At 69.5% G+C, this 57,671-nt stretch carries 48 protein-coding genes, 3 rRNA genes and 4 pseudogenes (2 of these 55 running past the window's edge); 14 read left to right on the top strand and 41 right to left on the bottom strand.

From position 1 onward, the window contains the following. The 3 genes and pseudogenes from ACNF49_RS22770 to ACNF49_RS22760 all read left to right on the top strand — a co-directional run. A protein-coding gene (locus ACNF49_RS22770; RefSeq protein WP_482944922.1) for an NAD(P)/FAD-dependent oxidoreductase crosses the window boundary here: on the top strand, positions 1–330 show its 3' end. 1,047 nt of this gene lie to the left of the window's left edge; 330 of the gene's 1,377 nt are visible here — the last part of the coding sequence; its start codon lies off the left edge, out of view; it ends in the stop codon at positions 328–330. A gap of 29 nt (positions 331–359) precedes the next feature. Next, positions 360–860: pseudogene (locus ACNF49_RS22765) on the top strand (amidohydrolase family protein); the annotation flags it as partial. Between the two features lie 95 nt (positions 861–955). Beyond that, the gene (locus ACNF49_RS22760; protein WP_482945569.1) at positions 956–1,963 is read left to right on the top strand and encodes an amidohydrolase; all 1,008 of its coding nucleotides are present in this window, start codon (positions 956–958) and stop codon (positions 1,961–1,963) included. Between the two features lie 49 nt (positions 1,964–2,012). Here the strand turns inward: ACNF49_RS22760 and ACNF49_RS22755 are convergent, their stop codons facing one another. The 5 genes from ACNF49_RS22755 to gap form a co-directional block, all read right to left on the bottom strand. Further along, positions 2,013–2,357 (bottom strand): RNA polymerase-binding protein RbpA, encoded by a 345-nt coding sequence (locus tag ACNF49_RS22755; protein WP_103961760.1) that lies wholly within the window; start codon positions 2,355–2,357, stop codon positions 2,013–2,015. A 74-nt stretch (positions 2,358–2,431) separates the two neighbouring features. Continuing rightward, the gene (secG, locus tag ACNF49_RS22750; RefSeq protein ID WP_090942947.1) at positions 2,432–2,662 is read right to left on the bottom strand and encodes a preprotein translocase subunit SecG; all 231 of its coding nucleotides are present in this window, start codon (positions 2,660–2,662) and stop codon (positions 2,432–2,434) included. Between the two features lie 99 nt (positions 2,663–2,761). After that, positions 2,762–3,547 (bottom strand): triose-phosphate isomerase, encoded by a 786-nt coding sequence (gene tpiA / locus ACNF49_RS22745; protein WP_357983407.1) that lies wholly within the window; start codon positions 3,545–3,547, stop codon positions 2,762–2,764. 1 nt (position 3,548) lies between these two features. Next, a complete protein-coding gene (locus tag ACNF49_RS22740) occupies positions 3,549–4,736 on the bottom strand; it encodes a phosphoglycerate kinase (protein WP_482944921.1) in 1,188 nt (395 codons plus the stop codon). Positions 4,737–4,773: 37 nt separating this feature from the next. Beyond that, positions 4,774–5,778, bottom strand: a complete 1,005-nt coding sequence (gene gap, locus ACNF49_RS22735; RefSeq protein ID WP_357983413.1) for a type I glyceraldehyde-3-phosphate dehydrogenase — start codon at positions 5,776–5,778, stop codon at positions 4,774–4,776. Between the two features lie 182 nt (positions 5,779–5,960). Here gap and ACNF49_RS22730 point away from each other — a divergent pair, with 182 nt between their 5' ends. Further along, positions 5,961–6,656, top strand: coding sequence for a hypothetical protein (locus ACNF49_RS22730; protein ID WP_482944920.1), 696 nt, complete (start codon positions 5,961–5,963; stop codon positions 6,654–6,656). Between the two features lie 187 nt (positions 6,657–6,843). On the opposite strand, the gene whiA is transcribed toward ACNF49_RS22730, so the two are convergent. The 7 genes from whiA to ACNF49_RS22695 form a co-directional block, all read right to left on the bottom strand. After that, positions 6,844–7,824, bottom strand: coding sequence for a DNA-binding protein WhiA (gene whiA / locus ACNF49_RS22725; RefSeq protein ID WP_138714326.1), 981 nt, complete (start codon positions 7,822–7,824; stop codon positions 6,844–6,846). A 72-nt stretch (positions 7,825–7,896) separates the two neighbouring features. Continuing rightward, positions 7,897–8,853: a gluconeogenesis factor YvcK family protein gene (locus ACNF49_RS22720; protein ID WP_357983494.1), complete on the bottom strand. Its 957-nt coding sequence runs from the start codon at positions 8,851–8,853 to the stop codon at positions 7,897–7,899. Between the two features lie 11 nt (positions 8,854–8,864). Further along, positions 8,865–9,731: an RNase adapter RapZ gene (gene rapZ, locus ACNF49_RS22715; protein ID WP_357705735.1), complete on the bottom strand. Its 867-nt coding sequence runs from the start codon at positions 9,729–9,731 to the stop codon at positions 8,865–8,867. A 44-nt stretch (positions 9,732–9,775) separates the two neighbouring features. Beyond that, positions 9,776–11,680 carry an excinuclease ABC subunit UvrC gene (gene uvrC, locus ACNF49_RS22710; RefSeq protein ID WP_357983497.1) on the bottom strand — a complete coding sequence of 635 codons (1,905 nt, stop codon included), beginning with the start codon at positions 11,678–11,680 and terminating at the stop codon, positions 9,776–9,778. A gap of 104 nt (positions 11,681–11,784) precedes the next feature. Continuing rightward, positions 11,785–12,237, bottom strand: a complete 453-nt coding sequence (locus ACNF49_RS22705; protein WP_357983419.1) for a Rieske (2Fe-2S) protein — start codon at positions 12,235–12,237, stop codon at positions 11,785–11,787. A gap of 76 nt (positions 12,238–12,313) precedes the next feature. Beyond that, positions 12,314–12,781: a Rieske (2Fe-2S) protein gene (locus ACNF49_RS22700; protein WP_482944919.1), complete on the bottom strand. Its 468-nt coding sequence runs from the start codon at positions 12,779–12,781 to the stop codon at positions 12,314–12,316. Positions 12,782–12,936: 155 nt separating this feature from the next. Continuing rightward, positions 12,937–13,350, bottom strand: a complete 414-nt coding sequence (locus ACNF49_RS22695; protein ID WP_358000316.1) for a Rieske (2Fe-2S) protein — start codon at positions 13,348–13,350, stop codon at positions 12,937–12,939. Positions 13,351–13,570: 220 nt separating this feature from the next. On the opposite strand from ACNF49_RS22695, the gene ACNF49_RS22690 reads away from it, so the two are divergent. Beyond that, positions 13,571–14,287 (top strand): DUF2306 domain-containing protein, encoded by a 717-nt coding sequence (locus tag ACNF49_RS22690; RefSeq protein WP_357983428.1) that lies wholly within the window; start codon positions 13,571–13,573, stop codon positions 14,285–14,287. A gap of 98 nt (positions 14,288–14,385) precedes the next feature. On the opposite strand, the gene uvrA is transcribed toward ACNF49_RS22690, so the two are convergent. Next, a complete protein-coding gene (gene uvrA / locus ACNF49_RS22685) occupies positions 14,386–17,226 on the bottom strand; it encodes an excinuclease ABC subunit UvrA (RefSeq protein ID WP_357983431.1) in 2,841 nt (946 codons plus the stop codon). 217 nt (positions 17,227–17,443) lie between these two features. Here uvrA and ACNF49_RS22680 point away from each other — a divergent pair, with 217 nt between their 5' ends. Next, positions 17,444–18,235: a maleylpyruvate isomerase family mycothiol-dependent enzyme gene (locus ACNF49_RS22680; RefSeq protein ID WP_482944918.1), complete on the top strand. Its 792-nt coding sequence runs from the start codon at positions 17,444–17,446 to the stop codon at positions 18,233–18,235. Continuing rightward, positions 18,232–18,888, top strand: a complete 657-nt coding sequence (locus ACNF49_RS22675) for an MBL fold metallo-hydrolase (RefSeq protein ID WP_482944917.1) — start codon at positions 18,232–18,234, stop codon at positions 18,886–18,888. Before ACNF49_RS22680 ends, ACNF49_RS22675 begins: the two co-directional genes overlap by 4 nt. Before the next feature lies 1 nt (position 18,889). Here the strand turns inward: ACNF49_RS22675 and ACNF49_RS22670 are convergent, their stop codons facing one another. The 14 genes and pseudogenes from ACNF49_RS22670 to ACNF49_RS22605 form a co-directional block, all read right to left on the bottom strand. Next, entirely contained in the window at positions 18,890–19,165 is a 276-nt protein-coding gene (locus ACNF49_RS22670) for a hypothetical protein (RefSeq protein ID WP_482944916.1), read from the bottom strand. Positions 19,166–19,200: 35 nt separating this feature from the next. After that, on the bottom strand, positions 19,201–20,028 hold the full coding sequence (gene pssA / locus ACNF49_RS22665; protein ID WP_357983442.1) for a CDP-diacylglycerol--serine O-phosphatidyltransferase: 828 nt from the start codon (positions 20,026–20,028) through the stop codon (positions 19,201–19,203). Continuing rightward, positions 20,015–20,656, bottom strand: a complete 642-nt coding sequence (locus ACNF49_RS22660) for a phosphatidylserine decarboxylase (protein ID WP_357983500.1) — start codon at positions 20,654–20,656, stop codon at positions 20,015–20,017. The genes pssA and ACNF49_RS22660 overlap by 14 nt, the downstream gene beginning before the upstream one ends. Positions 20,657–20,764: 108 nt before the next feature. After that, positions 20,765–21,748 (bottom strand): TerC family protein, encoded by a 984-nt coding sequence (locus ACNF49_RS22655; RefSeq protein ID WP_357983446.1) that lies wholly within the window; start codon positions 21,746–21,748, stop codon positions 20,765–20,767. A 176-nt stretch (positions 21,749–21,924) separates the two neighbouring features. Beyond that, positions 21,925–22,695 (bottom strand): annotated as a pseudogene (locus ACNF49_RS22650) (glycosyltransferase family 4 protein); the annotation flags it as partial. Then, a complete protein-coding gene (locus tag ACNF49_RS22645; protein ID WP_482944914.1) occupies positions 22,665–23,162 on the bottom strand; it encodes a glycosyltransferase in 498 nt (165 codons plus the stop codon). The gene ACNF49_RS22645 and the pseudogene ACNF49_RS22650, both read right to left, overlap by 31 nt. A 1,196-nt stretch (positions 23,163–24,358) precedes the next feature. Next, positions 24,359–25,951 (bottom strand): murein biosynthesis integral membrane protein MurJ, encoded by a 1,593-nt coding sequence (gene murJ / locus ACNF49_RS22640; protein WP_482944913.1) that lies wholly within the window; start codon positions 25,949–25,951, stop codon positions 24,359–24,361. Positions 25,952–26,023: 72 nt separating this feature from the next. After that, positions 26,024–26,874 (bottom strand): annotated as a pseudogene (locus ACNF49_RS22635) (hypothetical protein). A gap of 1 nt (position 26,875) precedes the next feature. Next, positions 26,876–27,850 (bottom strand): copper transporter, encoded by a 975-nt coding sequence (locus ACNF49_RS22630; protein WP_357983455.1) that lies wholly within the window; start codon positions 27,848–27,850, stop codon positions 26,876–26,878. Further along, a complete protein-coding gene (steA, locus tag ACNF49_RS22625; protein WP_357983505.1) occupies positions 27,847–29,043 on the bottom strand; it encodes a putative cytokinetic ring protein SteA in 1,197 nt (398 codons plus the stop codon). Before steA ends, ACNF49_RS22630 begins: the two co-directional genes overlap by 4 nt. A gap of 73 nt (positions 29,044–29,116) precedes the next feature. Then, a complete protein-coding gene (gene recN, locus ACNF49_RS22620; RefSeq protein WP_482944912.1) occupies positions 29,117–30,826 on the bottom strand; it encodes a DNA repair protein RecN in 1,710 nt (569 codons plus the stop codon). A 94-nt stretch (positions 30,827–30,920) separates the two neighbouring features. Then, positions 30,921–31,823, bottom strand: a complete 903-nt coding sequence (locus ACNF49_RS22615; protein ID WP_482944911.1) for an NAD kinase — start codon at positions 31,821–31,823, stop codon at positions 30,921–30,923. Beyond that, a complete protein-coding gene (locus ACNF49_RS22610; RefSeq protein ID WP_357983464.1) occupies positions 31,820–32,632 on the bottom strand; it encodes a TlyA family RNA methyltransferase in 813 nt (270 codons plus the stop codon). The genes ACNF49_RS22615 and ACNF49_RS22610 overlap by 4 nt, the downstream gene beginning before the upstream one ends. Then, complete coding sequence (locus tag ACNF49_RS22605; protein WP_352326208.1) at positions 32,629–32,802, bottom strand: hypothetical protein; 174 nt, start codon at positions 32,800–32,802, stop codon at positions 32,629–32,631. The genes ACNF49_RS22610 and ACNF49_RS22605 overlap by 4 nt, the downstream gene beginning before the upstream one ends. Positions 32,803–32,929: 127 nt before the next feature. On the opposite strand from ACNF49_RS22605, the gene ACNF49_RS22600 reads away from it, so the two are divergent. Further along, the gene (locus ACNF49_RS22600; protein ID WP_357983467.1) at positions 32,930–33,277 is read left to right on the top strand and encodes an SCP2 sterol-binding domain-containing protein; all 348 of its coding nucleotides are present in this window, start codon (positions 32,930–32,932) and stop codon (positions 33,275–33,277) included. Between the two features lie 363 nt (positions 33,278–33,640). Here ACNF49_RS22600 and ACNF49_RS22595 read toward each other — a convergent pair whose 3' ends face one another. After that, positions 33,641–34,612 carry an HAD-IIA family hydrolase gene (locus ACNF49_RS22595; RefSeq protein WP_482944910.1) on the bottom strand — a complete coding sequence of 324 codons (972 nt, stop codon included), beginning with the start codon at positions 34,610–34,612 and terminating at the stop codon, positions 33,641–33,643. A gap of 121 nt (positions 34,613–34,733) precedes the next feature. Between ACNF49_RS22595 and ACNF49_RS22590 the strand changes: the two genes are divergently transcribed. After that, positions 34,734–35,171, top strand: coding sequence for a TipAS antibiotic-recognition domain-containing protein (locus ACNF49_RS22590; protein WP_482944909.1), 438 nt, complete (start codon positions 34,734–34,736; stop codon positions 35,169–35,171). Positions 35,172–35,959: 788 nt separating this feature from the next. Here ACNF49_RS22590 and ACNF49_RS22585 read toward each other — a convergent pair. Then, on the bottom strand, positions 35,960–36,385 hold the full coding sequence (locus ACNF49_RS22585) for a tetratricopeptide repeat protein (protein WP_357705715.1): 426 nt from the start codon (positions 36,383–36,385) through the stop codon (positions 35,960–35,962). A 114-nt stretch (positions 36,386–36,499) separates the two neighbouring features. Between ACNF49_RS22585 and ACNF49_RS22580 the strand changes: the two genes are divergently transcribed. Continuing rightward, a complete protein-coding gene (locus ACNF49_RS22580) occupies positions 36,500–38,128 on the top strand; it encodes a DUF1015 family protein (protein WP_498702864.1) in 1,629 nt (542 codons plus the stop codon). A 168-nt stretch (positions 38,129–38,296) separates the two neighbouring features. Here ACNF49_RS22580 and ACNF49_RS22575 read toward each other — a convergent pair whose 3' ends face one another. Next, a complete protein-coding gene (locus tag ACNF49_RS22575; protein WP_357983479.1) occupies positions 38,297–38,689 on the bottom strand; it encodes a single-stranded DNA-binding protein in 393 nt (130 codons plus the stop codon). An 83-nt stretch (positions 38,690–38,772) separates the two neighbouring features. Between ACNF49_RS22575 and ACNF49_RS22570 the strand changes: the two genes are divergently transcribed. Beyond that, positions 38,773–39,726, top strand: coding sequence for an MBL fold metallo-hydrolase (locus tag ACNF49_RS22570; protein ID WP_482944907.1), 954 nt, complete (start codon positions 38,773–38,775; stop codon positions 39,724–39,726). An 80-nt stretch (positions 39,727–39,806) separates the two neighbouring features. On the opposite strand, the gene ACNF49_RS22565 is transcribed toward ACNF49_RS22570, so the two are convergent. Further along, complete coding sequence (locus ACNF49_RS22565; RefSeq protein ID WP_482944906.1) at positions 39,807–40,853, bottom strand: hypothetical protein; 1,047 nt, start codon at positions 40,851–40,853, stop codon at positions 39,807–39,809. Between ACNF49_RS22565 and ACNF49_RS22560 the strand changes: the two genes are divergently transcribed. After that, the gene (locus tag ACNF49_RS22560; RefSeq protein ID WP_482944905.1) at positions 40,797–42,170 is read left to right on the top strand and encodes a hypothetical protein; all 1,374 of its coding nucleotides are present in this window, start codon (positions 40,797–40,799) and stop codon (positions 42,168–42,170) included. The genes ACNF49_RS22565 and ACNF49_RS22560 overlap by 57 nt on opposite strands. 954 nt (positions 42,171–43,124) lie before the next feature. Here the strand turns inward: ACNF49_RS22560 and rrf are convergent. The 3 genes from rrf to ACNF49_RS22545 all read right to left on the bottom strand — a co-directional run bounded on the left by rrf (position 43,125) and on the right by ACNF49_RS22545 (position 48,349). Next, positions 43,125–43,241 (bottom strand): 5S ribosomal RNA (rrf, locus tag ACNF49_RS22555). Between the two features lie 142 nt (positions 43,242–43,383). Then, positions 43,384–46,493, bottom strand: a 23S ribosomal RNA gene (locus ACNF49_RS22550). Between the two features lie 335 nt (positions 46,494–46,828). Continuing rightward, positions 46,829–48,349 (bottom strand): 16S ribosomal RNA (locus ACNF49_RS22545). The 16S, 23S and 5S rRNA genes sit together here, the layout of an rRNA operon. Positions 48,350–49,356: 1,007 nt before the next feature. Here ACNF49_RS22545 and ACNF49_RS22540 point away from each other — a divergent pair. Continuing rightward, positions 49,357–50,916 (top strand): glycosyltransferase family 39 protein, encoded by a 1,560-nt coding sequence (locus ACNF49_RS22540; RefSeq protein WP_482944904.1) that lies wholly within the window; start codon positions 49,357–49,359, stop codon positions 50,914–50,916. A 121-nt stretch (positions 50,917–51,037) separates the two neighbouring features. Here ACNF49_RS22540 and tyrS read toward each other — a convergent pair whose 3' ends face one another. Beyond that, a complete protein-coding gene (gene tyrS / locus ACNF49_RS22535) occupies positions 51,038–52,303 on the bottom strand; it encodes a tyrosine--tRNA ligase (protein WP_357986017.1) in 1,266 nt (421 codons plus the stop codon). Positions 52,304–52,390: 87 nt separating this feature from the next. Here tyrS and ACNF49_RS22530 point away from each other — a divergent pair, with 87 nt between their 5' ends. Beyond that, on the top strand, positions 52,391–52,792 hold the full coding sequence (locus ACNF49_RS22530) for a PH domain-containing protein (protein ID WP_482944903.1): 402 nt from the start codon (positions 52,391–52,393) through the stop codon (positions 52,790–52,792). On the opposite strand, the gene ACNF49_RS22525 is transcribed toward ACNF49_RS22530, so the two are convergent. The 6 genes and pseudogenes from ACNF49_RS22525 to argB form a co-directional block, all read right to left on the bottom strand. Continuing rightward, positions 52,732–53,571 (bottom strand): DNA-3-methyladenine glycosylase, encoded by an 840-nt coding sequence (locus ACNF49_RS22525; RefSeq protein ID WP_482944902.1) that lies wholly within the window; start codon positions 53,569–53,571, stop codon positions 52,732–52,734. The genes ACNF49_RS22530 and ACNF49_RS22525 overlap by 61 nt on opposite strands. Then, entirely contained in the window at positions 53,553–54,974 is a 1,422-nt protein-coding gene (gene argH, locus ACNF49_RS22520; RefSeq protein WP_357986022.1) for an argininosuccinate lyase, read from the bottom strand. Before argH ends, ACNF49_RS22525 begins: the two co-directional genes overlap by 19 nt. A 78-nt stretch (positions 54,975–55,052) precedes the next feature. After that, entirely contained in the window at positions 55,053–55,559 is a 507-nt protein-coding gene (locus tag ACNF49_RS22515; protein WP_357986025.1) for an arginine repressor, read from the bottom strand. Then, on the bottom strand, positions 55,556–56,503 hold the full coding sequence (argF, locus tag ACNF49_RS22510) for an ornithine carbamoyltransferase (RefSeq protein WP_482944901.1): 948 nt from the start codon (positions 56,501–56,503) through the stop codon (positions 55,556–55,558). The genes ACNF49_RS22515 and argF overlap by 4 nt, the downstream gene beginning before the upstream one ends. Beyond that, positions 56,500–57,666 (bottom strand): acetylornithine transaminase, encoded by a 1,167-nt coding sequence (locus tag ACNF49_RS22505; protein WP_357986031.1) that lies wholly within the window; start codon positions 57,664–57,666, stop codon positions 56,500–56,502. Before ACNF49_RS22505 ends, argF begins: the two co-directional genes overlap by 4 nt. After that, positions 57,663–57,671, bottom strand: a pseudogene (gene argB, locus ACNF49_RS22500) (acetylglutamate kinase) (it continues 866 nt past the right edge of the window). The gene ACNF49_RS22505 and the pseudogene argB overlap by 4 nt, the downstream one beginning before the upstream one ends.

The following is a 57,671-nucleotide window of genomic DNA, read 5'->3' as shown; positions in this document are numbered from 1 at the left end:
GGCGTGCTGGGCGTGCCGCGTGACTGGTGCTCGACCGTGCACGTGGACCGCGCGACCGGCCTCGGCTGGGCCGGCGGGTACACCGGACACGGCGTGACCACGACGAACCTCGCCGGACGCACGCTCCGTGATCTCATTCTCGGTGAGGAGACGGAGCTGACGTCCCTGCCGTGGGTGGGGCGCAAGGTGCGCTCCTGGGAGCCCGAGCCGCTGCGCTGGATGGGGGTGCACGCGATGTACCGCCTGTACCGGGTGGCCGACCACCGGGAGCGTTCCATGCCCCGCACCTCGGCCCTGGCCCGCTTCGCCGACCTGATCACCGGCCACTGACCCCGCACTGAGAAAAAGGGAGAACCTCCATGAACATCCTCTTCCGCGGTGGCGGCGCCTTCATCGGCGGCGCCGTGCGGCGCGACGCCGTGCTGGTGCGGGACGGGGTGATCGCCGCCGTCGGCCCGGAGGGCGAGCTGTCCCGCCTCGCCCCCGGCCACGACACCGTCGACCTGGACGGCGGCCTGCTCACCCCGGGCTTCGTCGACGCGCACATGCACCCGGTACAAGCCGGACTCGAACGAGCAAAGTGCGACTTGTCAGAAATTTTCGGCCTGGACACCTACATAGCCAAGATCTCCGACTACGCCACGAAAAATCCAGAAAAAGAGTGGATCGACGGCGGAGGCTGGGACATGTCAGCCTTCCCCAACGGCCTGCCCCACCGCTCCCAGCTCGACTTCCTCGACCGGCCGGCCTACCTGATCCAGCGTGACCACCACGCCGCCTGGGTCAACTCCCGCGCCCTCGACCTGGCCGGCATCAGGCGGGACACCCCCGACCCCGCCGACGGCAGGATCGAGCGTGACGCCGACGGCACCCCGTCCGGCGTCCTGCACGAGGGCGCGATGGACCTCGTCGGCCTGCTGGCCCCCGGCCCACCGCCGAGGACCAGGCGCGGGCGCTGGCCGAGGCCGAGCGGCACCTGTTCTCGCTGGGCGTCACCGGCTGGCAGGACGCCATCGTGGGCTCGTACGCCGGCTCGGACGACCAGCTTCCCACCTACCTCGACGCCGCCCGCGCGGGCCGGCTGCGCGCCCGCGTGGTGGGCGCGCTGTGGTGGGACAGGACGCGCGGCGAGGACCAGATGGAGGACCTGGTCCGCAGGCGGGCGGCCGCCGAGGGGCTGGACCGGTTCGCCGCCACCTCGGTCAAGATCATGCAGGACGGCATCACGGAGAACTTCACCGCCGCGACGCTGGAGCCGTACTGCCGGTGCGGCGGCACGGGCCTGTCCTACGTCGACCCCGGCAAGCTCAAGCGGTACGTCGCCGAACTGGACCGGCTGGGCTTCCAGGTGCACTTCCACGCCATCGGCGAACGCGCCGTGCGCGAGGCCCTGGACAGCTTCGAGGGCACCGACCCGGCCAACCGCCACCACATCGCCCACCTGCAGATCATCGAGCCCTCCGACGTGCCGCGCTTCGCCGCGCTGGGCGTCACGGCCAACCTGCAGCCCCTGTGGGCCACCCACCACGCCCAGATGGACGAGCTGACGCTGCCGTTCCTGGGTGAGCCGCGCTCGTCGTGGCAGTACCCCTTCAAGGACCTCCAGGCGCACGGCACCCGGTTCTGCGCGGGCAGCGACTGGCCGGTCTCCGACGCCGACCCGATCCAGGGCATGCACGTGGCGGTGAACCGTACCGAACCGGGCGGATCGGTGCACGCGGGCTACCCGACGGCGCAGACGCCGTTCCTGCCCGGCCAGCGCCTCGACCTGGCCACGGCGTTGAGCGCGTACACCGAGGGGTCGGCCTGGATCAACCGCTCGCCGGCGGGCGTGATCGCGCCCGGCCGCCCGGCCGACCTGGTGGTGCTCGACCGCGACCCCTTCGAGCTGCCCCCGGCCGACATCTGGACGACGCGGGTGCGCATGACGTTCGTCGACGGCGTGGCGGTGCACGGCCGGTGACGCGCGAAGGGCCCCGGTGACCAGCACCAGGGCCCTTCCGCCGGCTCGCCTACCAGGGGGACTTGTTGTTGCGCAGGCGCTCCAGTGCCTCCTCGAGGATCGCCTTGCCGTCCTTGTCGCTCCGGCGCTCCTTCACGTAGGCCAGGTGCGTCTTGTACGGCTCGTTCTTGGGCGGGGCAGGCGGGGCCTCCTCGTCCTGTCCGGCGGGGAGGCCGCAACGTGGGCAATCCCACGTCTCGGGGACCGCCGCGTCGCTGGCGAAACTGGGGCGCGTCTCGTGCATGTTGGCGCACCAGAACGAGACCCGCACTCTCGGAGCTGCCTCGCCGCGCTCGGCCTCCCCCATAGGGCCGGCGCCGACTCGGCTGCCACGGATCGCGTTGCCACTACCCACGGATGAACTCCTCGCTCGATCGCCCCGCGTCGTGACACGGGGGGAGAATCACTGTCACGCGTTAATCAGTTGTCTCAGGGCCGCATGAGCAGGCCGAGAGCGATGATGCAGACGAACCAGACGGTGCCCGTGATGACGGTCAGCCGGTCGAGGTTGCGCTCCACCACCGAGGAACCACCGAAGTTCGACGAGAAACCGCCGCCGAACATGTCAGACAGGCCGCCACCCTTGCCCTTGTGGAGCAGGACGAGCAGGATCATGAGACCGCTCGCCAGGATGAGGGCGATGGAGATTCCGATTTCCACGGTATGCCTGTTCCTTCAGTGCTCTGTTACGCGTGACGATTCAAACTTGCCTCTTGAGGGTACGGCCTGGTGTCAAGTCGCACCCTCAGAACGACTCAGTTAGCCAGGCAATTCGGAGAATCGGCAGATCTTGGCGAACTCCCCGGCATCGATGCTGGCACCGCCCACGAGCGCGCCGTCGACATCGGGTTGAGCCATGATCCCCACGATATTGCCGGACTTGACCGAGCCACCGTAAAGGATACGGACCGCGGAGGCCACTTCGGGGTCGTAGAGCTCCGCGAGTCTCACCCGCAACGCTCCGCAGACCTCCTGGGCGTCCTCCGGGGTGGCCACCTCGCCCGTGCCGATCGCCCACACGGGCTCGTAGGCCACCACTATCGATTTTGCCTGCTCGGCGCTGATTTTGCGCAGGGCGCCGTCGAGTTGACCGAGACTGTGCGCGATGTGGCCGCCCTCTTGGCGCACGGCCAGCCCCTCGCCCACGCACAGGATGGGCGTGATCGAGTGCCGGTAGGCCGCCTGCACCTTGGCGTTGACGAGGTCGTCGTCCTCGGCGTGGTACTGGCGGCGCTCGGAGTGGCCGATGACCACGTACGTGCAGCCGAGCTTGGCCAGCATGACGCCCGACACCTCGCCGGTGTAGGCGCCGCTGTCGTGCTGGGACAGGTCCTGGGCCCCGTAGACGATGCGCAGCTTGTCGCCGTCGACCAGCGTCTGGACGCTGCGCAGGTCGGTGAAGGGCGGCAGGACGGCCACGTCGGCCTTGTCGAAGTCCTTGTCGCTGAGCGCGAACGCCAGCTTCTGGACCAGGGCGATGGCCTCAAGGTGATTGAGGTTCATCTTCCAGTTGCCGGCGATGAGCGGCTTGCGCTGCTGGGCCACCTCAGTCCTCCAGAGCCGCGAGTCCGGGAAGGGTCTTGCCCTCAAGGTATTCCAGGCTGGCCCCGCCGCCGGTGGAGATGTGCGAGAAACCGTCCTCGGGCAGGCCCAGCCTGCGCACGGCCGCCGCGGAGTCGCCGCCGCCGACCACCGTGAAGGCGTCGGAGCCGATGAGCGCCTCGGCCACCGCCCTGGTGCCGCCGGAGAACGCGTCGAACTCGAACACGCCCATCGGCCCGTTCCAGAAGACGGTCCTGGCGTCGGCCAGCTTGCTCGCGAACAGCTCGCGCGTCTTGGGCCCGATGTCGAGCCCCTCGCGGTCGGCCGGGATCGCGGTGGCCTCGACCACCTCGTGCTCGGCGTCGGCCGCGAAGCTGACGGCCGCCACCACGTCGACCGGCAGCACGAGGTCGACGCCCCGCTTGCCGGCCTCGGCGAGGAAGCCGCGCACCTGGTCGAGCTGGTCCTCCTGGAGCAGCGACCGGCCCACCTCGTGGCCCTGGGCCTTGAGGAAGGTGTAGGCCATGCCGCCGCCGATCAGCAGCCGGTCGACCTTGGTCAGCAGGTTGGCGATGACGCCCAGCTTGTCGGAGACCTTGGCCCCGCCCAGGACGACCACGTAGGGACGCTCGGTGTCCTCGGTCAGCCTGCGCAGCACCTCGACCTCGGCCACTACCAGCCCGCCGGCCGCGTGCGGCAGCAGCTTGGGCACGTCGTAGACGCTGGCGTGCTTGCGGTGCACCGCGCCGAACCCGTCGCCGACGTAGAGCTCGGCCAGGCCGGCCAGCTTCTCGGCGAACGCGCCGCGGGCGGCGTCGTCCTTGGACTCCTCGCCGGGCTCGTAGCGCAGGTTCTCCAGCAGGGCGACCTGGCCCTCCTGGAGGGCCTCGACCGTCTGCCGCGCGCTGTCGCCGACCACGTCGGTGGCGAAGGCGACGTCCTGGCCGAGCAGCTCACCCAGGCGGGCGGCCACCGGCCCGAGCGAGTACTCGGGGTTGACCTTGCCCTTGGGCCTGCCCAGATGGGCGCAGACGACGACCTTGGCGCCGCGCCCGGCCAGCGCCTGAATCGTAGGCACCGACGCGCGGATGCGGCCGTCGTCGGTGATCTTCTCTCCGTCGAGCGGGACGTTGAGGTCGGCGCGCACGAGCACGCGCCGCCCCTTGACGTCGAGATCGTCGAGCGTGCGCATGCTCATGCTCCTGTTCCCGCAGCGGCCTCGACCACGCTCACAGGCCGCGGCCGACCAGCTCGATCAGGTCGGCGAGGCGGTTGGAGTAGCCCCACTCGTTGTCGTACCAGCCGACGACCTTGACCTGGTTGCCGATGACCTTGGTGAGGCCGGCGTCGAAGATGCAGGAGTGGGGGTCGGTGACGATGTCGGAGGAGACGATCTCGTCCTCGGTGTAGCTGAGGATGCCCTTGAGCGGGCCCTCGGCGGCGGCCTTGATCGCGGCGTTGACCTCTTCGGCGGTGACCTCGCGGCTGACGTCGACGGTGAGGTCGGTGGCCGAGCCGGTGGGGATCGGCACGCGCATGGCGAAGCCGTCGAGCTTGCCCTTGAGGTCGGGCAGCACCAGGCCGATGGCCTTGGCGGCGCCGGTGGAGGTGGGCACCACGTTGAGGGCGGCGGCGCGGGCGCGGCGCAGGTCCTTGTGCGGGCCGTCCTGCAGGTTCTGGTCCTGCGTGTAGGCGTGGATGGTGGTCATCAGACCCTTCTCGATGGTGAAGGTGTCGTGGATGACCTTGGCCATCGGGGCCAGGCAGTTGGTGGTGCAGGACGCGTTGGAGATGATCGTGTGGCTGGCCGGGTCGTAGACGTCCTCGTTGACGCCCATCACGATGGTGACGTCCTCGTTCTTGGCCGGCGCGGAGATGATGACCTTCTTGGCGCCGTTGTCGGCGTGCACCTTGGCCTTGGAGGCGTCGGTGAACAGGCCGGTCGACTCCACCACGACGTCGACGCCGAGGTCGCCCCAGGGCAGCTTGGCCGGGTCGCGCTCCGCGAACGCCTTGATCGCCTTGCCGTCGACGGTGATCTCGTCGCTGGAGGCCTTCACCTCGTACGGCAGACGGCCCAGGATGCTGTCGTACTTCAGCAGGTGAGCGAGCGTCGCGTTGTCGGTCAGGTCGTTGACCGCGACGATCTCGATGTCCTTGCCGCTGGCGGCGACCGCGCGCCAGAAGTTGCGACCGATGCGGCCGAAGCCGTTGACGCCTACGCGGATGCTCACGGAAACCGATCTCCTCGAACAGATGGCGGTTGAATCTCAACCACGAACACTATCGGACCCAAATTGGTTTAGACCACTTCAGGTACCGCCCTGCGTATCCCCGTTCAGGGGGCACAATTTGCGAGCTTCGAGTAAAGTGCCCGACTCGTCGGAGTAAATTCGTGCATTCTCTGGGGGCTGAGATGTCACATAAGCGGTCCGGCCTGCTTCCTGGACTGATCGCGGGGCTGGTCGCCGCGCTGGTCTGTGCGGCGGCCCTGGGGTTCGCGGTGCTCTTCCAGGACCGGCTGCCGAAGGCCGTCGCCACGCTGGGCAACGGCCACGCCCTGTCGGTGACGCTGTCGCTCCTGATCGCGCTGCTGGTCGCCCTGGCCGTGGGCGCGGCCCGCCCGCGCAACCGGGCGCTGCCGGTGGTGGCCGCCCTGTACGCGGCGGCGGCCGTCGCCGGTGGCCAGATCTCGGGCGTGTCCATCATGATCGGCGCCGCGCGGCGCACGCCCGCGACCGGCGCGCCCTCCTCCCCGCGGCTCAGCGACATCACGGTGGCCAACGCCGGCGAGGGACTTCCCCGCGCCCTGGCGGTCTACCGCGAGCCGCTCGCACAGACGTGGCAGATGTGGCTGTACATCGCGGTCGCCGCCGTGGCCGCGCTCCTGCTGGTCACGCTGCGCGTCTTCCGCGTACGCCGCGCCGACCGGGCAGCCCTGGCCCAGGAGGCGACGGAGGAGGCGGGGCAGGAGTACCGGGCGCCCTTCGAGCCCGCACAACCGCCCGCACAGTCGTCCGCACAGTTGTCCACCCAGGCGCTCGCGCAGTCGCCGGTGCAGCAGGACGCGCCCGCGGACCTGTTCACGCCGCGCAAGCCCGCCAGGGACTGACGTACGCCCACCCGGTAGCGGTCGGGCGGCCCACAGCGCGCTTCGTCACGGCGAGCGGCCCGTGAGCCCTCACGACCGGCCATGACAGGCGTTCAGGGACGTCGGCGCGTGCGGGCCACCGCGCGGAGCCGTACGGGATGGGGGTCTCCCGGACGGCGCCGCGGGCGCCCGCACGGCGGCGAGCCCGCTACGGCGCCAGCATGTCGACGGTGAGGTTGGCCTCGGTGTTGGGGATGCCCAGGTCGGAGGCGCGCTTGTCGGCCATCGCCAGCAGCCGCCTGATGCGCCCGGCGATGGCGTCCTTGGTCAGCGGCGGGTCGGCGATCTGGCCCAGCTCCTCCAGCGACGCCTGCTTGTGCTCCACCCGCAGCCGCCCGGCCACCACCAGGTGGTCCGGCGCCTCCTCGCCAAGGATCTCCAGCGCGCGCTGCACCCGCGCGCCCGCCGCGACGGCCGCCCGCGCCGAACGCCGCAGGTTGGCGTCGTCGAAGTTGGCCAGCCGGTTGGCGGTGGCCCGCACCTCGCGGCGCATCCGGCGCTCCTCCCAGGCCAGCACGCTGTCGTGCGCGCCGAGGCGGGTGAGCAGCGCGCTGATCGCGTCGCCGTCGCGGACCACGACGCGGTCGACGCCGCGCACCTCCCGGGCCTTGGCGTGGATCTTCAGCCGCCGGGCCGAGCCGACCAGCGCGAGCGCGGCCTCCGGCCCCGGGCAGGTGACCTCCAGGGACATCGAACGCCCCGGCTCCGTCAGCGAGCCGTGCGCCAGGAAGGCGCCCCGCCAGGCCGCCTCGGCGTCGCAGGCCGCGCCCGCCACGACCTGCCGGGGCAGGCCGCGCACCGGGCGCCCGTGGTTGTCGATCAGGCCCGTCTGCCGGGCCAGCGCCTCACCGTCGCGGTAGACGCGCACCACGTAGCGCGAGCCCTTGCGCAGCCCGGCCGGCGCGAGCACGAGCACCTCGGCCTTGTGACCGAACACCTCGCCGATGTCCTTGATCAGCCGCCGCGCGGTGGCGTTGGTGTCGAGCTCGGCCTCGATCACGATGCGGCCGCCCACCAGGTGCAGGCCGCTGGCGAACCGCAGCAGCGTGGAAACCTCCGCCTTGCGGCAGCACGGTTTCAGCACCGGCAGGCGGCTCAGTTCGTCCTTCACCACACCTGTCATCGCCATAAGCGTTAGTCCTTCCCCCATTCAGACCGGCTCCCGCCAGTCTCTCGCACCTTCGCGCCACGCCGACCAGGATCAACGCTTCTGGAGGAAAATCTCGTCCAGGACGGAGGCAAGACGTCGTGGGTCATGCCGGGGCGAGCCGTCGGCCGCGGCCACGTCGGCCAGGACGAGCCGGGCGCCGAGCGCCGCCGCGGCCTTGTCCAGGGCGTCGAGGTCGTCGACCACGCCGGTGTCGGCCAGCACGACGTCGAAGGCCAGGTCGGGGGCGTGCTGGCGGAGCACCTCCAGGTGCTGCTGGGGGGAGAAGTCGTCGGTCTCGCCCGGCTGGGGGGCCAGGTTGAGGGTGACGAGCCGCTTGGCCTTGCTGTCGTGCAGCGCGCGGGCCAGCTCGGGGACCTTCAGGTGCGGCAGCACGCTGGTGAACCACGAGCCCGGCCCGAACACCAGCCAGTCGGCCTCGTGCACCGCGGCGACCGCCTCCGGGCGCGCGGGCGGGTCTTCGGGCACCAGGGAGATGGCCTGCACCCGGCCCGGCGTGAGCGCGCAGGCGACCTGGCCGCGCACGGTTGAGGTGACGCCGTCGAGCTCGACCTCGGCCACGATGTCGAGCGGCACCGAGGCCATCGGCAGCACCCTGCCGTGCGCGCCGAGCAGCCGGCCCACCCAGTCGAGGCCGGCCACCGAGTCGCCGAGCAGCTCCCACAGCGCCACGATCAGCAGGTTGCCGACCGCGTGCCCGTGGAGCTCGCCCTCACTGCGGAAGCGGTGCTGGACGACCTCGCTCCAGGTGATGCCCCACTCGTCGTCGCCGCACAGCGCGGCCAGCGCCATGCGCAGGTCGCCGGGCGGCAGCACGCCGAGCTCGCGGCGCAGCCGGCCGCTGGAGCCGCCGTCGTCGGCCACGGTCACCACCGCGGTCAGCCGGTCGGTGACGACCCGTAAGGCCGACAGCGAGGCGTAGAGCCCGTGGCCGCCGCCGAGGGCCACCACGTGGGGACCGTTCAGCGGATGCGGCAGCCCCAGCTCCATACGTTCATGGGTCACTCCCGCCCCACATCCCGGTGACTGACCTGGACCTCCATGCCGCGGTCACGCAGGCGGGCGGCGACCTGCTCGGCCATGGCCACGCTGCGGTGCTTGCCGCCCGTGCAGCCCACGGCCAGGGTCGCGTAGCTCTTGCCCTCGCGGGCGTAGCCGGTGGCGACGACCTGCAGGACCTCCTCGTAGGCGTCGAGGAACTCCTTGGCGCCCGGCTGGCCGAGCACGTAGTCGCTGACCGGCGCGTCGAGGCCGTTCATCGGCCGCAGCTCGGGCACCCAGTGGGGGTTGGGCAGGAATCGGCAGTCGACGACGAGGTCGGCGTCGACCGGCAGGCCGTACTTGAACCCGAACGAGACGACGTTGAGCCGCAGCCCCGGGCGGTCCTCGCCGCCGAAGTAAGCGACGATCTTGTTGCGCAGGTCGTGCACGTTGTGGGACGAGGTGTCGATCACCAGGTCGGCGTTGGCCCGCACCTCGCGCAGGATGCCGCGCTCGCGGGTGATGCCGTCGACCAGGCGGCCCTCGCCCTGCAGCGGGTGGGGCCGGCGGACGTTCTCGAACCTGCGCACCAGCTCCTCGTCGCTGGCCTCGAGGAAGACGACCCGTACGCGAACGCCGCGGCCCTCCAGCTCCTCGATGGCCGCGTTGAGGTCGGTGGTGAAGGCCAGGCTGCGCACGTCGACGACCGCGGCCACCTTGTCGGCGGCCAGCTTGACCTTGCCTGCCTCCTCCGCCATCGCGAACAGCAGCCCCGGCGGCAGGTTGTCGATGACGAACCAGCCCAGGTCTTCCAGCGCCTTGGCGGCCGTGCTGCGCCCCGCCCCGGACATGCCGGTGACGATGACGAACGCCGGCTCGGTGCTCATGGCCTCACTCCGTTCGCCGACACCCTGCGCTCCCTCGCGGGTGTTCACGATGTATCTCCCTTCAGCGTCGACACGATGACCTCGGCGAGGGCCGGCCCGATGCCGGGAACCTCGCAGATCTCGGTCGCGCTGGCCTCGCGTAGCTTCTTGACGGAGCCGAAGTGCTTGAGCAACGCCTGCCTGCGCGCCGGCCCGAGGCCGGGCACGCCGTCGAGCGCGCTCTCCTTCACTGACTTGGACCTCTTGGAACGATGGTAGGTGATGGCGAACCTGTGTGCTTCGTCGCGGACGCGTTGCAGCAGGTAGAGACCCTCACTTGAACGAGGCATGATCACTGGCTGGTCGTCGCCGGGCAACCACACCTCCTCCAGCCGCTTGGCCAGGCCGCACACCGCGACGTCGTCGATGCCGAGCTCGTCGAGCGCCCGCTGCGCGGCGGCCGCCTGGGGGCCCGCGCCGTCGACGACGACCAGGTTGGGCGGGTAAGCGAACTTGCGCGGCTTGCCGGTCTCGGGGTCGATGGGCCCGTGGCCGTCGTCGTCCTCGGCGGCCAGCTCGCCGGTGGCCGAACGTTCCTCCAGATAACGCCGGAACCGCCGCATGATCACCTCGTGGATCGAGGCGACGTCGCCCTCCTTGGTCTTGATCGCGAAGCGCCGGTACTCGCTCTTGCGCGCCAGACCGTCCTCGAAGACCACCATGGACGCCACGACGTTCTCGCCCTGCAGATGGGAGACGTCGTAGCACTCGACGCGCAGCGGCGCCTGGTCGAGATCGAGGGCGTCGGCGATCTCCTGCAGCGCCTTGCTGCGCGTGGTCAGGTCGCCGGCGCGGCGGATCTTGTGCTGGGCCAGGGACTCCTTGGCGTTGCGCTCGACGGTCTCCATCAGCGCCTTCTTGTCGCCGCGCTGCGGGACGCGCACCTCGACCCGGGCCCTGCGCTGCTCGGTCAGCAGCTCGGCGACCGCCTCGGCGTCGGGCGGCAGCGCGGGCACGAGCACCTCGCGCGGCATCGACTCGGGGCCGGCCTCGCCGTACATCTGCAGCAGGAACTGCTCGACCAGCTCGCCGGGCGAGGTCTCCTCGACCTTGTCGACCACCCAGCCCCGCTGACCGCGGATGCGGCCCCCGCGCACGTAGAATACCTGGACGGCGGCCTCCAGCGGATCCTCGGCCAGCGCGATCACGTCGGCGTCGGTGGCCTCGCCGAGCACCACGGCCTGCTTCTCCAGCGCGCGCTGCAGCGCCTGGATGTCGTCGCGCAGCCGGGCCGCCCGCTCGTACTCCTGCTCGCCGGCGGCCTCGCGCATGTCCTTCTCGAGGCGTTTGATGAAGCGGGTGGTGTTGCCCGCCATGAAGTCGCAGAAGTCTTCGGCCAGCTCGCGGTGCTCCTGCGGGGTCACCCGGCCCACGCACGGCGCCGAGCACTTGTCGATGTAGCCCAGCAGGCACGGACGGCCGATCTGCCCGGCCCGCTTGAACACCCCGGCGCTGCACGTGCGCACCGGGAAGACGCGCAGCAGCAGGTCGACGGTCTCGCGGATGGCCCAGGCGTGCGAGTAGGGGCCGAAGTAGCGGGTGCCCTTGCGCTTGGCGCCCCGCATGACCTGGACGCGCGGGAAATCCTCCCCCATCGTCACCGCGAGGTAGGGGTAGGACTTGTCGTCGCGGTACTTGACGTTGAAGCGCGGGTCGAACTCCTTGATCCAGGAGTATTCGAGCTGCAGCGCCTCGACCTCGGTGCCGACGACGGTCCAGTCGACGTCGGCGGCCGTGGTGAGCATCGACTGGGTGCGCGGATGCAGCGCGGAGAAGTCGGCGAAGTAGGAGTTGAGCCGCTGCCGCAGGCTCTTGGCCTTGCCGACGTAGATCACCCGGCCGTGCGCGTCCCTGAACCGGTAGACCCCCGGCGACTCGGGGATCGAACCTGGTCTGGGCCGGAAACTCAAGGGGCTGCCCGCTGCTCTCGCCACGGTCAAAGACTAGTAGGCGCCACCGACAAGGTGGCCCGCCGAGCCTTCGGACGGCACGACGGGGCTCACCATGGTCCGGGTCACGCCAGGGTGATCTGGTCGCCCTCCACCTTGATCTGCTGGGCGGCCAGCGGCTTGTCGGCCGGTCCGTCGGTGACCGAGCCGTCGGCGATGTTGAACTTGCTGCCATGGCACGGGCACACGATCGCGCCGTCCGCGACGCTGCCCACGGGGCAGCCCTTGTGCGTGCAGATCGCGCTGAAGGCCTTGAACTCGCCGGCCGTCGGCTGCGTCACCACGATCTTCTGGTCCTTGAAGATCGTGCCGCCGCCGACGGGGATGTCGGCGGTCTTGGCCAGCGCGCCACCCGCCTGCGGAGCGCTGGACTGCGGGGCGCTCGACTGCGACGCGCCCGGCTGTGCCGCGCTCGACTGGCCACCCGCGTCGGGGGCGGTGGCCGCCGTGGTCTCGGTGCTGCCGCCGCAGGCGCTGATCGCCAGCGCCAGCCCGCCCGCGCCCACACCCGCTATCACTGCCCGACGGCTTCGAAGGTCATCTCCCATGCGTCCCACCCAACCGGAGGCAGGTGAGAAATTCATGAGACGGGGATTAGGCGAGTCTGATCTTGTCACCGTCCACGGTGATCTTCTTCTCGGCGAGCGGCGCGCCGGCGGGGCCGTCGGCCACCGAACCGTCCTCGATCTTGAACTTGCTGCCGTGGCAGGGGCAGTTGATGGTGCCGTTCGAGACGCTGGCGACCGTGCAGCCCGCATGGGTGCAGATCGCCGTGAACGCCTTGAACTCCCCTTCGGTCGGCTGTGTCACCACGACCTTCTGGTCCTTGAAGACCGCGCCGCCGCCCACCTGGATGTCGCCGGTGTCGGCCAGGGCCTTAACCTTCTTCTTCGCCTTCTTCTTGGGCTCCGACGACGGCTCCTCGGTGCCCGGCCCCTCGGCGGCCGGCGCCTCGTTCGCCGCCGTCGTCGGCGAACCGTAGCTCGCGCACGCCGTCAGAACCGCCGCGAGCCCGGCGCCTCCGGCGCCGAGCATGACCGTCCGGCGCGTCGTTTCTGTCATGGTGCGTCCTCCCAGGTCTCGGTCTCACATGCAGGTACGGCCGGCGCCCCCGCGCCGGTTCAGCCTGCACGACCCCAATCCCGGAAACCACGCACAATTACCCAGAACAAGCCTTCCCCGGACCGCACCCGCGGACCGGCCCTCAGGGCGCGCCCTCAGACCACGACGATGCCGTCGCCCTCCACCTTGACCTGGTAGACGGTCAGCGGCGCGGTCGCGGGCCCCTTGGTGGCCTGGCCGCTGTCGGCGGCGAACTCGCTGCCGTGGCACGCGCACGTGATGACGTTGTCCTTCGGCGTGCCCACCGTGCATCCCTTGTGCGTGCAGACCGCGCTGAACGCCTTGTAGACGCCCTTCGTGGGCTGCGTGACCACGATCCGCCACTCCTGCACGATCGTGCCGCCGCCGACGGGCACGTCCGCCGTCTTGGCGAGCACCTTGCCCTTGATCCCCGACACCGGCTGCGCCTTGGCGTCCCCCGCCCCGCAACCGGCCAGCGCCAGCCCGCACGCGGCCACCCCCGCCACGCCGAGCATCTCGCGGCGCCCTATGCCGCCGTTTTCGGGCATGGCTTCGCCCTGATTCGTCACCGTCATGAATTAGCCGACCCTTCGCGTCTCCGCCGACCCCCAGCAGGTCAAGCCGTTACCCGTGCTTCAACTTTATTGGCCCCACCCCTCGGTCCGCCCATCGGGTGACCGATACGGCCACCGTCGAGGCAACGAGCGGCCCATGCACGGTCAGCGGACGGTAGGCCCACGGTCAGCGCCGGGCGTGAGCGTGTCGCTCATGACACTCACCGAAACTCCCATGCCCACGACGTCCGGGCCGCGCTGGTGGCGGCGTCCGTGGGTGGCTCCGCTCGCGGTGCTGGCGATCGCGTTCGTCGCCTTCTCGCTGCCGCCCTACCTGTCGCTGGACCCGAGCCGGTCGCGGGTGCCCGCGCCCGACTTCTTCCCACCGCACTTCGCGGTGCTCTCCCTGCACGTGATCTTCGGCTCGATCGCGATGATCTCGTGCTGCCTGCAGGTCTGGCCGTGGTTCCGCGCCCGCCACCCGCGGGCCCACCGCATGATCGGCCGGGTGTACGTCTTCGGCGGCTGCCTGCCCGGCGGCCTGCTGGGCCTGGTGGTCAGCCTGGCCACGCCCTTCGGCCCGGTGACCAGGGCCAGTGGGGTGGTGCTGGCGCTGCTGTGGCTGGGCTGCACCCTGGCCGGCTGGCGGATGGCCAGGCAGCGCAGGTTCGTCGATCACCGCAGGTGGATGATCCGCAGCTTCGCCCTGACGATGTCGATCATCACCAACCGCCTGTGGGGCGCGGTGTTCGTCATCACGCTGTCACCGCAGCTCGACACCACCTTCCACGGCGACCAGGCGCTGCTGGCCGCCACGGTCGGCGCACTGAGCGCCTGGCTGGGCTGGGTGCTGCCGCTGCTGTTCGCCGAGTGGTGGCTGGAGCGCGGCGACGCCGCCAAGCGCCGCCGCCGCACCAGAGCCACCGCCTGACTCCCGGCGAAACCGAGCCAGGTGAGACCCGGCCGCACCCGAGCCATCACCCGCCCGCCCCACAGTGAGACACAGCCGTACCCGAGCCGCCGCCTGGCTCAGAGCGACAGGATCTTCCGCAGGAAGCGGCCGGTGTGGCTCTCGTTGACCAGCGCCACCTCTTCGGGCGTGCCCGCGGCCACGAGCGTGCCGCCGCGGGACCCGCCTTCGGGGCCCATGTCGATGATCCAGTCGGCGGTCTTGATGACGTCGAGGTTGTGCTCGATGACGATCACCGTGTTCCCGCCGTCGACCAACCGCCCGAGCACGCCGAGCAACCTGCGGATGTCCTCGAAGTGCAGGCCGGTGGTGGGCTCGTCGAGAACGTAGATCGTCCGCCCGGTCTGGCGGCGCTGCAGCTCGGAGGCGAGCTTGACGCGCTGCGCCTCGCCGCCGGACAGCGTGGTCGCCGGCTGCCCGAGCCGCACGTAGCCCAGGCCGACGTCGTTGAGCGTCTGCAGGTGCCGCTTGATCGCCGGGATCGCGTCGAAGAAGGCCAGCGCCTCCTCGATCGGCATGTCGAGCACCTCGGCGATCGTCTTGCCCTTGTAGTGGACCTCCAGCGTCTCCCGGTTGTACCGGGCGCCGTGGCAGACCTCACAGGGGACGTAGACGTCCGGCAGGAAGTTCATCTCGATCTTGATCGTGCCGTCGCCCGCGCACGCCTCGCAGCGCCCGCCCTTGACGTTGAAGCTGAACCGCCCCGGCTGGTAGCCGCGCACCTTGGCCTCGGCCGTCTGGGCGAACAGCTTGCGCACGTGGTCGAAGACCCCGGTGTACGTGGCCGGGTTGGAGCGCGGCGTACGGCCGATCGGCGACTGGTCGACGTGCACGACCTTGTCCACCTGGTCCATGCCGTTGATGCGGGAGTGCCGCCCCGGCACCGTGCGGGCGCCGTTGAGCTCCTTGGCCAGCGCGTTGTAGAGGATGTCGTTGACCAGCGTCGACTTGCCCGACCCGGACACGCCGGTCACCGCCGTGAACACGCCCAGCGGGAACTCGATGTCGACGCCCTTGAGGTTGTGCTCGCGCGCGCCCTTGACCGTGATCTGCCGCTTCTTGTCGCGCTTGCGGCGCTTGGCCGGGATCGGGATGCTCCGGCGGCCCGACAGGTACTGGCCGGTCATGGACTCCTCGCTGGCGAGGAGCTCCTGGACGGTACCGGAGACCACGACCTGGCCGCCGTGCTCGCCGGCGCCGGGACCGATGTCGACCACCCAGTCGGCGGCGGCGATGGTGTCCTCGTCGTGCTCGACGACGATCAGCGTGTTGCCCATGTCGCGCAGCCTGATCAGCGTGTCGAGCAGGCGCATGTTGTCACGCTGGTGCAGGCCGATGGACGGCTCGTCCAGCACGTAGAGGACGCCGACCAGCCCGGAGCCGATCTGCGTGGCCAGCCGGATGCGCTGGGCCTCGCCACCGGCGAGGGTGGCGGCGGCGCGGTCCATGGTGAGGTAGTCGAGGCCGACGTCGAGCAGGAAGCCCATGCGGGCGTTGATCTCCTTGACCACCCGCTCGGCGATGTGCATGTCACGGTCGGACAGCTTCAGCTCGGCCAGGAACTTCGCGCACTCGCCGATCGACATGGCCGCGACCTCGGCGATCGACCGGTCGTCGACGGTGACGGCGAGGGTGACCGGCTTGAGCCTGGCGCCCTTGCAGGCCGGGCACGGGATCTCGCGCATGTAGCCCTCGAAGCGCTCGCGCGTGGCGTCGCTCTCGGCCTCGGCGTGCCGGCGCTGCACCCACGGGATGACGCCGTCGAAGGTGGTGTAGTAGGAGCGCTGGCGGCCGTAGCGGTTGCTGTAGCGGACGTGCACCTGCTCGTCGTGGCCGTACAGCAGCGACTTCTGGGCCTTCTTGGGCAGCCGTTCCCACGGCGTGTCGAGGGTGAACCCGACCGTGAGGCCGAGCGCCTCGATCAGCCTGACGAAGTATTCGCTGGTGTGGCCGCCCGACCACGGGTGCAGCGCGCCGTCGCCGAGCGTGCGCTCGGGGTCTGGCACCACCAGGTCGGGGTCGACCTCCATCTTGGTGCCGAGGCCGGTGCACTCGGGGCAGGCGCCGAAGGGCGAGTTGAAGGAGAACGAGCGCGGCTCCAGCTCCTCGAACGACAGGTCGTCGTAAGGGCAGTAGAGGTGCTCGGAGTAGAAGCGCTCACGGCCCGGGTCGTCTTCCGGCAGGTCGACGAACTCCAGCGTGATCGTGCCGCCGGACAGCTGCAGCGCGGTCTCGACGGAGTCGGTGAGCCGGCGGCGCGAGGACTCCTTGACCGACAGGCGGTCGACGATGACCTCGATGTCGTGCTTCTCGTACTTCTTCAGCGTCGGCGGCTCCTCCAGCCGCACGACCGTGCCGTCGACCCTGGCCCGCGCGAAGCCCTTGGTCTGCAGCTCGCGGAACAGCTCGGCGTATTCGCCCTTGCGGCCGCGGATGACGGGGGCGAGCACCTGGAAACGGGTGCCCTCCTCCAGGTCCATCACGCGGTCGACGATCTGCTGCGGCATCTGCCGGGCGATCGGACGGCCGCAGGCCGGGCAGTGGGGCTTGCCGATGCGCGCCCACAGCAGACGCAGATAGTCGTAGACCTCGGTGATGGTGCCGACGGTCGAGCGGGGGTTCTTGCTGGTGGCCTTCTGGTCGATGGACACCGCGGGCGACAGGCCCTCGATGAAGTCGACGTCGGGTTTGTCCATCTGGCCGAGGAACTGGCGGGCGTAGGCCGACAAGGACTCGACGTAGCGCCGCTGGCCCTCAGCAAAGATCGTGTCGAAGGCCAGGCTCGACTTGCCGGAGCCGGAGAGGCCGGTGAAGACGATCAGCGAGTCTCGCGGCAGGTCAAGCGAGACGTCCTTGAGGTTGTGTTCTCGTGCACCACGCACGATCAGGCGGTCTGCCACGGCGATCCCGGAGGTCGAAAGGCGGATAGGTCCACGGGGGATGGTAGACGGGGGCACCGACATTTTCGGCGAGCCGATCCCCGGCCCCCGAAAATCCGTCCTTCACAGGTTACGGCCATCTCCCGCGTCGGCAGGAGCCCTTTGAGGGTCAACCACTTGACCTGCCGCTTTATGCCCGCGCCCGACCTTGGACACCTAAGTGATGAAATATCTGGACATGACCGTTCTACCTGCGGTGCAGGCCGAACTCGCCGCCGCGACCGACCGGCTGCTGGCCACGGCCGCGTCCCTGTCCGATGCCGACATAGCGGCCCCGTCCCTGCTGCCCGGCTGGACCAGAGGGCACGTGCTCGCCCACCTGTCCGGCAACGCCCGCTCCCACCTCAACCTCCTCACCTGGGCGAGGACGGGCGTCGAGACCCCGCAGTACCGCTCCCTGGAGGCCAGGGCCGACGAGATCGAGGCCGCCGCCGGCCGTCCGGCCGCGCGCCACCTGGCCGACCTGACCGACAGTGCCGCCCGCCTGGCCGCCGCGATCCGCGAACTGCCCGCGCGGGCGTGGTCGGCGTCCGTCCGGGGCATGCGGCCGCCGCCGCATCCCGCCTGGTATGTCCTGGTACGCCGGCTGCGCGAGGTGGGCATGCACCACGTGGACCTCGGCGCCGGGTACGGCCCCCACGACTGGCCGGAGACGTTCGTCCGCCGCGAACTGCACGACCTCCGCCGATCCTGGCCGTACGGCCGCAGCACGGTGAGCGAGGTCGTCCTGACCGGCGAGCCGGGGCAAAAGTGGCAGAACCTCGGCCACGGCCCAGCCGTCCATGGCAGCCCGGCCGACATGCTGGCCTGGTTGACGGGAAGGTCGGACGGCGAGGGCGTTACCCTGGTGCCCGCGGGACAGCCGTCGCCGCCTGGTGACGGTGGCGCGCTCCTTCCCGAGCCGCCGCCGTGGCTGACGATGCCGGCCCCCGCTGATCTGCCCGCGACGCCCCCGAAGGACTACCCATGACCTACACCGGCGACGTCCGGGTCGGCGGCCCCGCCGACGTGCGCGAGCTGCCCGCCCTGACCATCTCCAAGCTGGCGGTCGGCCCCCACGACAACAACGCCTACCTGCTGCGTTCCACCGAGACCGGCGACGAGCTGCTGATCGACGCCGCGGCCGACGCCGACCGGCTGCTGGCGCTCGTCGGCGACCAGCCGCTCGGCGCGATCGTCACCACCCACCAGCACGGCGACCACTGGCAGGCCCTCGAACAGGTGGCCAGGGTCACCGGCGCCGAGGTGATCGCCCATCCGCTCGACGCGCCCGGCCTGCCCGTCCCGGCCGGCCGCACGGTCGACCACGGCGACACGATCTCCCTCGGCCCGGTCAGCCTGGAGGTCATCCACCTGCGCGGCCACACCCCGGGCTCGATCGCGCTGCTCTACGACGGCGGCCCCGACGGCCGTCACCTGTTCACCGGCGACTCCCTGTTCCCCGGCGGGGTGGGCAACACCGGCAGGGACCCGGAGCGTTTCGAGCGGCTCTACACCGACGTGACCGAGCGCATCTTCGGCCGCCTGCCCGACGACACCTGGGTCTACCCCGGCCACGGCAAGGACACGACGCTCGGCGCCGAACGTCCCGCGCTGCCCGAATGGAAGGCCAGAGGCTGGTAACTCAGCTGCCCGCCGCCAGCACGCGCACGATACGCGCGGCCGCCAGGGCGGGATCGTCGGCCAGGCCCACGAGCTCGCCCCACGACCAGCGGTAGAACCACCCCTCGGGCAGCGGCACGCAGTCGATCGTCTCGGCCAGCAGCGCGGTGTCGGGATCGCTGATCCTCAGCGCGGGCGGGTTGGCCCGCAGGGTGGCGGTCAGCCCGCGCTGCTCCAGCTCCGTGGCCAGCTTGCCGAGATAGTACGTACGCGTGTGCTCGCGCGGCATGGCCGACATGGATCCATCAAAGCCGAAGATGGATGAAAAATCCCCTAGTTGCCGATGCGCTCGGCTTCCTTGCGCAGCTCCCGCTTGTAGAACAACATGCGCAGCGGGATCGCCGCGACGAGCGCGATCTGCATGGTCGCGCCGATCTTGATCGGCAGGTCGCCGCCTTCCGGCCAGGCCACCCAGAACGTGAGGAAGGCCACGTTCACCATGATCCACCCGAGGACGACCGCCGCGAGCTGACCCTTCGGCTTGGGGTACTCGATCCGGCTGACCATCAGCCAGGCCACGCCGAGCACCGCGAACAGCGCCCAGATGCTGGGCTGGAACAGCAGCACGATCGAGATCACGGTCATGGCGCCCATGGGAATGGGCAGGCCCATGAAGTCGCCGCTCTTGGTCTTGACGCACGCGAAGCGCGCCAGGCGTACGACACCGGCGACCAGCACGGCCGCCGCGGCGGTGACCACCGCGATGAACGGCACCGAGGGCGGCGCGCCGACCCCCCAGATCACGACCATGAACGCGGGCGCGAACCCGAAGCTGATCACGTCGGCCAGGTTGTCCAGCTCGGCGCCCATCGCCGAGGCGCGGAAGCGCCGCGCGACGAGCCCGTCGAACAGGTCGCACGTCGCGCCGATGAGCAGCAGGACGATGGCCGTGGCGAAGTAGCTCGGCGTCGGCGTGAACTTGCCGTCGGCGACCGTGAGCTGCTGAATCGCCGAGTAGGCCAGGACGCAGACGGCGAGGAACCCGCAGACCGCGTTGCCCAGCGAGAGCGAGTCCGCGGCGGACAGGCGGAACGCCTTGCCCACGGGACCGCGGGGCTCTTCCTCGCCAGCCTGCCAGCTGCCGGCGTCAGCCGTGGTCAATTCTGGTCACCCCCGCAACCGTCTTCTCCCCCACGGTGACCGCGGGCGAGATGCCTTCGGGAAGGTAGATGTCGACCCGCGAGCCGAACCGGATGAGGCCGATGCGCTCGGTCTGCGCCACCTTGGCCCCGGCGCTCAGGTACGGCACGATCCGGCGCGCCACGGCGCCCGCGATCTGCACCATCTCGATGTCGCCCAGCGCGGTCTCGAAATGCCACACCACGCGTTCGTTCTGGTCGCTGTCCTTGTTGAACGCCGGCAGGAACCCACCTGCGACATGCTGCACGGACGTGACATTCCCCGCAAGAGGGGCACGGTTGACGTGCACGTTCAGGGGACTCATGAAGATCGCGACGCGGGTGCGGCCGTCCGGCCAGGGGTCGATGCTCTGCACCACGCCGTCGGCGGGCGACAGGATGCGCCCCTCGCCAGGAGCGCGCTCGGGGTCGCGGAAGAACCAGAGCATGCCGCCGGTGAGCGCACCCAGCGGGGCCGCAGCCAGGGCCCAGCGCCGGTCTCGGCGCGTCAGCAGCGCGGTGGCGGCCGCCGCGGCCGCCGTCGGGAGGAGCCACGGGGAGACCCCGCGCGCGAGCCGGACGCGGCTCGACTTAGCAGAATCGTCTGACACGTACAACCTTTGGTGGTGACTGGACTAGGCGCTTTGCCATGCTGTTACGGAACTCGCAACTATTACACGGCGCAACTACACAAGCAAAGCGCCTCGATAGCCGTTCCGCTAGACCTGCTCCGGGTGCGTGTGCTCGCCTTCGCCGCTCGTCATGCGGGCTTTGATCAGGCTCGCAACCGTGGTGATCGCCATGGTGGAGCCGATGACCGTGAGCGACACCCAGATGGGAATTTCGGGTGCCCAGGAGACGCCGCTGGCATGCAACGCCTCCATTATCAGCTTAACCCCGATGAACCCGAGGATGAACGCCAAACCATAGCTGATGTAGACGAGTCGCTGCAGCAACCCGCCCAGCAGGAAGTAAAGCTGACGCAGCCCCATCAGGGCAAACGCGTTGGCCGTGAAGACGACGAAGGGGTCCTTGGTGAGCCCGAAGATCGCCGGAATCGAGTCGAGGGCGAACAGCAGGTCGGTGGTGCCGATGGCGACCATCACGATGAGCATGGGGGTCACCATGCGGCGGCCGTCGATCTTGACGCTGACCTTCGAACCGACGTACCCCTCGGTGGTCGGGAACGCCCGGCGCACCCACCTGAGCAGGATGTTCTCGTTGAACTCGTCTTCCTCGCCCTTGAGGTGCTGCCGGATCAGGTTGACGGCGGTGTAGACGAGGAAGGCGCCGAAGACGTAGAAGAGCCAGCTGAACCGCTCCAGCGCGGCGGCGCCGAGTGCGATGAAGATGCCGCGCATGACCAGGGCGAGCACGATGCCGACGAGCAGCACCTTGTGCTGGTAGGGCCGCGGCACCGCGAACCTGCTCATGATGATGAAGAAGATGAACAGGTTGTCGACGCTCAAGCTGTATTCAGTGATGTAACCGGCGAAGAACTCCCCCGCCTTGGCGGCCCCGAAGGTGGCCCACAACCCCACACCGAACAACGCGGCCAGGGCGACATAGAAGGTGACCCAATATCCGGCCTGCCGCATGGAGAACTCGCGGGCCTCACCGCGGTCGACGATCCAAAGGTCAAAGGCGAGGACGACCAGCAGACCGCCGATGACGGCGATCCAGGCCCACACAGGTACGGTCACGGTTCAAACCCTCCGGCATGCATGACTCATTGCCGGAGGTCTCTCCCGCCCGCGAGGAACGCGGACCGGCAGCCCCGGGGGCCCCGTGGAGTGGGGCTGCACCGTGATGACGAGGCTGTCGCGAAGGGATACTCCCCTCCCTAACCCACGCAGTATACGCCGACACTCTGATCCCATCATCCATTCGATCTTGTCGCCTCGTACACCCCGAGGACGCTCTCCACGGCATCGTCACCGTCCGGCAACTCCCGTCCCCGCCGGGCCGCCGCCTCGGCCAGCGTCCGCGCGATCCCCGGCTCGCCCAGGACCTTGCGCAACGCGCTGCGCAGCCCTTCGGCGTCCCCGTACGGAACCAGCATCCCCGCGTCGCCGACCAGCCACGGGATCCCGCCCACGTCGGACGCCACCACCGGCTTGCCCGCCATCAGTGCCTCGCTGAGGCTGAGTGGCAGCCCTTCCCAGCGACTGCAGTTGACCACGACGGACGCGGCCGCCAGCAGGTCGGGGACGTCGTCCCGGTCCCCCAGGAGCAGGACGGGAAGGTTCCGCCCCCGGATCCGGTCCTCGAGCTCCGCCCGCAACGGCCCCTCTCCCGCGACGGCGAAGAGGGGCGCCGGCGACTCCCACGGCCCCGCCGCCACGTCCAGCAGGGTGTCGTGCCCCTTCTGCTGGGCCAGCCGGCCGATCGTCAGCACCAGAGGACGATCACCCGCTCCCAGTTCCTCCCGTACCTCCTCCGGCCTGCGCCGGGCGGGCCGGAGCGGCGGCGCGGGCACCACCGCCTCCGCCACCTCCCTGGCTCCCAGGACGGTCATCCGCTCCGCCAGGTCCGGCGAGACCACCAGCACCCGGTCGGCGCGCCGCGCCACGATCCGCTCCAGCACCCCGTAGACGAACCCCACGAAACCGCCGGCGGTCAGCGCGTTGTGCAAGGTGACCACCACTCCGGGCCCCTTCCCCTCCCGGCCGTCGCCCCTTCGCCCCCTGAGTCTTGAACCGGAGTCCCGTGGCCCGCCGCCTCCAGGTCCACCGCGTCATGAACCGGTGTCCCCTGGCCCGCCGCCTCCCGACGCCCGACGTCCTGAAGCAAGGCCCCTCGGTCTCTCGCCTCCCGGTGCCCAGCTTCTTCAATCGGGGCCACCCGGCCCCTTGTCCCTTGAGCCCTGAATGCCCTCAGCGCCAGGCTGGCCAACGCCCCTGCTCGCAGACCATGAGCGTGCACAACGTCGGCGTCGCGCGTCAGCCGCCGGATCGCGAGCACCGCGCGCAGGTCGTTCAGCGGATGCGGCCGGTCGGACACGGGCACCTCGGCGAACGCGGCTCCCGCCGCCCGGAAGGAGAACGCCTCCTCAACGCTCCCCGGCCCCACCACCGCCACCTGGTGCCCGCGCTGTACCAGCCCTTCGACGAGCATCCGTACATGCCGCCCGGTCCCACCCGACGTGGTCCCCATCACAAAAGCCACCCGCACGACCCCTCCTAAGCCTGCACCGAAAACCGCAGCCACACCTCAAAGCTGAAACCGTAACCCGTTTCACGCCGCAGCTTCCCGATCTCACCCGCACAACCCGCCGACGCCCAGCACCGGCCCTCCACAAGCACCTGAGGCTCGCGAACTGCCGACCCCGACCATCACGCCCTGGTCCGCACGCCATACCCGCCACCAAGCAACCGACCGCGCAGGCCCCAACGCCCGTGCGACTGACGTCGGGTCGCGCGCCGGACTACGCCTACCTCATCTACACCGTCGGCAGCACCGGCGCGGGCCCCTCGGTGCCGCCCGCAGCCCGAATAGGCCTGGCCCATCGCGGAACTGGAGCCCGCAGAGCGGCTGAGCGCCAGGCTGGCGGAACTGAAGCCAAGGGGCCAAGGATCCCCGGCCCCTGGCACCTCCCAGAGGCCGGACAACTCGACGGCCCCAAACCTCACGGCCAGCCCAACCCCCACGAGTGTGATCACCTTCACAGACCCGCCAGCCCCGTGGTGCCTGCCCACAAGAAGTCCAGCACCACTGGAACCATGCACCCGACGCCCTGCGCCCCCTCCAAGGCCAGACACCCTCCCCAGGCCAGGCCCCAGGCGGCTCCTGCCCCTGCATGGCCCGTCACCTACCGCATGCCAGCCTCACAAAGGCAAGCCTTGAGGAAGACATGCCTCACAGAGCCCCCGCCTCCGGAGCCGACCACCAACGGCAAGCCACGCACCGCGGAGGACCAGGAACTACGAAACACCAACGGCCGCGCCACCAAGAACCCCGCGCCACCAGGCGTGCCAGCCCCAAAAGCCTCGCGGGACCAGCCGTCCAAGCGTCAGAAGCCGTGCGGGACCAACCGTGCGCGACCAGCCGATCCAGCCGCAGAAGCCGTACGCGACCAGCCGTCCGAACGCCCGTAAGCCGCACGCGACCCCAGCCGTTCTAACTCCCGAAGCCGTACGCGACCAGCCGTCCGAACGCCCGTAAGCCGCACGCGACCCCAGCCGTTCTAACTCCCGAAGCCGTACGCGACCAGCCGTCCGAACGCCCGTAAGCCGTACGCGACCAGGAACCGTTGGAGCGCACCTTCCGCACTCTGGGCAGAGGGTCAGTGGCAGTGGATCAGTGGCTGTGGATCAGGCGCCCCGTCGGAGCAGCCCAGCCACCCCGCTGGCATCCGGCCGGTCCACCACCGCCACGACGACAGTCCCCACCACCACGGCCACCGCCGCCGCCAGTACCACCGCACCTACGTTCGGCCAGATGCCCGAGACGCCGAGCCACCTCACCACCCCAGCCCCCGCCAGATACCCCAACACACCACCGGCGACCGCCGCCCCCGCGGCCCTGGGCAGCCCCGCCGCGACACCGCTGCCGCGCGCCCGCACCACGGCCGCGAGCAGCAACACCCCACCGGCGGTCATGCCGACGCTCATCCCCAGCGCCATCCCGCCGATCTTCCACCCGGCGGGCAGCAGCAGCACCAGCGCCGTCTGCGCGACGATGACGACCAGCCACCCCGCCACCGTCCCGGTGGCGGCCGCCCGCCCGAGCCCGGCCGCGTAGAGCACCCGGCTCAAATGGGCGATGAGCCCGTAGCCGACGATGCCCGGCGCGAACAGCGCGATCGCCAGGGCGAGCTGAGGCGGCGGCACCTCGCTCCTGCCTCCCAGGAACACCACCGCCCCAGGCCCCGACGCGGCGGCCAGCACCCCGGCGGCCAGCCCCGTGACCAGTACCACGGCCCGCGTGGTCCGGGCCGCCAGCGCCGAGAAGGCGACCGCGTCGCCCGCCTGCGCCGACAGCCGGGGGAACGCGCTGGTAGCGATCGGCACGGCCAGCACCGCGTACGGCACCAGATAGATCGCCCACGCGTAGTTGTAGACGGTGAGCGCTCCGTTGCCGATCGCCTTGTTCGACAGCAGCACCACGACGATCATGGCGGCCTGCTGGGCGAGCAGCGCCGCGATCCCGGCCAGCGCGAGCCTGCGCACCTGCCCGGCCACGCCGTCGGGGAAACGTAAGGTGGGCCGCCACCGCAGCCCCAGCCGCGACACGGGCCCGACCACGGTCAGCACGAGCGAGAGCACGCCCAGGCTGGTGCCCACCGACAGGGCCAGCTCGGCGGGCCCGGGCAGGTGCGCCGGGTCGACCATCCCCGAGCTGAGCGGCACGAACAGCAGGTACGCCACGATGACCACGATGCTGGACACCAGCGGCGCGACCGCGGGCCCGGCGAAGCGGTTGTGCGACTGCAGCACGCCGTAGAGCACGACGGCCACGCCGTACAGAGGGATCTGGGGGGCGAAGACGACCAGCATCCGGGTGGCGAGGGCGACGAGCTGGGTCGTGTCGCACCCGTTGACGGCCTCGCCGAGGAACAGGGCGATGACCGGCCGGGCGAACAGCGCGGTGAGCGCCCCCAGCGGCACCAGGACCACGACGACCCACGTCAGCAGCGCCGAGCTGATGTGCCCGGTGCGCTCGCGCGAGGCGGCGGACCCGGCCAGCACCGGCACCACCATGCCCGCCAGCGCACCTCCGACGACGACCTCGAAGACGATGTTGGGGATCTGGTTGGCCGTCATGTAGGCGGTGGACAGGCAGTTGGTGCCGACGGTCTGGGCGAAGGCGTACTGCTTGGCGAAGCCGGCGATCCGCGCCAGCACGGTGATCGCCCCGATGAGCAGGGCGCCACCCGCCACGCCCCGCGCCGTCACGCTCCGCACCCGGCCTCCCCCGCCCAGTATCCGGTCACGCCGACATCCTGGCAGGTGCCACCGACAATCGCGCGCGGAGGGTCACACGTGGTCGACGGGACGCCGCCCGAGCATGTCGATCCGGTTGAGCACCGGGTTGGCGGCGATGACCTTGGTGAAGCTGACCTTCTCCGAAGCAGCGGTGAGCGCCGCGACCGTGCCCAGGAGGACGAGCCTGCCGGGCCTGCCGAGCTTGGTGACCGCGGCCAGCCCGAGCAGGGCGCCGAGCGAGTTGGCGCCCGCGTCGCCGAGCATGGCGCGCTCGCCGAGGTCGTCGGGCAGCAGCGCCGCGGCGGCGCCGAGCGGCACGGCGGCCAGGGCCGCGGCGGCGGGCGACGACCGCAGCAGAGAGACGGCCAGCAGCGGCCCCCGGCCAGCAGCCCGACCTTGATCGCCCGACCGGGACGCAGGTCGAACAGGTTGGCGAGGTTGGCGGCGCCCGCGATGGCCGCGCCGTTGACCAGGGTGTCGACGGGCCCGTCGGAGACGAGGGCGGCGGCGCCCAGCCCGGTCGCGCCGATCCCGAGGATCTTGACGGCGCCGCTGGTGACCTCGCCGCGGGCCAGAGCCGTCAGGTGGCCCTTGAAACCCTTGGAGGACGTGGTGCCGTAGAGGTCGTCGTAGGCCCCGAGGGCGCCGGTGCCGACGCCGGCCAGCACCGCGGCCAGCCGGGTGCGCGGCGCCAGACCGGGCGTGAGCGCAGCGGCGACGCCGGAGCCCGCCACGAACGCGGGCCCCTCCAGCAGGGTGATGGGCTCGCCGCGATGGTTCTTGCGCGTCCAGCGCCCGCCCAGGTCGGCCGGACGGTTCCGGGTGAAGGCGGAGTAGGCGGCACGGGCGGCGGCGGCACCGATCGCGGCGCCGGCCAGCGCGTAGAGCAGGCCACGGGCCATGTCAGCTCCCTGACTGGGTCGGTGAGGGTGTGGTGGACGGCAGCGCGGGCTGGGTGGCCGAGGCCCCCTTGCCGATGCCGTACTGGCCGGCCCGCCCGCTCAGTTGCTCCCGGAGAGCGTAGACGACCACGACCCGGCCCGTGGGCATATCGACGGTATCGACGGTGGACACACGCTTCGCGACGTCGCCATCGTCGCGCAGGGCACTGACGGCGCCCCCGGTGACGGCCGCGTTGGCGGCGCTGCCGACCAGCACCGCGCCCTTGCCCCCCGCGTCGAGCCGGTCGGCGACCGAGACGAGCGCGCCCAGCTGGGTCTCGGCCTGCTCCCCCTCGTACGTCTTCTCCGGCGCGAACATCACCGCCAGCATGGCCCGCTTGGCGGGGTCGCCGTCGGTGCTGACCAGCCCGCCCGCCTCGAACCCGCTGATGACGGCGGCGGTCGCGGCGTTGGGGGTGCCCGCCTGCGCCTGGTCGGTGGTGAGCAGCGTGGAGGCGAGAAGTGCGCCGGCCTTGTCCCAGACGGTCGCCGTGGACGGGAAGACCATGTCGACCGGTTTGAGCTGGTTGACCAGGCCGTCGAGCACGCCGCTGCGGTCGGGGTCGAAGAACTTCTCGGTCAGCATGACGCGCCCGCTCACCTCGGCGCCCGCCTCCTCCAGCACCTGCTGCTCGGCCTCGCGGAACGTGGTGGTCGAACCCGGCGCCTCGACCAGCAGCACGCGCTGGCCGGTCAGCTCGCCGGCCACCAGCTTCGGAGTGACGCTGGCGACGAAGGCGTCGTTGCCCGCCTCGCGGCCCTGCAGCTGGTCGATCTGCACGCGCAGCTCGTCCTTCGTCTTGGTGAGCTGTGCGGTGAGCTCCTGCGCGGACTTCAGCGCGGGGTCCTGCAGCAGCGTTGTGCCCAGCACGATCCCGACGGCGAGCGCCAGGAAGATCGCGACGATGGAGACGACGTGGTAGCGAAAATCGATCACGAGAAGAGTCCGACCAGCCAGAAGATGAATGCGTTCCAGACGTCTTGCAGGCCGTTCAGCCAGGTCTGGCCGAGCGGTGACAGGAAGAGCGCGACCCCCATGGTGATCAACGCGGTGATCACGAGCAGCAGAAGCTGGGAGGTGGTGATGCGGCTGCGGTAGAGCCTGCTCACGCCCTTGGCGTCGATGAGCTTGCTGCCGATGATCAGCCGGGTCAGGAAGGTGCTGGCCATGCCGGAGCGGCCCTTGTCGAGGAACTCCTCCAGGGTGCCGTGGGTGCCGACCGCGACGATCAGCTCGGCGCCCTTGTCGTCGGCCAGGAGCATCGCGATGTCCTCGCTGGTGCCGGTGGCCGGGAAGATGACCGCCTCGCGGCCGAGCTGGTGCACCCGCTCCAGGCCGGGGGCCCGGCCGTCGCGGTAGGCGTGCACGACGAGCTCGGCGCCGCAGGTCAGGGCCTTGGTCGAGACGGAGTCGAAGTCGCCCACGATCACGTCGGGGAGGTAGCCGGCCTCCAGCAGCGCGTCGGCGCCGCCGTCGACGCCGACGAGGACGGGCCGGTATTCCCTGATGTAGGGGCGGAGGGTGGCGATGTCTTCCTTGTAGTGATATCCGCGCACCACGATGAGGACATGTCTGCCCTCCATCGGGGTGCGGATCTCAGGCACGCCGACTCCGTCGATGAGAAGCTTGCCCTCACCACGAACGTACTCCATCGTGTTGACGGCGAAAGCCTCGATCTGCACGGCCAGCCCGGCGCGCGCCTCGGCCATGGCGGCCTCGACGGCCTCGGTCGTCTGCTCGTCGCCCTTGCCCACGACGTCGTCGTCGAGATAGATCACGCCCTCGTGGACGCGGACGACGTCGCCGTCCTTGACGCGTTCGAACAGCTCGGGGTTGGCGTTGTCGACGAACGGCACGCTCGCGTCGAGCAGAATCTGGGGCCCCAGGTTGGGATAGCGGCCGCTGATGCCCGCGGCGACGTTGACCACAGCCGCCGCGCCGCATGCGACGAGCGCCTCCGCGCTGACCCGGTCAACGTCGACATGGTCGATAATCGCTATTTCCCCGGGCTGGAGGCGCTTGGTCAGCCTCTTGGTTCGCCGGTCGATTCTCGCCACTGCCGTCACACCGGGAAGGTCACCGACCTTCCTGCCACGGAGGCCCGGCATCTTGCTCCCCGGAACCTTCATCATGACCATCCTGCCAGAGGGAAACAGCGCGGAGGCCAAGCACTACGCGGCGTGTCCACTATGTCACACAGAATCACCTGTCGGCCGCTGCGAGCCCCAGCAGCTCCTCCGCGTGTGCCCGGCCCAGTTCGGAGTCCTCCAGACCGGCCAGCATGCGCGACAGTTCGCGGACGCGCCCCTCGTGGTTGAGCGTGACGACACCGCTGCGCACGACGCTGCCGTCGCTGGCCTTCTCGACGACCAGATGCTGGTCGGCGAAGGCCGCCACCTGCGGGAGGTGGGTGACGACGATCACCTGCGCGGTGCGCGCGAGCCGGGCCAGCCGGCGCCCGATCTCGACCGCGGCCTTGCCGCCGACCCCCGCGTCGACCTCGTCGAACACGAACGTCGGCACCGGGTCGGCACCGGCGAACACGACCTCGATGGCGAGCATGACGCGGCTCAGCTCACCGCCGGAGGCGCCCTTGTTGAGCGGCAGCGGCGGCGCGGCCGGATGGGCGGCCATCCGCAGCTCCACCTCGTCGACGCCCTCCGGGCCGAACTCGGCGCTCTGGGTGAGCTGCACCACGACCCGGGCGTGGGGCATGGCCAGCGCGGTCAGCTCTTCGGTCACGGCCTGGCCGAACCGCTCGGCGGCGGCCTCGCGCACCTTGGTGAGCTCGGCGGCCAGGGTGGTGAGCCTGGTGGTGAGCTCCTCGTGCTCGCGGGTGAGCTCCTCGATGCGCTCGTCGTCGCCTTCGAGCTCGCCCAGGCGGGCGGCCGCCTGCTGGGCCCAGGCCAGCACCCCTGCGCTGTCCGCGGCGTACTTCCTGATCAGGCCGCCCAGCACGGACCTGCGCTCCTGCACGGCTCCCAGGCGGGCCGGATCGGCCTCGATGGACTCTGCGTAGGCGGCCAGGTCGGTGGCGACGTCGGAGATCAGGTATCCGGCCTCGGCGAGCCGGTCGGCCACGCCGGCGAGCTGGGGGTCGTAGTCGCGCACGGCCTCGACGGCCGCGCGGGCCTCGCCGAGTAGCGAGATCACGTCACGGGCGCCCCCGCCGGCCTCCATCGGGTCGCCGAGCAGTGCGGTGTGGGACGTGGTGGCGGCGCTGCGCAGCGCGTCGGCGTGCGAGAGGCGCTCCTCCTCCTCGCGCAGGTCGGCGTCCTCGCCCGGCTTGGGGTCGACCTTCTCGATCTCCTCCAGGCCGAACCGCAGCCGGTCGGCCTCCTGCGCACGCTCCCTGGCCTGGGTGGTCAGCTCGTCGAGCAGCGCCCCGACCTGCTTGTGCCGCTTGTACGCCTGCGAATACGCCCGCAACGGCTTGACCAGCTCGTTTCCCGCGTAACGGTCGAGCGCGGCGCGCTGCCTGGCGGCCTGCAGCAGCCGCTGCTGGTCCATCTGCCCGTGCACCGCCACCAGGTCGTCGGCCAGGTACGTCAGCGTGCCGACGGGCACCGTACGGCCCCCGAGCCAGGCCCTGGAGCGGCCCTCCGCCGAGACGGTGCGAGAGATGATCAACTCGCCGTCCTCGACCTCACCGCCGAGATCCTCGACCTGCTGGGCTACCCGGCCGCCGGGCTCGACGACGAGTGTGCCCTCCACGGTCGCCTTGTCGGCCCCCGGACGGATGCGCGAGGGATCGGCCCGGCCGCCGAACAGCAGCCCGAGCCCCGTGACGACCATCGTCTTGCCCGCGCCGGTCTCGCCGGTGACCACGTTGAAGCCCGGCGAAAGCTCGAGTACGGCCTCGTCGATGACGCCGAGCCCCTGGATGCGGACCTCCTCGACCCTTGGTCGCACTGCCCACTCCCGTCACTGCCGTGCCTGATGGCCGGTCGATTGTCTCCGGACACCTGTTGCCCATGGGATCCTACGCGTTCTGCCCTCCATTCATTCAGGGTCGCACTCTCCCGCGCCATCCCTGAACCGGTAGTTCGAACTTGGCGACCAGCCTGTCGGTGAAGGGCGCGCCGGTGTTCTCGACCCCGTGCAGACGGGCCAGGCGCACCGGCTCGGCGCCCCTGCGCACCTCCACGCGCGACCCGGAGGGCAGCTCGAAACGGCGGCGGCCGTCGCACCACAGAACCCCGCCCGGAGTGTCCGGCAGGATCTCCACGGCCATCGTGGACCGGGGCGAGACCACCAGCGGCCGGGCGAACAGCGCGTGGGCGCTGATCGGCACCAGCAGCAGCGCCTCCACCTCCGGCCAGACCACCGGCCCGCCGGCCGAGAACGCATACGCCGTCGAACCCGTAGGAGTGGCGCATATCACGCCGTCGCAGCCCCAGCGGGACAGCGGCCGCCCGTCGATCTCGGCGACCACCTCCAGCATGCGTTCCTGCTTCTCCACGGTGACCTCGTTGAGCGCCCACGTGTCGGCGATCACCCGGCCGTTCTGCCTGGCCAGGACGTCGATCGTCATGCGTTCCTCGACGTCGTAGCGCCCGGCGACCACGCTGTCGACCGCCGAGGCCAGGTCGGCCACCTCAGCCTCGGCCAGGAACCCGACGTGTCCGAGGTTGACCCCGAGCAGCGGCGTGCCGGCGGGCTTGGCCAGCTCGGCCGAGCGCAGCAGCGAGCCGTCGCCGCCGAGCACGATCATGACCTCGGCGTCCTTGGCCGAGCCGGGATCGTCGCAGGGGACGACCTCGACCCCGCCACAGCCGATGTCACGTGCCTCGGTGTCCAGGACGCGTACGTTGATGCCCGCCCCGACCAGCTGGTTGATGACCAGCCGGGCGCTCTCGACGGCGGCACCCCGCCCGGTGTGGACGGCGACCAGCACGGTCCGGTTCATTGCGGCCCTTCCGCGACGGCACGCTGGATCTCGGCATCGAGCTCGGCGACGGGCGGCTCACCCTCTCCTTTGCCCAGCCACAGCAGGTATTCGACATTTCCGGAGGGGCCGGGCAGCGGGCTCGCGGTCACGCCCCGCACGCTCAGCCCCAGCTCCTGCGCCTTGGCCGCGGCCTCGCGCACCGACCTGGCCCGCAGCTCGGGGTCGCGCACCACGCCGCCCGCGCCCACGAGCTCCTTGCCCACCTCGAACTGCGGCTTGACCAGCATGACGAAGTCGGCCCGCGGCGCGGCGACCTGCGCCAGCGCGGGCAGCACCAGCCGCAGCGAGATGAACGACAGGTCGCCCACGACCAGCGTGGGCGGCTCGCCCACCATCTCGGGGGTCAGATCGCGCACGTTCACGCGTTCCATCACGGTCACCCGCTCGTCGGTGCGCAGCGACCAGGCGAGCTGGCCGTAGCCGACATCGACGGCGAGCACGTGAGCCGCGCCATGGCGCAGCAGCACGTCGGTGAAGCCTCCCGTGGAGGCTCCCGCGTCGAGGCACCTGCGCCCCTCCACCGACAGGTTCTTGAACGCCTCCAGCGCCCCGAGCAGTTTGTGCGCTCCCCGCGAAACGTAGTCGGGCCCGTCGGCCGACTCGGCGACGACGATGGCCGAGGCGGTGTCGACCTGGGTCGCGGGCTTGCTCGCCTGCTGACCGCCCACGCTGACCCGCCCGGCCTCGATGAGCTGGGCGGCCTGCTCTCGCGACCTGGCCAGCCCGCGGCGCACCAGCTCGCTGTCGAGACGGATCCTCCGGCTCACCGCTCGCCCAGCGCTTCGTCGCCCGCACCCGCGAGAGTGGACTCCAGCCCGGCGAACGCCTCCTCGAACACGGCCACGTGCTCGTTCACCGGCAGCTCGCCCACACGACCGAGACCGGCCACGATGGCGTCGACCCGCTCGTCACCGGTCTCCTCCGGCAGCTCACTCATGACTCGACCGTAACGCCTCGGGCGAGCGCCCGGGACCTTGGCAGGCGTGTCACGCGTTGAAGCTCATACGGGGGTGCTAGTGATGTGGAACGCTACCGACCGCAAAGGGAAAGAAAGGATGCCCAACATGGCAAGCGTCGAGGAGTGCCGGGCGGCACTGGCCAGGCTCGTCGCCCAGTTCGACGAGATCGGCGCGGAGGATCGTGCCAAACACGTGGTCGAGCGCACGGTCAGCGCGCGGGTGTCCGACCTCGACGTGATCTTCTACGGGCGGCTGCACCACGGGGGGCTCGACCCGTTCACCGAGGATCCGCCGGCGGGCGGCAAACCGGCCGACGTGAAGATCACCATTGCGAGCGACGACCTGGTCGCGCTGGTCGACGGCGAACTGGACCTGGCCCGCGCCCTGCTCGGAGGGCGGGTGAAGATCGACGCGAGCTTCGGCGACCTGCTGCGCCTGCGCAAGCTGATCTGACCGGTTCCCCGGGCGGCTGTTCGATGCGAACGCTGAGTCTTACGCAGCTGCTCGGCGCGTGTGTTCACTGTCAGGCGACTACTCAGCGCGTGCGTTAACCGTTAGGCGACAAGCGAACAGCGAACCTGGCCCCTCGACCCCCGACCGACTGAGCCGCCCTCCGGCGGCCACGTCGCCCCCTCCGGTGCTATTCCCGACCAGCCCACACCTCCGCGATCACGGCGCTGCCCCTGCACCACGCGCGTGTACGAGTCCGGCGCGTTGCGGGCCGTGGAAGAAGGACGCCGCCACGACGGGGATCGTGGCCGCTGCTCGGCGGGGAAAAGCAAGGTCGAGGCGGCTCCTCCGCCCGTGCCACATGCTTCACCCCACGCGCTTCAGGACGTCCTTGACCGCGTCCTCCCCGATCTGCCCCTCGCCCGCGGCCGTCCAGGCGGCGTCGCAGGCCGCGCGCAGGCCGTCGATACGGCTGCCGTCGCCTTCGAGGTGCAGCGCCCCGTCGCGCCACTCGGCCCGCCATCCCCCGCAGGTGCCCTCCCGCACGTCGGGATAGGGCTGGACCAGCGCGCCGAGGTCCTCGGCCAGGTACGTGGGCCGGTGCCGCGGCGCAGCGGTCAGCACGTCGAGCGGGGTGGCCACCCCGGTGAACACCAGCAGGCTCTCCACCCCCGCGTTGGAGGCCCCTTCGATGTCGGTGTCCAGCCGATCCCCCACGACCAGCGGCCGCCGGGCGCCCGTACGGATCATCGACTCCCGGTGCAACGGCGGATCCGGCTTACCGGCGTACACCGGTTCGACCCCGGTGGCAGCGGCGATGACCCGGACCATTGCCCCGTTCCCCGGCAGTTCGCCCCGCCCGGTCGGCATGGTGCTGTCACCGTTGGAGGCCACGAACAGCGCGCCCTGCCGTACGGCCAGCGCCCCCTCCGACAGCAGGGCGTACGACAAACCAGGAGCGATCCCCTGAACCACTGCCGCGGGCGACTCGGCAGCGACGGACACCGGCCTGAGCCCATGAGCACGTACGGCCACCCGCAGCCCTGACCCGCCCACGACCAGCACCGCGGCGCCCGGAGCCACCTGCTCGGCGACCAGTCGCGCGGCCGCCTGCGCCGAGGTCACGACATCGGCCGCCGCGGCCGGGACGCCGAGTTCCCGCAGGTGGGCGGCGATGGCGGCGGGCGTCCGCGAGGCGTTGTTGGTCACGTAGGCGAGCCGGACCCCCTTGCCCTGCGCCTCCTCCAGCGCCTGCCTCGCGCCGGGTACCGCGTGCTGCCCGAGGTAGACCACACCGTCGAGGTCGAGCAGCAGGGTGTCATAGCCGTCAATCAGCACAGCGCCTCTTCCCGTTTGACTCTCACGCCGCGTGAGACTTTAGCGTCGCCTTCGTACCCCGCCACAGGAAGCCCTCTCCTCGTGGCTCGGGAAACCCGTACCCGACGCCGAAAGGACGACCATGTCCCGCGAACCCGCCCCCACGCCCCAGGAACGCGCAGAACTCCTCGACGCCCCCGCCCATGACGCGTACGCGGCGGAGGCCGAGGAGCGCTGGGGCGACACGCATGCCTGGGCCGAAAGCGCACGCCGCACCTCGTCGTACACGAAGGAGGACTGGCAGCGGCACGAAGCCGAGGCAGCCGCCCTCTCGACCCGCATCGCCGACGCGATGCACGCCGACGTTCCGGCCGACAGCGACCTCGCGATGGACCTGGCCGAAGAACACCGCGCCCACCTCTCCCGCTGGTTCTACGACTGCACGTACGACATCCACCGCGGCCTCGCCGATCTGTACGTCTCCGACCCCCGCTTCACCGCGACCTTCGACCGCACCTCCCCTGGCCTGGCCGCCTACCTCCGATCCGCCATCCTCGCCAACGCCACCCGCCACGGCTGACCCCCACCGCCTGACAGGCCGAATGGACGTAATGCCGCGTGTGCGGCGGCGGCCCGCAAGCTCGGAACTGGGGCACGGCCCTCAACGCGCCGTTCTCCCTCGCAGAACCGGACAACGACCCTCAAAGCAGCCTTCGCTCATGATGATGGGGGGCCAAATGCAGCCACGGCATGTCCTGTCCTTTATGCGACGGCAGCCAGAGGCATCCGCGGCATGCTTGCACGCTCACGCAGGGCGGCCTGAGCTGCTACGACAGCTGTATTCGCCGCACCCCCTGACCGCCCGCCCGGGAGTACCCCTATATCCCAGTGGTGAGATATCGCACGGCCAATCACCATGGTCTTCTCGCAACCCGAGTCGAGTCGCCAAGCGGCTGGGCAGTCACTTCTCCGGCATCGGGCAGAGTCGTCACGACAGGCGCCTGGGGGCAACCGCGGGTTGGTGCCGTGATGTACCCCAGCCGCCGTCAGCGTCTGGAGAACATGCGGCCGCCCATGCGTGACGGCATGAACGTCTCATCGAGCCTCTGGAAGGACCTCAGCAACAACGTCACCCTGATGGGCCGACCACGGCACGGCAAAGCCGCGTTGCCAGGCCACGGATACCCGGCCTCCAGCACAGGGCCTGGCCAAGGAAGCGATCTGCTGCGACGCCGCCCGATCAGCGCGACGGGCCGCAAGCCGACACCGTAGGGCACTTCCCAACCGAGCTGACGCCGCCCAGAGCGGATGGAAACGCCCGGCACAGCCACTTGGTCGCCATGGCCGGTCCTCGCGCCCGCCTGCCCCCTACATCTCTCGTCGAGCCCTCAACGTCGCCCGCACGCTCTTCAAGGCCGACACGTAATGCCGCTCGTCCGGGCGCATGGCCACCGCGATGGCCAGCGGCTCCTGAGCCCCTTCCAGATCCCCCGTACGCCACAACGACAAGCCCAGCCCGAAGTACGCATAATCCTCAGCCGGGTTCGCATCCACGATCTGCCGGAAACTGGCCGCGGCCTCCGCATACTGACGGGAGTTGAACTGCGCCCGAGCCAGCGCCTCAAGGATGCTCCGGGACTGCGGCTCGGCAGCGGCAGCCCGCTCCAGCAGCGCCGCGGCAGCCGCCGGGCTCCCCTCCTTCAGCAACTTCACACCACGCTGATACCAGTCGTAGACACCGCCCCCGGGAACGCCGCCCAAGGACTCATCGTGACCATTTCCGCCCTGAACCATGCGTGAGGACTCCTTCATCGCTGGACGACGAACCTCGCTCCCGCTCCGCCGCGTTAGGGGCGCGACAGCAAACGATTGGGGCAACTCCTGGTAGGCGCAAACATTTATGGGAGCATGCCCGGTATGGGGACTCCTGAACTGCCGGTGCCGGACGGACTGGTGCTACGGCCCTTCCGAGGCGTACGTTTCGATGTCGAAGATCCCGCGAAGGTGACCTCCCCACCGTACGACCTGATCAGCGATGCGGACGTCGAAGCCCTCCTTGCCTCCCACCCGAACAACGTCGTCCGCCTCATCCTTCCCTGCAACCCCGAAGCGACACCCGCCACCGAACAGCCGGCCGGAACCCCGTCCAGACTCCGCCACCGGACCGAGGTACCGCTGGAAGCCCGTTACTCCGAGGCCAGGGACACCCTGAGGGCCTGGCTGGACGCCGGCGTCCTCGTGGCCGACGACACCCCCGCTTTGTACGTGTACGAGCAGAGCGGCCCACACGTCCTCCAGCGTGGCCTGATAGGCGACGTCGGCCTGATCGACCCTGCCGAACGCGTCATCCTCCCCCACGAGGACGTCATGCCCGGCCCCATCGCCGACAGGCTGGCCCTCATGAGCATCACCGAGGCCAACCTCGAACCCATCTTCCTGCTCTACAACGGCGACCACGGCAGGGCCACCCGCCTGGTGGACGAGGTGGCCGCCAAACGGCCGCCCCTCGTCACGGCCGGAACCGAGGACGGCCTCACCCACCGGCTGTGGGCGATCACCGACCAGGACGAGATAGACGCCATCAACGCCGACCTGCGCAACCGTCAAGCCCTGATCGCCGACGGCCACCACCGGTACGCCACCTACCGCGTACTCCAGCGTCAGGAGCACGCCGCCCGCCAAGCCCTGCGGGACGGGACCCCCCAGGCCACGCCTCACGCCCCGTCACAAGAAGCCCTCCAGCCCACGGTTCCCCAAGCCTCTCAGCAGGTCTCCCTCAACGCGCCACTGAGCATGCCCACCCAGAACTCCCAGGGCACCCCACACCCGTCACCGGAACCCTCCACCACGCCGGACCACCCCGTAACCCCCTCGCCCAGCCCAGTCACCTCGTTCCGGCACGAGCTGACCGATCACCTGGCCCATCCGTCAGCGGAACCGACCTCCGCGCCGACACCCGGTCAGGCGCTGGGCCCCTGGGACTTCGGGCTGGCCCTGATCGTCGACTCCACCGCCTACCCGCCCGACCTCAAGGCCATCCACCGCGTCATCCCCGGTCTCCCCTTGACCGAGGCCGCCGCCAGGGCCAGGGGCGCCTGGCAGGTGCACGACTACGACGACCTGGCGCAGGGCCTGGAGGCGCTGCAGAACGCGGCCGAGCCCGCCTTCCTGCTCGCCGGGGAGAGCGGCACCCATCTGCTCACCGACCCCGACCCGGTGCAGCTCAACCTGGCGATGCCGGACCACCATTCGGACCGCTGGAACTCGTTGAACACCTCCATCCTCACCGAGTTCATCCTGCCCAAGGTGTGGGGCATGGAGGACGACGAGCGGGCCGTACGCATCGTCCACCACGACACCGAGGCGGCGTTGCGGCTCGCGATCCAGACGGGCGGCACAGCCGTCATCCTCAAGCCGCTCATGGTCCACGACGTGCTGGCGGTCGCCGCGGGCGGCGAACGGGTGCCCCGCAAGTCCACCTCCTTCGGCCCCAAACCGCGTACCGGCCTGGTCCTGCGCACGTTCGCCATCGACTGACGCCGCCCCTGCCGCGTAGCCGCGCCTCCCCTGCTCCCCCTCATCGCGATCCAGCAAAGCCCCGAACCCGGCATCAGGCGTGGCCACCGGCCAACGGGAGCGCAGACCCATGCCCCCTGCCCAGATCGAAGCGCTCTCCAGGGCGGCGCCTCGCCATCGCCGCCAAGGTCACCCCGCCCCGGCCAGCTGAGCCACCTGCCGCGGCCCCTGGCTCGGAACCACCTCCTCAGACGGCTCAGTAACCGTCCCCTCGACAGGTCTGACGGCGCTGACCTCCACCTCATACCGCCAGATCTTGGCGGCGGCCGGGCCGAAGACCCGGCAGCGGAACGCGCCCGTCACCTCGATGAAGTCCCGCGGTTTGAGACCCCGTACGATCTCCGCCACCCCGGGGTCGAACGTGACGCACGGGATGCTGTCGGTGAGAGCCGGGCCTCGCCGGTGCCTGCGCCGGCGGCGTACGATGACGCGCCACTTCGTGGCCATGTCGCCGCTCGGCATCGCGTATTCCTCGACCGCCGCCGACAGCCGCCCCACCAGCACGACCTCGTTCCGATCCATTGTCGTCCTCCCGTTTGTGTTCCGGAGGAGATCACTCTCTACGATGAAGGGAAGCCCGGATCGATACGAACGTCGTTCTGGGGATGACGGATGTACGCGCGGGAGTGCCTGTGGACAACATCACCGCACTAGGCGGCGACGTCTATGAGATCGACACCAAGATGGCCGGATACGCGGGCATCACCGCCGGCTACCTGATCCTGGGAGATCGGCCGTGCCTGGTGGAGACGGGCACCTCGACCTCGTCCCCCGTGGTGCGCGACGCGCTCGCCTCGCTCGGCGTCGGCCCGGACGACCTGGCCACGGTGGTGGTGACCCATATCCACCTGGACCATGCGGGCGGTGTGGGGGACATCGCGAGGTTCTTCCCGTCCGCGCAGGTGGTGGTCCACGAGAAGGGCGCGCGCCATCTGGCAGATCCGTCGCGTCTGATGGCCAGCGCCCGGATGGTCTGGGGTGACCAGCTCGACACCCTCTTCGGCGAACTGTCCCCCACCGAGGCCGAGCGCATCGTCGCCCTGGGCGACACCGGGGCCATCGACCTGGGCAACGGCCGCACACTGAGCAGCCACTACTCGCCCGGCCACGCCAAGCACCACGTCGGCCTGATCGACTCCGCCACCGGAGACCTCTACGTCGGGGACGCCGCGGGCGTGTACCTGCCCCAGACCGGCGACCTGCGCCCCGCCACGCCACCGCCGGACTTCGACCTTCAGACGGCCCTCGACTCGATCGCCCTGTTCCAGGCGCTTGGTCCGCAACGGTTGCTGTTCAGCCATTACGGACCGGTCGGCGCCGTCCAGGAGACTCTTGAGCGATCAGCCGAAGAGCTCCAGGTCTGGGTGGACCTCACCCGCCAGGCACACTCCGAGGGCCTCGACCTCGATCACGCGGTCGCCATGGTCCGCGACCGCACCAAGGAGCGCTACACCGCCCTGAAGTCGGACGACGCGACGGCCGAGCAGTTCGAACTGCTGAGCGGCGCCCCGTCGAACGTCGCGGGCATCCTCCACTGGCTCAACCGCGTCGAACGATGACGACCGGCTGACCACACCCCATGTGACACAAAAGCTCCGCCGTACCCCGAACCATCAGGGGTACGGCGGAGCAGCAACACCTACTCGTCGTTCTTCTTCGGCCGGTCCTGAGCGGATTCGTCCGTCTCGACCTCGAGCACGTCACCGAAGTTCGGCTCGATGAACGCAGGCGTGATCCCCGGCGTCCCGGCCTCCGCCGGCTTCTCTTCCTCGCCGCTGTCCGCTGGCTCGCCCGCCTCCGGCTCGGCGGCCTCGGCAGCGACGGCGGCCTCCGGCTCGACGGGTGCAGAAGCCTCGGCGGATTCGGAAGCCTCGGGGGATTCGGAAGGCTCGGCAGATTCGGAAGGCTCGGTCGCTTCCGGCTCCAGGAGGTCGTCCGCCTCGGCCAGGGCCTCGGCGTCCTCTTCCTCCTCCTCGGCCAGCTTGCCCTCGTCGGCGGCACCGGCGTCGTCGAAATCGTCCTCGGAGTCGAGGTCCTCCTCGAAGTCCTCCTCGACGTCCTCGATGACGGCTCCGGTGAGCTCGGCGTACCGCTCGGCCGCGTCCGTCTCGCCGTCCTCGTCGAAGGCCATCGCACGGGCGAACCAGTCAGTCGCCGCCTCCTGGTGACCGGCGTCGGCCAGGGCGTCTGCATAGGCGAACGCGAGGCGTGCCGACCACGGCTTGGGCTGCGGGTCGCGCAGCTCGGGCAGGCGCTGGAGGGTGATCACGGCCGCGTCCTGCTGGCCGAGGTCACGCCTGGCACCCGACTCGACGATGGTCAGCTCGATGCGTCCGGCCCGGTCGAGGCGCTCGGCCTCCGGCGAACGTACGAGATCGATGGCCCGCTCCGGACGGCCCAGACCGCGCTCGCAGTCGGCCATGACCGGCAGGTACGCGTCCGACCCCGTCATCCTCCTGGCCGCACGCAGGTCGCTGAGCGCCTCGGAGAAGTGCCCGGCCCGGTAGGCGACGATGCCCGCAGCCTCGCGTACGACACCGATGCGAGCGGCGAACCGGCGCGCCACCTTGGTGTGTTCGTGCGCCTTGTCGGGGTCGTCCTCCTCCAGGGCGCGCTCCGCGGCGACCAGGTGCCTGCCGACCAGGTCGGAGAGGTCACCGGGCAGCGAACGCAGCTCCTCGCGCACTTCCTTGTCGAGCTCTTCCGCGGTGATGTCGGGCGCCACCTCGGGCAGCCTCTCGCGCTGCGGGGCGTCCGAGTCGCGCTCCTCCCGGCCGTACCTGGCGCGGGTGCCGCCGCCCGGACGCTCTCCCCGGTCGTCACGCGAGAACGGACGCGACTCACGGTAGCCGCCGCCCTCGCGACGAGGCCCGTAGGAGTCGTCGCGGCGCGGGCCACGGTCGTAACCACCCTCGCGACGCGGACCCCGGTCGAAACCTTCACGACGCTGGCCGCCGCCGCGGTCGTCACGGAACCCGCCCTCACGACGCGGTCCCCCTTCGCGACGCGGACCCCGGTCGAAGCCTTCACGACGCGGACCCCGGTCGAAACCCTCACCACGAGGACCGCGGTCAGAGCCTTCCCGGCGCGGGCCCCGGTCGCCGAAGCGGTCGTCGCGGCGCTCGCCGTACCCGCCGCCCTCACGGCGCGGGCCCCGGTCGAAGCCTTCACGACGCGGCCCGCGGTCGAAGCCCTCCCTGCGCGGACCCCGGTCGAAACCCTCACGACGCGGGCCACGGTCAAAGCCCTCACGGCGCGGCCCACGGTCGCCGTAGCCGCCGCCCTCACGCCGAGGTCCACGGTCCTGGAAGGGACGACGCTCGTCACCCTCGCGGCGCGGCCCCCGGTCAAAGCCCTCCCTGCGGGGACCACGGTCAAAGCCCTCGCGACGCGGCCCACGGTCGCCGTAGCCGCCGCCCTCACGCCGAGGTCCACGGTCCTGGAAGGGACGACGCTCATCTCCCTCGCGACGCGGCCCCCGGTCCTGGTAGGGACGGCGGTCATCGCCCTCACGGCGCGGCCCGCGATCATCCCGGTCCCGGTAAGGACGACGCTCGTCGCCCTCACGGCGCGGCCCCCGGTCGAAGCCCTCCCTGCGGGGACCACGGTCAAAGCCCTCGCGACGCGGCCCACGGTCACCGTAACCGCCGCCCTCACGGCGCGGCCCACGGTCACCGTAACCGCCGCCCTCACGGCGCGGCCCACGGTCACCGTAACCGCCGCCCTCACGGCGCGGCCCACGGTCACCGTAACCGCCGCCCTCACGGCGCGGCCCACGGTCACCATAGCCGCCGCCCTCACGGCGCGGCCCACGATCGCCGTAGCCACCGCCGCCCTCGCGACGCTCGCCGGAGCCGCCGCCTTCACGGCGGTCACCGTAGCCGCCCTCGCGGCGGGGCCCGCGGTCGTCCCGGTCGCGGTAGGAGCGGCCCTCATCGCGGGAACCCTCCCCGCCTCGGGGCGCGCTGTCCTCGCGGTTGTACGGCCGCGGCCGGCCCTCTGAACGGAACGGACGATCGCCACCGGAATCACGCCCGCGAGAGCCGTATCCGCCAGTCCTGCCGCCGCCAGAGCGCCTGTCCCCGTAGTCGCCGCGCCCGCGCTGTCCGCCGTCCGATCCGTTATCTCTGTTCACTTCTGGTCCATTTCGTTGGCTCACTCAGCGGACTCACAACGGCGGTCCACCGTGGCTGGTCGCCGCCCGCCCTCGGGCCTTACGCGACGAAGGCCACCCGTGGGGGTGGCCCGCTTCCCCCAGCCTAGCAAGCCCCCGAACGTTCACGAGCCCTCCAGATACCCCACGACCATTCCACCAACGCGCCCGCCCACGACCATCCCACCTTTGTTCCACCCACCGAAGGACACTGCCTAGAAGGCTCGCCGCGGTGATTTCATGGTCGAAGCCAAGCAACAGAAGAACAGAGAGTCCCCCCAGCTGCATCTGGCCGACGTTCTCACGCACGTGTGCCCGGAGGCATCGAAGAAGCCTCCGAACGATGGGCTCTGCCGCGCTCGAGCCTGTGGCTTGAGAGTGGACCGTCACAACTGCTGTGCGCCGGGCGCCCCGAGAGCAGCCCTCCGCTCTGATGCGACCGATCCAGAAGGCGGCTCGACCGTTTGCGCGACAAAAAGCTCACCAGCCATCACCCAGGGCCGGCGCGCGAAGCTCCTGGAGCTGTCACGCCCGGCCTCAAGTCGTCGGAACGAGAAGCTTGTTGTGGTCGATGTGCTCATTACCAACAGGGGCCAGGTCGGGCACGGAGAGCACTTCAACTTAAGGACGCTTTGCAACGCACTGCTCGCGAACCGGTTGGCACGATCCGACTGGCAGTCGGCCTGTTACACCGAACCGAACTCCCAAGGCTTCGACGCCCTGTGCCCTTGAAGCTCTTCATCGGGAAGCGCGTACAACGCAAAGAAGCCCCACACGAATCGTGTGGGGCTTCTTTGAAAGATTGTCCGGCGGTGACCTACTCTCCCACACCCTCCCGAGTGCAGTACCATCGGCGCAGAGAAGCTTAACTTCCGGGTTCGGAATGTAACCGGGTGTTTCCTTCTCGCCATAACCGCCGTAACTCTATGAAACTGTCAAGCGGACTGCCGCTTGCTGTTTCAGAATTGCATAGTGGACGCGGGCAAGAATTTCCTTGGTGTGGCGCAGCTCCGGACCCGGCGAAGAGTAACAGAGCGCAGCACACACCAAAGCATTATGCTTTGTGGTCAAGTCCTCGGCCTATTAGTACCGGTCAGCTCCACACATTACTGTGCTTCCACCTCCGGCCTATCAACCCGGTCGTCTACCGGGAGCCTTACCCACAAACGTGGTGGGAGACCTCATCTCAAGGCGAGCTTCCCGCTTAGATGCTTTCAGCGGTTATCCCTTCCGAACGTAGCCAACCAGCCGTGCACCTGGCGGTACAACTGGCACACCAGAGGTTCGTCCGTCCCGGTCCTCTCGTACTAGGGACAGCTCCTTTCAAGTCTCCTGCGCGCGCAGCGGATAGGGACCGAACTGTCTCGCGACGTTCTAAACCCAGCTCGCGTACCGCTTTAATGGGCGAACAGCCCAACCCTTGGGACCTACTCCAGCCCCAGGATGCGACGAGCCGACATCGAGGTGCCAAACCATCCCGTCGATATGGACTCTTGGGGAAGATCAGCCTGTTATCCCCGGGGTACCTTTTAGCCGTTGAGCGACACCGCTTCCACACGCCGATGCCGGATCACTAGTCCCAGCTTTCGCTCCTGCTCGACCCGTCAGTCTCACAGTCAAGCTCCCTTGTGCACTTACACTCAACACCTGATTGCCAACCAGGCTGAGGGAACCTTTGGGCGCCTCCGTTACCTTTTAGGAGGCAACCGCCCCAGTTAAACTACCCACCAGACACTGTCCTCGATCCGGATCACGGACCAGAGTTAGACGTTCAAAACGACCAGAGTGGTATTTCACCAATGACTCCACCCGAACTAGCGTCCGAGCTTCCCAGTCTCCCACCTATCCTACACAAGACGCTCCAAACGCCAATGTCAAGCTGTAGTGAAGGTCCCGGGGTCTTTCCGTCCTGCTGCGCGTAACGAGCATCTTTACTCGTAGTGCAATTTCGCCGGGTCTGCGGTTGAGACAGCGGGGAAGTCGTTACGCCATTCGTGCAGGTCGGAACTTACCCGACAAGGAATTTCGCTACCTTAGGATGGTTATAGTTACCACCGCCGTTTACCGGCGCTTAAGTTCTCACCTTCGCTGTGTCACCACAACTAAGCGGTCCCCTTAACGTTCCGGCACCGGGCAGGCGTCAGTCCGTATACATCGTCTTACGACTTCGCACGGACCTGTGTTTTTAGTAAACAGTCGCTTCCCCCTGGCCACTGCGACCCCCACCAGCTCCGAGTGCAAGACTCATCACCAGCAGAGGTCCCCCTTCTCCCGAAGTTACGGGGGCAATTTGCCGAGTTCCTTAACCACAGTTCACCCGATCGCCTTAGTATTCTCTACCTGACCACCTGAGTCGGTTTAGGGTACGGGCCGCCACAACACTCGCTAGAGGCTTTTCTCGGCAGCATAGGATCATCCACTTCACCACAATCGGCTCGGCATCACATCTCAGGATACGTGTGAGGCGGATTTGCCTACCTCACTCCCTACATGCTTACCCCAGGACAACCATCGCCTGGGCTGGACTACCTTCCTGCGTCACCCCATCGCTTACCTACTACCCGATCGGATCGAGCGTTCACTCTGACCCCAAGCCCGAAGGCTTTAGGCGAGTTAAGGACTCTTAGCATCACGAGGTTCGATATGGGCGCGTTAAAGCGGGTACGGGAATATCAACCCGTTGTCCATCGACTACGCCTGTCGGCCTCGCCTTAGGTCCCGACTTACCCTGGGCGGATTAGCCTGCCCCAGGAACCCTTGGTCATCCGGCGCGAGGGTTTCTCACCCTCGATTCGCTACTCATGCCTGCATTCTCACTCGCACAGCCTCCACAACTAGATCACTCTGCTGCTTCGCCGGCTGCACGACGCTCCCCTACCCATCAACAGACACAATGTTCTGTCAATGCCACGACTTCGGCGGTGTGCTTGAGCCCCGCTACATTGTCGGCGCAGAATCACTTGACCAGTGAGCTATTACGCACTCTTTCAAGGGTGGCTGCTTCTAAGCCAACCTCCTGGTTGTCTCTGCGACTCCACATCCTTTCCCACTTAGCACACGCTTAGGGGCCTTAGTCGGTGATCTGGGCTGTTTCCCTCTCGACTACGAACCTTATCGCCCGCAGTCTCACTGCCACGCTCTCACTTACCGGCATTCGGAGTTTGGCTGACGTCAGTAACCTTGTCGGGCCCATCGGCCATCCAGTAGCTCTACCTCCGGCAAGAAACACGCGACGCTGCACCTAAATGCATTTCGGGGAGAACCAGCTATCACGGAGTTTGATTGGCCTTTCACCCCTACACACAGGTCATCCCCCAGGTTTTCAACCCTGGTGGGTTCGGTCCTCCACCCAGTCTTACCTGAGCTTCAACCTGCCCATGCGTAGATCACTCCGCTTCGGGTCTACAGCATGCGACTCAAACGCCCTATTCAGACTCGCTTTCGCTACGGCTCCCCCACACGGGTTAACCTCGCCACACACCATAACTCGCAGGCTCATTCTTCAAAAGGCACGCAGTCACATCACACAGAAGACAAGCTCCTGTAAGCTCCTACGGCTTGTAGGCACACGGTTTCAGGTACTATTTCACGACCCCTCACCGGGGCACTTTTCACCTTTCCCTCACGGTACTCGTGCACTATCGGTCATCAGGGAGTATTTAGGCTTACCAGGTGGTCCTGGCAGATTCACACAGGATTTCTCGGGCCCCGTGCTACTTGGGATCCCCTCAAGAAGCCTTCAAGATTTCGCCTACCCGGCTCTCACGGTCTACGGCAGCCCTTCCCAGAGCTTTCGACTACCTCAAAGGTTTATCACTTCTTGTGGCTTCGGCAGAAACCACCAGAGGGTCCCACGACCCCGGACATGCAACGCCTGCCGGCTATCACACACGCCCGGTTTAGCCTCATCCGCTTTCGCTCACCACTACTCACGGAATCACTGTTGTTTTCTCTTCCTACGGGTACTGAGATGTTTCACTTCCCCGCGTTACCACCAACCGCCCTATACATTCAGGCGGAGGCAACACCACATGACTGGTGCTGGGTTTCCCCATTCGGACATCCCCGGATCAACGTCTGGTTGGCGACTCCCCGAGGCTTAACGCAGCCTCCCACGTCCTTCATCGGCTCCTGATGCCAAGGCATCCACCGTGTGCCCTAAAAAACTTGGCCACAAAGATGCTCGCGTCCACTATGCAAATCTCAAACAACAAACAGCAACCACATCCACACCAGACAACCATCCGGCGCTTCAGTGGCCCTGTACTGAGGTCACAACGAACAAACAGTCCGTTTCCTCAGGACCCAACAGTGTGTTCAGACCCGGTCCAAGCCCCGCGAACCCCGTTCCCACTCCCCACCTCCGAAGAGGAAAGGCGGTACTTGCGGCCCGGCGACCCGGTCCAGCTGACTAGCCAGTGCTCCACTAATGAGCCGCCGAGCGTGAGACGTTCGCTCACGATCTCGACATGGACCCTTCTCTCACGAGAAGGACCGATGCTCCTTAGAAAGGAGGTGATCCAGCCGCACCTTCCGGTACGGCTACCTTGTTACGACTTCGTCCCAATCGCCAGCCCCACCTTCGACCGCTCCCCCCAGCAAGCTGGTTGGGCCACGGGCTTCGGGTGTTGCCGACTTTCGTGACGTGACGGGCGGTGTGTACAAGGCCCGGGAACGTATTCACCGCAGCGTTGCTGATCTGCGATTACTAGCGACTCCGACTTCATGGGGTCGAGTTGCAGACCCCAATCCGAACTGAGACCGGCTTTTAGGGATTCGCTCCACCTCACGGTTTCGCAGCCCTCTGTACCGGCCATTGTAGCATGTTTGCAGCCCAAGACATAAGGGGCATGATGACTTGACGTCATCCCCACCTTCCTCCGAGTTGACCCCGGCAGTCCCCCATGAGTCCCCACCACCCCGAAGGGCGTGCTGGCAACATGGAGCAAGGGTTGCGCTCGTTGCGGGACTTAACCCAACATCTCACGACACGAGCTGACGACAGCCATGCACCACCTGTCACCCAGTCCGAAGAGGCACCCATCTCTGGGTGTTTCCGGGTGATGTCAAACCTTGGTAAGGTTCTTCGCGTTGCGTCGAATTAAGCAACATGCTCCGCCGCTTGTGCGGGCCCCCGTCAATTCCTTTGAGTTTTAGCCTTGCGGCCGTACTCCCCAGGCGGGGCGCTTAATGCGTTAGCTCCGGCACGGAACCCGTGGAAGGGTCCCACACCTAGCGCCCAACGTTTACAGCGTGGACTACCAGGGTATCTAATCCTGTTCGCTCCCCACGCTTTCGCTCCTCAGCGTCAGGTAAGGCCCAGCAAGCCGCCTTCGCCACCGGTGTTCCTCCTGATATCTGCGCATTTCACCGCTACACCAGGAATTCCACTTGCCCCTACCTACCTCTAGCCGGCCCGTATCCACCGCAGACCCGCAGTTAAGCTGCGGGCTTTCACGGCAGACGTGACCAGCCACCTACGAGCTCTTTACGCCCAATAATTCCGGACAACGCTTGCGCCCTACGTATTACCGCGGCTGCTGGCACGTAGTTAGCCGGCGCTTCTTCTGCAGGTACACGTCAACTTCGTCCCTGCTGAAAGAGGTTTACAACCCGAAGGCCGTCATCCCCCACGCGGCGTCGCTGCGTCAGGCTTTCGCCCATTGCGCAATATTCCCCACTGCTGCCTCCCGTAGGAGTCTGGGCCGTGTCTCAGTCCCAGTGTGGCCGGTCGCCCTCTCAGGCCGGCTACCCGTCGTCGCCTTGGTAGGCCACTACCCCACCAACAAGCTGATAGGCCGCGAGCCCATCCCCAACCGAAAAACTTTCCACCACCACCCGATGCCGGAGGCGGTCGTATCCGGTATTAGACCCAGTTTCCCGGGCTTATCCCAGAGTCAGGGGCAGGTTGCTCACGTGTTACTCACCCGTTCGCCGCTCGAGTACCCCGAGGGGCCTTTCCGCTCGACTTGCATGTGTTAAGCACGCCGCCAGCGTTCGTCCTGAGCCAGGATCAAACTCTCCAAACAATGCTTGGAAAAGTGGTTGAACCCAACCAAAAAGGAATCCGTCCATCCGAAGATTTGGACGGGGTTATGCATGTGTTTCATGCACTGGCTTTTAACACACTGTTGAGTTCTCAAGAAACGCACGCGTACTTCCTCACCAGAACCCGTTCCCGGATCCTCGTTCAGAGGCGTTCATTTCGTCTTCTTAATCTTAGCAGGCCCGCCGATTTCGTGTCAAATCCGGAGACTTGAACAAACCGGACCAAACCTGTCTAGGATTGGATGCCCCGCTTCCGAGGCAACCCTCGTAACTTACCGTGTCATCCGGCACTTGTCGAATCAACCGATTATTCGGCGTGCTTCGGGCGCCAGAGGACAACCCATGCCAAAGCGCGTTGAAGCGCCTCGACCGAGGTGGCTTGTCATCTCAAGGGGCTTGTCCCGGGGCCCGTCCGCCTCATCGGCGTCCGGCTCGCTCCGGGGACGAAGTGAAAGATTAGGTCGCGATCCGCGACACGTCAAATCGCCGGACGGGGGCATGGCGGAACGCGGGGTGAAGGTGCTCGTCATGCGTGCCGCGCGAGGCATCGCCGACGAGGGCCGGCCTCAGCCGGGGTGGGCGGTCCTCAGCTGGATGGGCGGTGATGGCTGAGGGAGGGAGTGATCGGCGAGCTCGAAGAGAGGGGGTTGGTAGGAGAGGAGAGTGCAATTGGGTCGGATGTGGCGGGGGCAGCGGTGTGGGGTGGCTCGTTCGGGCTCTGCGGGCGGGGCGCGGTAGGGGTTGCCGGACTTGCTGCTCTGAGGTGCCGGCTTGTGATGGCTTCGGGGCATCGCGACGAAGGCAGTGACCGGTGCGTGGAGGCGGTGGTGAGGCAAGGGCGCTGACCAGCTCGATCGGACGGCTGCCGGGTTGAGAGTGCAGGGCGGGGGTGCGGAGGGGCGCGTATTCTGCCCCGGTGACCACTGCCGCCACAATTGCCCCTTCGGTCCAGCCTGCGACCCGTCTGCGTTCCTCCTCCCCTTGGTGGATGGCTCTGGTCGCGGGGGCGGTGGCGTTCTCGGGGACGGGGGCGGCCACCCTGAACGGTGACGAGCTGGCCACCATCAGCGCGGCTTCCCGGTCACTGGGGGGGTTGTGGGAGCTGGCCCGGCACATCGACGGGCACTTCCTGCCGTACTACCTGTTCATGCACTTCTGGGTGAAGGCCGGCACGGCCGAACTGTGGTTGCGACTGCCGTCGGCGGTGGCTATCGGGGTGGCGGCCTGGTTCCTCGCCGACCTCGGGAGGCGGCTGCACAGTGTGCGGGCGGGGGTGATCGGGGCGGCGCTGCTCGCGATCCTGCCCTCCGTTTCCTATTACGGGGCTTTCGCCAGGTCCTATGCGTTCGCGGCGGCTGCGGTGGTGTTCTCGTTCTGGGCGCTGCACCGGGCGGTGGAGCGCCCGAGCGCGCGACGATGGGTGGCGTACGGGGTGGCGGTGGCACTGGTGTGCTGCACGCATCTGTTCGCGGTGCTGGCGCTGCCCGCGCACCTTGCCCTGGCTCGGCGTGGGCTGCTGGTGCGGATGGCGGTGGCGCTGGGGATCGGAGGTCTGCCCGCGGTCGTGCTGGGGCTGATCGGGTTCGGGGAGCGGCACGCGATCAGCTGGATCCCGCAGCGTGGGCCGGAGGTGTGGCTCAAGTTCCCGAAGATGGCGGCGGGCTCGACCGGGGCCGGGGTGCTGCTGTTCGCGGTCGCGCTGGCCGGCGCGGTGGTGCTCTGGAGGTCGACGGCGCGCCGTGATCGGGTGCGAGAACGCGGGCACCGGTCGGCGGGTCCGGATCAGGTGCGGGGGGATGGTGACGGTTCCGCGGGGCCTGGTCAAGCTTGGGGGGATCGTGACGGGTCCGCGGGGCGGGAGCCGGTGGCCGGGGACGGGGCGCGGTGGGCTGTCGCGGGGGTGGGGTGGCTGGTGTTGCCGCCGCTGCTGCTGCTCGCGGTCTCGCAGCTGGTGACGCCGGCGTACGTGGACCGGTACCTGTTCGTGACGGCGCCCGCGCTGGCGTTGCTGGCGGGGGTGGCCGCGGCGGGGGTGCCGCGGTTCCCGGTGCCGGCGGGGATCGCACTCGTACTGGTGGGGGGTCTGCTCGCGGTTTCCGACCATGTGACGGTACGCGAGGAGAACGGACGGTTCGAGAACATCCCCTGGGCGTTGCGGGTGGTCAGGGCCGAGCCGGGGGACGCGATCGTGTACGGGCAGAGCCAGCTCCGGGCCGGGTTCGACTACTACGCGGACGCGGCGATGCCGGACGACGTGCTGAAGACGGGTGACGTGCCGGACGCCGACGGTTTCGGCTACCCCGAAAGGTCGGAGGTCGCGGCGGCGTTGAAGGGGCGCGAGCGGGTCTGGGTGGTGTGGCGGGGCACCAAGCAGGCGGGGTTGCAGGGCGACTCCGTGCCGCGGGTGGCGCAGGTGAGACAGGCGGGGTTCGAGCCGGTGTCGGTCAAGCACTCGGCGGATCTGCCGGGGCTGACAGTGGCCCTGTTCGAACGGAAACCAGACCGGAAACCGGGCCGGAAGCCGACGCGGACGTCAGTGCGGAAATGAGATGCGGAAGTGAGACAGGCGGGCCTCCCGGGGCCCGCCTGGTCATGCGGAAGTTGAGCCCGCAGGGCTCGCCTCGCCATACGGAAAGCGGGCCCCGCAGGGCCCGCCTTGCCGGTCGGGATCAGGCGACCTCGACGCCGCCGATCGACTTCTTGCCGCGGCGCAGAACCATGAACCGGCCCGCCAGCAGGTCGGACGCCTCGGGCACGTACGCCTCGTCAGTGATCTTGACGTTGTTCAGGTAGGCGCCGCCCTCCTTGACCGCGCGCCTGGCCGCCGACTTCGACTCGACCAGCCCGCTGTCGGCCAGCAGGTCGACGAAGGACGCGCCGAGCTCGGCGACGGTGGCCTTGGGAACCTCCGCCAGGGCGGCCCCCAGGGTGGCGGCGGGCAGGTCCTCCAGCGAGCCCTGTCCGAACAGCGCCTTCGACGCGGCCATGACCGCTTCCAGCTCGGCGCGGCCGTGGAGCAGCTCGGTGAGGTCTTCGGCCAGCGTGCGCTGGGCCTCGCGCGCGAAGGGACGCTCGGCGACCGCCTTCTCCAGCTCTTCGATCTCCTCGCGGCTGCGGAACGTGAACACCTTCAGGTAGTGGATCACGTCCCGGTCGTCGGAGTTGAGGAAGTACTGGTAGAAGGCGTACGGGGAGGTCATCTCGGGGTCGAGCCAGAGCGCGCCGCCCGCCGTCTTGCCGAACTTGGTGCCGTCGGCCTTGGTGATCAGCGGCTGGGTCAGGACGTGCACGTGCCCGCCCTCGATGCGGCGGATCAGGTCGGCGCCCGCCGTGATGTTGCCCCACTGGTCGCTGCCGCCGATCTGCAGGGTGCAGTTGTAGCGGCGGAACAGCTCCAGGTAGTCGTTGGACTGCAGGATCTGGTAGCTGAACTCGGTGTAGCTGAGCCCCTCCCCCGCGAGCCTGGCGGAGACCGACTCCCTGGCGAGCATGCGGTTGACCGGGAAGTGCTTGCCGATGTCGCGCAGGAAGTCGATGGCGCTCAGCTCACCGGTCCAGTCGAGGTTGCTGACCAGGCGGGCCGGGTTGGACTCCGCGTCGAAGTCGAGGAACTTGCCGACCTGGCCGCGCAGGCGCTCCACCCACTCGGCGACGATCTCGCTGGAGTTGAGCGAACGCTCGGTGTTGCGGCCGCTCGGGTCGCCGATCAGGCCCGTGGCGCCGCCGACCAGGCCGATCGGGTTGTGCCCGGCGAGCTGCAGGCGGCGCAGCGTGAGCAGCGGCACGAAGTGGCCGATGTGCAGGGACGGCGCTGTGGGGTCGAAACCGGAATAGACCGTGATCGGTGCCTTGGCCATGGACGCGCGCAGGGCGTCGAGGTCGGTGGACTGGGCGATCAATCCTCGCCACGCGAGGTCGTCGATGATGTCGGTCACGGTGATGTGGCTTCCCTGAGTCGGAGTCGGTGCCTTTAGCCTGCCCGATCGGTGTGCCGGCGCGCCACTTGGATACGCTCGGTGTCCATGTGGAGGGTCCGTCGCGAGCTGGCCGTTTTCAAGATCTTAGGGGCTCTGGCGTGCGCCGGGCTCGCCGTCTTCTGGTGGGTGGCCGGGGACGTGCGCGGGGTGATCCTCGCGGTGCCGGCGGCCGTGCTGGTGGGCGGGATGGGGCTGCGCGACGTGCTGGTGCCGGTACGGCTGTCGGCCGACGCGGACGGCATCACGGTGGTGCACGGGTTCGCCGGCCGGCGGCACGTGCCGTGGACGGCGATCGAGGACGTCACGGTGGACGTGCGCAGGCGGTTCGGGCTGCGCAGCGAGATGCTGGAGATCGACACCGGCGACCACCTGCACGTCTTCAGCGCTCACGAGCTGGGCGTCTCCCCCACGGAGGTGGCCGCGGAGCTGCGCCGGCGCGGCGCGTGAGCGCGGTACGGCGAGACGGTCGGGTCGCCGTCGATCCAGAACCGCCACGGGGTCTCCTTGGCGGTCGAGACGCCGGTGCGCGGGCCTGACCTGATCGTGCCGGGGTCGGCGGGCCGCCCTTCGAGCACGGCGGCCGACCCGTGGGGCAGGCCGGTGAGCCAGGTCGCGTGCTCCGGCCCCTGGCCGGGGAGCCAGGTGGCGGGCCGCGGTCCGTGACCGGGGTCACCGGGGTTCCCGGTCAGGGGACCCAGTGCGGCGGGTGAGCCTTCCCAGATCGCGTCGAGGCCGTTGTGCTCGCGCAGCAGACCCAGCGCGACGGCCAGCCTGGCGGGGCCGCGGGCGAGGTCACGGTCCGGCACCCGGCCGCCCTGACCGCCCCGGCTGCCCTGACCGCCCGCCGGGGCCCGGCCGGCGGTGGGGGTGCGGCGGGTGCGGGCCTCGTCCAGGCCGGCGACGATCTCGCCGGCGCGGACCAGCACGGCCGAGCCGTGGCCCTCGGGCAGGCAGACGAGGTTCGCGCAGAAGTGCATGCCGTAGGTGAAGTACACGTACAGGTGGCCGGGCGGGCCGAACATGACGGCGTTGCGGGGTGTCCTGCCGCGGTAGGTGTGGGCCGCCGGGTCCTCGCCGGGGCCGCCGTACGCCTCGACCTCGGTGAGGCGGACGGCGACCGGGCCGTGCACGAGGACGCGTCCGAGCAGGTCGGGCGCGACCTCGTGCGAGGGCCGGTCGAAGAAACTCCGCGGCAGCGGCGCGGCGCTCAGCTGCCCGAGGCCCATGCCGCCTGCGCGTCGACCGCCTCGCGCAGGGCGACGAGCTGGTCGCGTACGCGGTCGGGCGCGGTGCCGCCGTGGGCCTTGCGGGCCGCCAGCGCGCCGGGCACGTTGAGCACGTCGCGGACGTCGGGCGTCAGGTGCGGCGAGACCTTGGCCAGTTCGTCGTCGCTCAGGTCGCCGAGGTCCTTGTCGTTGACCTGGCACCAGACCACCAGGTGGCCGACGGCCTCGTGCGCGTCGCGGAACGGCACACCGCGCCGCACCAGCAGCTCGGCCAGGTCGGTGGCCAGGGCGAAACCGTCGGGGGCCGAGGCCTCCATGCGGGCGGTGTTGACGCGCATGGTCGCGACCAGGCCGGCCATCGCGGGCAGGACGAGCAGCAGCGTGTCGACCGAGTCGAACACCGGCTCCTTGTCCTCCTGAAGGTCGCGGTTGTAGGTCAGCGGCAGGCCCTTGAGCGTGGTGAGCATCGACATGAGGTTGCCGATCAGGCGGCCGGACTTGCCGCGGGCCAGCTCGGCGACGTCGGGGTTCTTCTTCTGGGGCATGATCGACGAGCCGGTGGAGTAGGCGTCGTCCATCTCGATCCAGCGGAACTCCTGCGAGGCCCACAGGACGATCTCCTCGCCCAGCCGCGACAGGTGCACGCCGATCATCGCCGCGTCGAACAGGAACTCGGCGGCGAAGTCGCGGTCGGCGACGGCGTCCATCGAGTTGGGCGCGGCGGCGGAGAAGCCGAGCTCCTCGGCCACGGCCTGCGGGTCGAGCGGCAGCGAGGAGCCCGCCAGGGCGCCGGAGCCGAGCGGGGAGACCGCGGCGCGCTTGTCCCAGTCGGTGAGGCGGTCGATGTCGCGGGTGAAGGCGTGCACGTGGGCCAGGAGCTGGTGGCCGAAGGAGACGGGCTGGGCGTGCTGCAGGTGCGTCATGCCCGGCGCGGCGGTCTCGGCGTGCTGCTCGGCCTGGGCCATCAGCGCGGTCTCCAGCTCGACCAGGCGGGAGACGATGCTGCGCACGTGGTCGCGGAGGTAGAGGCGCAGGTCGGTGGCGATCTGGTCGTTGCGGCTGCGGCCCGCGCGCAGCTTGCCGCCGAGCGAGCCGAGCCGCTCCAGCAGGCCGCGCTCCAGCGCGGTGTGCACGTCCTCGTCGGCCACGGTCGGGCGGAACTCGCCCGCCTTGCAGGCGGCCTCCAGGTCGTCGAGCGCGCCGATCATGCGCTCGAGCTCCTCGTCGCTCAGCAGCCCCGCCCTGTGCAGCACGCGGGCGTGCGCCCTGGACGCCGCCAGGTCGTACGGCACCAGCCGCCAGTCGAAGTGCACGCTCACCGACAGCCGGGCCAGCGCGTCGGACGGACCGCTCTCGAAGCGCCCGCCCCACAGCCGCATCGGCTTGCCATCACTCACCGTCATCTCCTCCATTTCCCACGCGACCATAGTGCAACTCAGCCCTTCTTTGCGTCAGGGGCGGCCGCGATCCCGGCGACCGGTTCAGCCACGCCGGTCCGCCACGCGCAGCAGCGCCTCCGCGACGGCCTGGCCGCCCATCGGATCGCGGCTGATGACCAGGATCGTGTCGTCGCCCGCGACCGTGCCGAGGATGGACTCCCAGTCGGCGTGGTCGATGGCGGAGGCGAGGAACTGGGCGGCGCCCGGCGGGGTGCGGACCATGACCAGGTTGGCCGAGGCCTCGGCGGCCACCAGCAGTTCCTCGGCGATGCGGTGCAGGCGCGCCGCGGGGCTCTCGCCGCCGCCGGTCCTGGTGAGCGGGATGCGGTCGCCGCCCTCGCCGGGCAGCGCGTACACCAGGGAGCCGTCGTCGGCGCGCAGCTTGAGCGCGCCGAGCTCGTCCAGGTCGCGGGAGAGGGTGGCCTGGGTGACCTCGACACCGCTCTCGGCCAGCAGCTTGGCCAGCTCGGGCTGGGAGCGCACGGCCTTGCGCTGCAGCAGGTCGGTGATCTTCGCCTGCCGCGCGGCCTTGGTCATCGGGATGGTCATCCGCGGGTCACCAGCCAGTGGAGCAGGGCCTTCTGGGCGTGCAGCCGGTTCTCGGCCTGGTCCCACACGACGCTGGCCGGCCCGTCGAGGACGTCGGCGGTGATCTCCTTGCCGCGGTAGGCGGGCAGGCAGTGCAGGACGATCGCCTCGGGCGCGGCGTGCGCCAGCAGCCCGGCGTTCACCTGGTACGGCGAGAACGCGGCCGCCCGCTCCTCCTCGCCGCTCTGCCCCATCGACACCCACGTGTCGGTGGCGATCACGTGCGCCCCCTGGACGGCGGCGGCCGGGTCGGTCATCGCGACCACCGAGCCACCGGTCCTGGCCGCGACGGCGGCGGCCTGGCCGAGGATCACGGCGTCGGGCTGGTAGCCGGCCGGGGCGGCGATCCGTACGTGCATGCCGGCAGTGGCGCCGCCGAGCAGGTAGGAGTGGGCCATGTTGTTGGCGCCGTCACCGACGTACGTCAGCGTCAGCCCGGCCGTGCCGCCCAGCCGCTCACGGACGGTCTGCAGGTCGGCGAGGATCTGGCAGGGGTGGAAGTCGTCGGTGAGCGCGTTGACGACGGGCACCGCGGAGGCGGCGGCCATCTCCTCGACCAGCCGCTGCCCGGTGGTGCGCCACACGATGGCGGCCACCTGGCGGTCGAGCACGCGGGCGATGTCGGCGGTCGGCTCGCCCCTGCCCATCAGCACGGCGACGTTGTCCACGACGAGCGGCAGGCCGCCGAGCTCGCCGATGCCGGTGTGGAAGGAGACGCGGGTGCGGGCCGAGGGTTTGTCGAACAGGACGGCGACGGTCTTCGGGCCCTCGAACGGCCGGTAGCCGAACCGGTCCTTCTTCATCGCGGCGGCCAGGTCGAGGACCTCCGCCTGCTCCTCGGGGCTCAGGTCGTCGTCCCGCAGGAAGTGTCTGACTTGCGCCGAGTCCGCGCGGTGCCTGGTCACGCCGACGCCTCCTCGAGGATCGCGGGGAACGCCTCGACGAAGGCGTTCACCTCCTCGTGGGTGACCACGAGCGGCGGCGCGAGGCGTACGGCGTCCGGCTGGAGGGCGTTGACCAGGAAGCCCGCCTCGGCGGCGGCCTGCTGCACCCGCACGGACCGCTCCTCCTTCAGGACGGCGGCCAGCCACAGGCCGCGCCCGCGCACGCCCTTCAGCAGCGGGTGGCGGACCGCCTCCAGGCCGCCGCGCAGCCCGGCGGCGACCGACTTGACGTGGTCGAGGTCGAGGTTGTCCAGCACGGCCAGCGCCGCCGCGCACGAGACCGGGTTGCCGCCGAACGTCGAGCCGTGGTCGCCCTTGTCGAACAGCCGGCCGGCCTCGCCGAACCCGACGCACGCGCCGATCGGCAGGCCGCCGCCGAGGCCCTTGGCCAGGGTCAGGATGTCGGGGGTGACGCCGTCGGCCTGGTGGGCGAACCAGTGGCCGGTACGGCCGATCGCCGACTGGATCTCGTCGGCGACCAGCAGCGCGCCGGTCGAGTCGCAGATCTCGCGGGCGGCCTCGAAGTAGCCCTCGGGCGGCGGGACGACGCCGGCCTCGCCCTGCGTCGGCTCCAGGAACACCGCGATGCAGTCGCCGGTCACCGCCTCCTTGAGCGCGTCGGCGTCGCCGTACGGGACGAAGCGCACGTCGACGGGGAACGGGCCGAACTGGTCGCGGATGGCCTTCTTGCCGGTCAGCGACAGGGCGCCGATCGTCCGGCCGTGGAAGCCGTTCTCGGCGGCGACGAAGTAGGAGCGGCCCTCACGCTTGCCGTACTTGACGGCGAGCTTGTAGGCGGCCTCGTTGGCCTCGGTGCCGGAGTTGGCGAAGAAGATCCGGGCGGGGGCGTTGAGCAGGCCGAGCAGCCGCTCGGCGAGCAGCACCTCGGGCTCGTGCAGGAACAGGTTGCTGGTGTGGGCGAGCGTGGCGACCTGCTTGGAGACCGCCTCGACCAGGGCGGGGTGGGCGTGGCCGAGCGAGCTGACCGCGATGCCGCCGATGAAGTCGAGGTACTCCTTGCCGTCGACGTCCCAGACGCGGGTGCCCTCGCCGCGGGCCAGGGCGATCGGGGGGACGCCGTAGTTGGGCATGAACGCCTGCTCGAACCGCTCGTGGAGGTTCATGAGGG

The organism is Actinomadura sp. ATCC 39365, from assembly GCF_054392275.1.
This window is presented reverse-complemented; position numbering and strand designations above follow the sequence as displayed.

Excerpts from the sequence above, each read along its gene's own strand:
- ACNF49_RS22740 (WP_482944921.1), bottom strand. The coding sequence starts at position 4,736 with ATGCGCACGCTCGACGATCTCGACGTCAAGGGGCGGCGCGTGCTCGTG.
- ACNF49_RS22730 (WP_482944920.1), top strand. The coding sequence starts at position 5,961 with ATGTCACATAAGCGGTCCGGCCTGCTTCCTGGACTGATCGCGGGGCTG.
- whiA (WP_138714326.1), bottom strand. The coding sequence starts at position 7,824 with ATGGCGATGACAGGTGTGGTGAAGGACGAACTGAGCCGCCTGCCGGTG.
- ACNF49_RS22720 (WP_357983494.1), bottom strand. The coding sequence starts at position 8,853 with ATGGAGCTGGGGCTGCCGCATCCGCTGAACGGTCCCCACGTGGTGGCC.
- rapZ (WP_357705735.1), bottom strand. The coding sequence starts at position 9,731 with ATGAGCACCGAGCCGGCGTTCGTCATCGTCACCGGCATGTCCGGGGCG.
- ACNF49_RS22700 (WP_482944919.1), bottom strand. The coding sequence starts at position 12,781 with ATGACAGAAACGACGCGCCGGACGGTCATGCTCGGCGCCGGAGGCGCC.
- ACNF49_RS22695 (WP_358000316.1), bottom strand. The coding sequence starts at position 13,350 with ATGCCCGAAAACGGCGGCATAGGGCGCCGCGAGATGCTCGGCGTGGCG.
- ACNF49_RS22690 (WP_357983428.1), top strand. The coding sequence starts at position 13,571 with ATGACACTCACCGAAACTCCCATGCCCACGACGTCCGGGCCGCGCTGG.
- ACNF49_RS22680 (WP_482944918.1), top strand. The coding sequence starts at position 17,444 with ATGACCGTTCTACCTGCGGTGCAGGCCGAACTCGCCGCCGCGACCGAC.
- ACNF49_RS22675 (WP_482944917.1), top strand. The coding sequence starts at position 18,232 with ATGACCTACACCGGCGACGTCCGGGTCGGCGGCCCCGCCGACGTGCGC.
- ACNF49_RS22670 (WP_482944916.1), bottom strand. The coding sequence starts at position 19,165 with ATGTCGGCCATGCCGCGCGAGCACACGCGTACGTACTATCTCGGCAAG.
- ACNF49_RS22645 (WP_482944914.1), bottom strand. The coding sequence starts at position 23,162 with ATGCTCGTCGAAGGGCTGGTACAGCGCGGGCACCAGGTGGCGGTGGTG.
- steA (WP_357983505.1), bottom strand. The coding sequence starts at position 29,043 with ATGAAGGTTCCGGGGAGCAAGATGCCGGGCCTCCGTGGCAGGAAGGTC.
- ACNF49_RS22615 (WP_482944911.1), bottom strand. The coding sequence starts at position 31,823 with ATGAACCGGACCGTGCTGGTCGCCGTCCACACCGGGCGGGGTGCCGCC.
- ACNF49_RS22605 (WP_352326208.1), bottom strand. The coding sequence starts at position 32,802 with ATGAGTGAGCTGCCGGAGGAGACCGGTGACGAGCGGGTCGACGCCATC.
- ACNF49_RS22600 (WP_357983467.1), top strand. The coding sequence starts at position 32,930 with ATGGCAAGCGTCGAGGAGTGCCGGGCGGCACTGGCCAGGCTCGTCGCC.
- ACNF49_RS22590 (WP_482944909.1), top strand. The coding sequence starts at position 34,734 with ATGTCCCGCGAACCCGCCCCCACGCCCCAGGAACGCGCAGAACTCCTC.
- ACNF49_RS22585 (WP_357705715.1), bottom strand. The coding sequence starts at position 36,385 with ATGGTTCAGGGCGGAAATGGTCACGATGAGTCCTTGGGCGGCGTTCCC.
- ACNF49_RS22580 (WP_498702864.1), top strand. The coding sequence starts at position 36,500 with ATGCCCGGTATGGGGACTCCTGAACTGCCGGTGCCGGACGGACTGGTG.
- ACNF49_RS22575 (WP_357983479.1), bottom strand. The coding sequence starts at position 38,689 with ATGGATCGGAACGAGGTCGTGCTGGTGGGGCGGCTGTCGGCGGCGGTC.
- ACNF49_RS22570 (WP_482944907.1), top strand. The coding sequence starts at position 38,773 with ATGACGGATGTACGCGCGGGAGTGCCTGTGGACAACATCACCGCACTA.
- ACNF49_RS22540 (WP_482944904.1), top strand. The coding sequence starts at position 49,357 with ATGGCTCTGGTCGCGGGGGCGGTGGCGTTCTCGGGGACGGGGGCGGCC.
- ACNF49_RS22530 (WP_482944903.1), top strand. The coding sequence starts at position 52,391 with ATGTGGAGGGTCCGTCGCGAGCTGGCCGTTTTCAAGATCTTAGGGGCT.
- ACNF49_RS22525 (WP_482944902.1), bottom strand. The coding sequence starts at position 53,571 with ATGGGCCTCGGGCAGCTGAGCGCCGCGCCGCTGCCGCGGAGTTTCTTC.
- argH (WP_357986022.1), bottom strand. The coding sequence starts at position 54,974 with ATGACGGTGAGTGATGGCAAGCCGATGCGGCTGTGGGGCGGGCGCTTC.
- ACNF49_RS22515 (WP_357986025.1), bottom strand. The coding sequence starts at position 55,559 with ATGACCATCCCGATGACCAAGGCCGCGCGGCAGGCGAAGATCACCGAC.
- ACNF49_RS22505 (WP_357986031.1), bottom strand. The coding sequence starts at position 57,666 with ATGAACCTCCACGAGCGGTTCGAGCAGGCGTTCATGCCCAACTACGGC.